57 protein-coding genes and 1 tRNA gene (2 of these 58 running past the window's edge) are annotated in these 57,162 nt (G+C 58.3%); 24 read left to right on the top strand and 34 right to left on the bottom strand.

What is annotated here, in order from left to right:
- Positions 1–1,079, bottom strand: the 5' portion of a protein-coding gene (locus BMY44_RS04830) for an MmgE/PrpD family protein (RefSeq protein ID WP_089990929.1). 172 nt of this gene lie to the left of the window's left edge; 1,079 of the gene's 1,251 nt are visible here — the first part of the coding sequence; the start codon lies at positions 1,077–1,079; its stop codon lies beyond the left edge, outside the window.
- The gene (locus BMY44_RS04825) at positions 1,076–1,519 is read right to left on the bottom strand and encodes a type II toxin-antitoxin system RatA family toxin (protein ID WP_089990927.1); all 444 of its coding nucleotides are present in this window, start codon (positions 1,517–1,519) and stop codon (positions 1,076–1,078) included. Before BMY44_RS04825 ends, BMY44_RS04830 begins: the two co-directional genes overlap by 4 nt.
- Positions 1,520–1,721: 202 nt before the next feature.
- Between BMY44_RS04825 and BMY44_RS04820 the strand changes: the two genes are divergently transcribed.
- From BMY44_RS04820 to BMY44_RS04805, 5 genes are all read left to right on the top strand, one after another.
- Positions 1,722–2,195, top strand: coding sequence for a c-type cytochrome (locus BMY44_RS04820; RefSeq protein ID WP_089990924.1), 474 nt, complete (start codon positions 1,722–1,724; stop codon positions 2,193–2,195).
- Entirely contained in the window at positions 2,162–3,073 is a 912-nt protein-coding gene (locus BMY44_RS04815; RefSeq protein WP_341349644.1) for a cytochrome c, read from the top strand. The genes BMY44_RS04820 and BMY44_RS04815 overlap by 34 nt, the downstream gene beginning before the upstream one ends.
- Positions 3,074–3,128: 55 nt before the next feature.
- The gene (hpt, locus tag BMY44_RS04810; protein WP_089990919.1) at positions 3,129–3,677 is read left to right on the top strand and encodes a hypoxanthine phosphoribosyltransferase; all 549 of its coding nucleotides are present in this window, start codon (positions 3,129–3,131) and stop codon (positions 3,675–3,677) included.
- 92 nt (positions 3,678–3,769) lie between these two features.
- Complete coding sequence (locus BMY44_RS18160; protein ID WP_165611783.1) at positions 3,770–3,910, top strand: hypothetical protein; 141 nt, start codon at positions 3,770–3,772, stop codon at positions 3,908–3,910.
- Positions 3,911–3,937: 27 nt separating this feature from the next.
- Entirely contained in the window at positions 3,938–5,032 is a 1,095-nt protein-coding gene (locus BMY44_RS04805; protein ID WP_089990916.1) for a sensor domain-containing phosphodiesterase, read from the top strand.
- On the opposite strand, the gene lipA is transcribed toward BMY44_RS04805, so the two are convergent.
- Both lipA and BMY44_RS04795 read right to left on the bottom strand, forming a co-directional pair.
- Complete coding sequence (gene lipA / locus BMY44_RS04800; protein ID WP_089990913.1) at positions 5,029–5,982, bottom strand: lipoyl synthase; 954 nt, start codon at positions 5,980–5,982, stop codon at positions 5,029–5,031. The genes BMY44_RS04805 and lipA overlap by 4 nt on opposite strands.
- Positions 5,983–6,121: 139 nt before the next feature.
- The gene (locus BMY44_RS04795; RefSeq protein ID WP_089990910.1) at positions 6,122–7,225 is read right to left on the bottom strand and encodes a DUF6456 domain-containing protein; all 1,104 of its coding nucleotides are present in this window, start codon (positions 7,223–7,225) and stop codon (positions 6,122–6,124) included.
- A gap of 239 nt (positions 7,226–7,464) precedes the next feature.
- On the opposite strand from BMY44_RS04795, the gene BMY44_RS04790 reads away from it, so the two are divergent.
- Complete coding sequence (locus tag BMY44_RS04790) at positions 7,465–7,767, top strand: DUF6477 family protein (RefSeq protein WP_089990907.1); 303 nt, start codon at positions 7,465–7,467, stop codon at positions 7,765–7,767.
- Here the strand turns inward: BMY44_RS04790 and BMY44_RS04785 are convergent.
- Positions 7,760–9,310, bottom strand: a complete 1,551-nt coding sequence (locus tag BMY44_RS04785; protein WP_089990904.1) for a trimethylamine methyltransferase family protein — start codon at positions 9,308–9,310, stop codon at positions 7,760–7,762. The two genes, BMY44_RS04790 and BMY44_RS04785, sit on opposite strands and share 8 nt — an antisense overlap.
- 135 nt (positions 9,311–9,445) lie before the next feature.
- Here BMY44_RS04785 and guaA point away from each other — a divergent pair, with 135 nt between their 5' ends.
- Positions 9,446–11,005: a glutamine-hydrolyzing GMP synthase gene (guaA, locus tag BMY44_RS04780; RefSeq protein WP_089990902.1), complete on the top strand. Its 1,560-nt coding sequence runs from the start codon at positions 9,446–9,448 to the stop codon at positions 11,003–11,005.
- 156 nt (positions 11,006–11,161) lie between these two features.
- Here the strand turns inward: guaA and BMY44_RS04775 are convergent, their stop codons facing one another.
- The gene (locus tag BMY44_RS04775) at positions 11,162–11,779 is read right to left on the bottom strand and encodes a neutral zinc metallopeptidase (protein ID WP_089990899.1); all 618 of its coding nucleotides are present in this window, start codon (positions 11,777–11,779) and stop codon (positions 11,162–11,164) included.
- Positions 11,780–11,835: 56 nt separating this feature from the next.
- Between BMY44_RS04775 and BMY44_RS04770 the strand changes: the two genes are divergently transcribed.
- From BMY44_RS04770 to BMY44_RS04760, 3 genes are all read left to right on the top strand, one after another.
- A complete protein-coding gene (locus tag BMY44_RS04770; protein WP_089990897.1) occupies positions 11,836–12,699 on the top strand; it encodes a DMT family transporter in 864 nt (287 codons plus the stop codon).
- A 134-nt stretch (positions 12,700–12,833) separates the two neighbouring features.
- Entirely contained in the window at positions 12,834–13,946 is a 1,113-nt protein-coding gene (locus BMY44_RS04765) for an OmpP1/FadL family transporter (RefSeq protein ID WP_089990894.1), read from the top strand.
- Positions 13,947–14,045: 99 nt separating this feature from the next.
- Complete coding sequence (locus BMY44_RS04760) at positions 14,046–14,954, top strand: DMT family transporter (RefSeq protein ID WP_089994545.1); 909 nt, start codon at positions 14,046–14,048, stop codon at positions 14,952–14,954.
- On the opposite strand, the gene lpxB is transcribed toward BMY44_RS04760, so the two are convergent.
- The 13 genes from lpxB to pyrH form a co-directional block, all read right to left on the bottom strand.
- The gene (gene lpxB, locus BMY44_RS04755) at positions 14,916–16,061 is read right to left on the bottom strand and encodes a lipid-A-disaccharide synthase (RefSeq protein WP_089994542.1); all 1,146 of its coding nucleotides are present in this window, start codon (positions 16,059–16,061) and stop codon (positions 14,916–14,918) included. The two genes, BMY44_RS04760 and lpxB, sit on opposite strands and share 39 nt — an antisense overlap.
- Positions 16,058–16,960, bottom strand: a complete 903-nt coding sequence (locus BMY44_RS04750) for an LpxI family protein (protein ID WP_089990893.1) — start codon at positions 16,958–16,960, stop codon at positions 16,058–16,060. Before BMY44_RS04750 ends, lpxB begins: the two co-directional genes overlap by 4 nt.
- On the bottom strand, positions 16,960–17,742 hold the full coding sequence (gene lpxA / locus BMY44_RS04745) for an acyl-ACP--UDP-N-acetylglucosamine O-acyltransferase (protein WP_089990890.1): 783 nt from the start codon (positions 17,740–17,742) through the stop codon (positions 16,960–16,962). The genes BMY44_RS04750 and lpxA overlap by 1 nt, the downstream gene beginning before the upstream one ends.
- Entirely contained in the window at positions 17,739–18,200 is a 462-nt protein-coding gene (gene fabZ / locus BMY44_RS04740; protein ID WP_089994538.1) for a 3-hydroxyacyl-ACP dehydratase FabZ, read from the bottom strand. The genes lpxA and fabZ overlap by 4 nt, the downstream gene beginning before the upstream one ends.
- A gap of 71 nt (positions 18,201–18,271) precedes the next feature.
- Positions 18,272–18,832 carry an OmpH/Skp family outer membrane protein gene (locus BMY44_RS04735; RefSeq protein WP_089990888.1) on the bottom strand — a complete coding sequence of 187 codons (561 nt, stop codon included), beginning with the start codon at positions 18,830–18,832 and terminating at the stop codon, positions 18,272–18,274.
- On the bottom strand, positions 18,832–21,153 hold the full coding sequence (gene bamA / locus BMY44_RS04730) for an outer membrane protein assembly factor BamA (protein ID WP_089990886.1): 2,322 nt from the start codon (positions 21,151–21,153) through the stop codon (positions 18,832–18,834). The genes BMY44_RS04735 and bamA overlap by 1 nt, the downstream gene beginning before the upstream one ends.
- A gap of 121 nt (positions 21,154–21,274) precedes the next feature.
- The gene (locus tag BMY44_RS18455) at positions 21,275–21,400 is read right to left on the bottom strand and encodes a hypothetical protein (RefSeq protein WP_278246563.1); all 126 of its coding nucleotides are present in this window, start codon (positions 21,398–21,400) and stop codon (positions 21,275–21,277) included.
- Between the two features lie 77 nt (positions 21,401–21,477).
- On the bottom strand, positions 21,478–22,794 hold the full coding sequence (rseP, locus tag BMY44_RS04725) for an RIP metalloprotease RseP (RefSeq protein ID WP_341349642.1): 1,317 nt from the start codon (positions 22,792–22,794) through the stop codon (positions 21,478–21,480).
- A gap of 5 nt (positions 22,795–22,799) precedes the next feature.
- Positions 22,800–23,969: a 1-deoxy-D-xylulose-5-phosphate reductoisomerase gene (gene dxr, locus BMY44_RS04720; RefSeq protein ID WP_089990879.1), complete on the bottom strand. Its 1,170-nt coding sequence runs from the start codon at positions 23,967–23,969 to the stop codon at positions 22,800–22,802.
- On the bottom strand, positions 23,966–24,772 hold the full coding sequence (locus tag BMY44_RS04715; protein WP_089990876.1) for a phosphatidate cytidylyltransferase: 807 nt from the start codon (positions 24,770–24,772) through the stop codon (positions 23,966–23,968). The genes dxr and BMY44_RS04715 overlap by 4 nt, the downstream gene beginning before the upstream one ends.
- Position 24,773: 1 nt before the next feature.
- The gene (gene uppS, locus BMY44_RS04710; protein WP_089990874.1) at positions 24,774–25,499 is read right to left on the bottom strand and encodes a polyprenyl diphosphate synthase; all 726 of its coding nucleotides are present in this window, start codon (positions 25,497–25,499) and stop codon (positions 24,774–24,776) included.
- A gap of 45 nt (positions 25,500–25,544) precedes the next feature.
- Positions 25,545–26,108: a ribosome recycling factor gene (gene frr, locus BMY44_RS04705; RefSeq protein WP_089990872.1), complete on the bottom strand. Its 564-nt coding sequence runs from the start codon at positions 26,106–26,108 to the stop codon at positions 25,545–25,547.
- Positions 26,109–26,249: 141 nt separating this feature from the next.
- Complete coding sequence (gene pyrH / locus BMY44_RS04700; RefSeq protein ID WP_089990869.1) at positions 26,250–26,975, bottom strand: UMP kinase; 726 nt, start codon at positions 26,973–26,975, stop codon at positions 26,250–26,252.
- Positions 26,976–27,114: 139 nt separating this feature from the next.
- On the opposite strand from pyrH, the gene miaA reads away from it, so the two are divergent.
- The 6 genes from miaA to BMY44_RS04670 all read left to right on the top strand — a co-directional run bounded on the left by miaA (position 27,115) and on the right by BMY44_RS04670 (position 35,741).
- Positions 27,115–28,005 (top strand): tRNA (adenosine(37)-N6)-dimethylallyltransferase MiaA, encoded by an 891-nt coding sequence (gene miaA, locus BMY44_RS04695; protein ID WP_242650543.1) that lies wholly within the window; start codon positions 27,115–27,117, stop codon positions 28,003–28,005.
- Positions 28,006–28,069: 64 nt separating this feature from the next.
- On the top strand, positions 28,070–28,897 hold the full coding sequence (locus tag BMY44_RS04690; RefSeq protein ID WP_089990866.1) for a helix-turn-helix domain-containing protein: 828 nt from the start codon (positions 28,070–28,072) through the stop codon (positions 28,895–28,897).
- A gap of 269 nt (positions 28,898–29,166) precedes the next feature.
- A complete protein-coding gene (locus BMY44_RS04685; protein WP_089990864.1) occupies positions 29,167–30,825 on the top strand; it encodes an ABC transporter substrate-binding protein in 1,659 nt (552 codons plus the stop codon).
- 113 nt (positions 30,826–30,938) lie between these two features.
- Positions 30,939–31,964: an ABC transporter permease gene (locus tag BMY44_RS04680; protein WP_089990861.1), complete on the top strand. Its 1,026-nt coding sequence runs from the start codon at positions 30,939–30,941 to the stop codon at positions 31,962–31,964.
- A gap of 12 nt (positions 31,965–31,976) precedes the next feature.
- Positions 31,977–33,593 (top strand): ABC transporter permease, encoded by a 1,617-nt coding sequence (locus BMY44_RS04675; protein ID WP_242650483.1) that lies wholly within the window; start codon positions 31,977–31,979, stop codon positions 33,591–33,593.
- 78 nt (positions 33,594–33,671) lie between these two features.
- Positions 33,672–35,741, top strand: a complete 2,070-nt coding sequence (locus BMY44_RS04670) for a dipeptide ABC transporter ATP-binding protein (RefSeq protein ID WP_242650482.1) — start codon at positions 33,672–33,674, stop codon at positions 35,739–35,741.
- Positions 35,742–35,775: 34 nt separating this feature from the next.
- Here the strand turns inward: BMY44_RS04670 and BMY44_RS04665 are convergent, their stop codons facing one another.
- The gene (locus BMY44_RS04665) at positions 35,776–36,357 is read right to left on the bottom strand and encodes a lytic transglycosylase domain-containing protein (RefSeq protein WP_089990856.1); all 582 of its coding nucleotides are present in this window, start codon (positions 36,355–36,357) and stop codon (positions 35,776–35,778) included.
- A 127-nt stretch (positions 36,358–36,484) separates the two neighbouring features.
- Between BMY44_RS04665 and BMY44_RS04660 the strand changes: the two genes are divergently transcribed.
- Positions 36,485–37,006, top strand: a complete 522-nt coding sequence (locus tag BMY44_RS04660; protein ID WP_089990853.1) for a single-stranded DNA-binding protein — start codon at positions 36,485–36,487, stop codon at positions 37,004–37,006.
- A 53-nt stretch (positions 37,007–37,059) separates the two neighbouring features.
- Here the strand turns inward: BMY44_RS04660 and aroB are convergent, their stop codons facing one another.
- Together aroB and BMY44_RS04650 are read right to left on the bottom strand one after the other, a co-directional pair.
- Positions 37,060–38,169, bottom strand: a complete 1,110-nt coding sequence (gene aroB, locus BMY44_RS04655) for a 3-dehydroquinate synthase (RefSeq protein WP_089990852.1) — start codon at positions 38,167–38,169, stop codon at positions 37,060–37,062.
- Positions 38,166–38,738: a shikimate kinase gene (locus BMY44_RS04650; protein ID WP_089990849.1), complete on the bottom strand. Its 573-nt coding sequence runs from the start codon at positions 38,736–38,738 to the stop codon at positions 38,166–38,168. Before BMY44_RS04650 ends, aroB begins: the two co-directional genes overlap by 4 nt.
- A gap of 155 nt (positions 38,739–38,893) precedes the next feature.
- Between BMY44_RS04650 and BMY44_RS18155 the strand changes: the two genes are divergently transcribed.
- Genes BMY44_RS18155 through BMY44_RS04630 form a run of 4 tightly spaced genes read left to right on the top strand, consistent with a single transcriptional unit; the run spans position 38,894 to position 42,883 of the window.
- Positions 38,894–39,046 carry a hypothetical protein gene (locus BMY44_RS18155; protein ID WP_089990846.1) on the top strand — a complete coding sequence of 51 codons (153 nt, stop codon included), beginning with the start codon at positions 38,894–38,896 and terminating at the stop codon, positions 39,044–39,046.
- A 1-nt stretch (position 39,047) separates the two neighbouring features.
- A complete protein-coding gene (locus BMY44_RS04640; RefSeq protein WP_089990844.1) occupies positions 39,048–40,586 on the top strand; it encodes a hypothetical protein in 1,539 nt (512 codons plus the stop codon).
- Entirely contained in the window at positions 40,583–41,524 is a 942-nt protein-coding gene (locus BMY44_RS04635; protein WP_089990841.1) for a site-specific tyrosine recombinase XerD, read from the top strand. Before BMY44_RS04640 ends, BMY44_RS04635 begins: the two co-directional genes overlap by 4 nt.
- A gap of 57 nt (positions 41,525–41,581) precedes the next feature.
- On the top strand, positions 41,582–42,883 hold the full coding sequence (locus BMY44_RS04630; protein WP_089990838.1) for an HlyC/CorC family transporter: 1,302 nt from the start codon (positions 41,582–41,584) through the stop codon (positions 42,881–42,883).
- 174 nt (positions 42,884–43,057) lie between these two features.
- On the opposite strand, the gene BMY44_RS04625 is transcribed toward BMY44_RS04630, so the two are convergent.
- Positions 43,058–44,602 (bottom strand): helicase HerA-like domain-containing protein, encoded by a 1,545-nt coding sequence (locus tag BMY44_RS04625; protein ID WP_089990836.1) that lies wholly within the window; start codon positions 44,600–44,602, stop codon positions 43,058–43,060.
- Positions 44,603–44,963: 361 nt separating this feature from the next.
- Between BMY44_RS04625 and BMY44_RS04620 the strand changes: the two genes are divergently transcribed.
- Positions 44,964–45,626: an invasion associated locus B family protein gene (locus tag BMY44_RS04620; protein WP_242650481.1), complete on the top strand. Its 663-nt coding sequence runs from the start codon at positions 44,964–44,966 to the stop codon at positions 45,624–45,626.
- Positions 45,627–45,672: 46 nt separating this feature from the next.
- Here the strand turns inward: BMY44_RS04620 and BMY44_RS04615 are convergent, their stop codons facing one another.
- The 4 genes from BMY44_RS04615 to BMY44_RS04600 all read right to left on the bottom strand — a co-directional run bounded on the left by BMY44_RS04615 (position 45,673) and on the right by BMY44_RS04600 (position 49,847).
- Positions 45,673–46,881 carry a beta-ketoacyl-[acyl-carrier-protein] synthase family protein gene (locus BMY44_RS04615; protein ID WP_089990834.1) on the bottom strand — a complete coding sequence of 403 codons (1,209 nt, stop codon included), beginning with the start codon at positions 46,879–46,881 and terminating at the stop codon, positions 45,673–45,675.
- A gap of 3 nt (positions 46,882–46,884) precedes the next feature.
- Positions 46,885–47,142 carry an acyl carrier protein gene (locus tag BMY44_RS04610; RefSeq protein ID WP_089990832.1) on the bottom strand — a complete coding sequence of 86 codons (258 nt, stop codon included), beginning with the start codon at positions 47,140–47,142 and terminating at the stop codon, positions 46,885–46,887.
- Positions 47,143–47,205: 63 nt separating this feature from the next.
- On the bottom strand, positions 47,206–48,243 hold the full coding sequence (locus BMY44_RS04605) for a UDP-3-O-(3-hydroxymyristoyl)glucosamine N-acyltransferase (RefSeq protein ID WP_089990829.1): 1,038 nt from the start codon (positions 48,241–48,243) through the stop codon (positions 47,206–47,208).
- A gap of 29 nt (positions 48,244–48,272) precedes the next feature.
- A complete protein-coding gene (locus BMY44_RS04600; RefSeq protein WP_242650480.1) occupies positions 48,273–49,847 on the bottom strand; it encodes a L,D-transpeptidase family protein in 1,575 nt (524 codons plus the stop codon).
- Between the two features lie 395 nt (positions 49,848–50,242).
- On the opposite strand from BMY44_RS04600, the gene mepK reads away from it, so the two are divergent.
- Positions 50,243–50,812: a peptidoglycan L,D-endopeptidase MepK gene (gene mepK, locus BMY44_RS04595; protein ID WP_089990824.1), complete on the top strand. Its 570-nt coding sequence runs from the start codon at positions 50,243–50,245 to the stop codon at positions 50,810–50,812.
- A gap of 80 nt (positions 50,813–50,892) precedes the next feature.
- Here the strand turns inward: mepK and BMY44_RS04590 are convergent.
- A tRNA-Arg gene (locus BMY44_RS04590) sits at positions 50,893–50,969 on the bottom strand.
- Positions 50,970–51,164: 195 nt separating this feature from the next.
- On the opposite strand from BMY44_RS04590, the gene BMY44_RS04585 reads away from it, so the two are divergent.
- Entirely contained in the window at positions 51,165–52,634 is a 1,470-nt protein-coding gene (locus tag BMY44_RS04585; RefSeq protein WP_089990822.1) for a peroxidase family protein, read from the top strand.
- Between the two features lie 54 nt (positions 52,635–52,688).
- Here BMY44_RS04585 and BMY44_RS04580 read toward each other — a convergent pair whose 3' ends face one another.
- The 6 genes from BMY44_RS04580 to BMY44_RS04555 form a co-directional block, all read right to left on the bottom strand.
- The gene (locus tag BMY44_RS04580; protein ID WP_089990819.1) at positions 52,689–53,909 is read right to left on the bottom strand and encodes a cysteine desulfurase; all 1,221 of its coding nucleotides are present in this window, start codon (positions 53,907–53,909) and stop codon (positions 52,689–52,691) included.
- A complete protein-coding gene (locus BMY44_RS04575) occupies positions 53,909–54,496 on the bottom strand; it encodes a Yip1 family protein (protein ID WP_089990816.1) in 588 nt (195 codons plus the stop codon). Before BMY44_RS04575 ends, BMY44_RS04580 begins: the two co-directional genes overlap by 1 nt.
- Positions 54,493–54,999, bottom strand: a complete 507-nt coding sequence (locus BMY44_RS04570) for a YIP1 family protein (protein ID WP_089990814.1) — start codon at positions 54,997–54,999, stop codon at positions 54,493–54,495. The genes BMY44_RS04575 and BMY44_RS04570 overlap by 4 nt, the downstream gene beginning before the upstream one ends.
- Before the next feature lie 3 nt (positions 55,000–55,002).
- Entirely contained in the window at positions 55,003–56,283 is a 1,281-nt protein-coding gene (locus tag BMY44_RS04565; RefSeq protein WP_089990811.1) for a SufB/SufD family protein, read from the bottom strand.
- A gap of 1 nt (position 56,284) precedes the next feature.
- The gene (gene sufC, locus BMY44_RS04560; RefSeq protein WP_089990808.1) at positions 56,285–57,040 is read right to left on the bottom strand and encodes a Fe-S cluster assembly ATPase SufC; all 756 of its coding nucleotides are present in this window, start codon (positions 57,038–57,040) and stop codon (positions 56,285–56,287) included.
- Positions 57,041–57,133: 93 nt separating this feature from the next.
- Positions 57,134–57,162, bottom strand: the final stretch of a protein-coding gene (locus BMY44_RS04555; RefSeq protein ID WP_089990806.1) for a hypothetical protein. It continues 526 nt past the right edge of the window; only the last 29 of its 555 coding nucleotides appear in the window; its start codon lies beyond the right edge, outside the window — the gene reads right to left on this strand; its stop codon occupies positions 57,134–57,136.

Here is a 57,162-nt window from a genome sequence, read left to right as displayed (position 1 = left end):
AACGTCAGAACGACCCGCGCCTGCATCTCTGACAGACGATCGTCAGACATCACTTCCACCTTTTCGCGCAGGGCGCGAAGTTCGGGGTCAGACGCAATATCATCGGAAAAGCGCGCGATTGCCGCCGTCGAGATACCGGCAATCGCCATCGCAGCCGTCTGGCGATAAGAAAATTTCGCTTCCAGGCCAGTGGCAGGGTCTGGCTTGTTGCAAACGCTCATCCAACGCGGATGGGTGTAAACACGCACCACTGCAATGGCTTCCGGATCTATCGGTTGCTGCGCCAAAGCCTCCAGCATGGCATGCAATCCGTGGCAACAGGCGTGAAACTTGTGACTAATGCGGGCAATCTTCCAGGGTTCCGCGTCATCCCATGCGGACTCGTGGCCTTGACCGTGATGTGTCGCTGCAAAATTTTCCAACCCTTGCGGATCGCTCGTCAACCCGGCCTTGGCCCATGTCACGGCCTCGACCGCGACGCGCGCCGCAAGACCGGCATTCAGCGGCTTGCCCATCGTCCCGAATTGGCCTTTCAGCCCCGACGCCATTGTGGCGGTCAACCCGATCGCATTGTCAGTCTGTTCGCGATCAAGCCGCAGCAGGCGGGCCAAACCAACCACCGCACCAAATGCACCCGCAGTCGCCGTCTGGTGATAGCCAACCTGATAATGATCGTGCCCCAGCCAAAGCCCGACACGTACGGCTGCCTCAGACCCAACCAGCGCCGCCTCCAAGACGCGGTTCAGATCCATCATCTGATCCTGCGCAACAGCCAGAACGGCAGGCATAACGACAGCGGACGTATGACCGATGTGATCAAAATGGGTGTCGTCGTAGTCCAGCGCATGACCCATCGTGCCATTGATCAAAGCAGCGGTTGCCGGGTCGTATGTAGCGCCGCCAAAGACGCTGCAGGGGCCATGCGACTCGCACGTCGAGATCAGGGTCCGCACCACTGGTTCATCCTGCCCGGCGATGGCACAAACGGCCCAATCAAAAAAGCAAAGTCGCATCAGCTGCGTCGGCCCGCCCCCGACCCCGCCTTGCGACAGGGTGACAAGTCGGGCCGCGACACTCACCGGTAAAGCTCTGCCGCGCGGCGCTCGAAGGCACGCACAACGCGCTGCATGGCTTCGTTAAAAAACATACCCGCAGCGCCTTGAAGCAGGCGATTACGAAATTCGAAATCGACTTCAAAGTCGACTTCACAGCCACCGTCCACGTCGCGGAACTTCCACGTACTTTCAAGGTGATGGAACGGGCCATCCAGATAAGCGGTGTCGATTTTCTTCTCTTGCGGCCAAAGCAGGACGCGGCTGCCGAATTTTTCGCGGAAGACCTTGAACGAGATGACGAGATCAGCCAGCATTTCCTCATGATCCCCGCGATCAGTTACCGAGCGGACCCGCGCTGCCGCTGTCCATGGCAGGAACTTCGGATAATTCCCGACGTCTGCAACAAGATCATACATCTGGTCGGCAGTATAAGGCAAAACCCGGGTTTCGTGATGGGCAGGCATAGGCGTCCTCTACAGCGCGGCTTTGGCCTGATGTCATCATTATGCACCCAAATTCAAGCCCTTCGCGTTGGCGACGCGCTGCGACCCGGGGTCACGCTGTGCGATTGCGCACCAATTCTGTGCGGATTTTCCAACGCGGACCGCATGACAGCGCAGTATTCATTCCCTAGCGTGAAGTTATTGATAGAACAGGAGACTGATCATGAGACGGCTCAAGACTATTGGAATAGCGACTTTGTCAATTTCACTTGCGACAGCTGCATTGGCTGACGGACATGTCACGGAAGATGTGGCAAAAGCAATGAACGCACGCAACGCGCACATGCAACTTTATTCCTTCTACCTTGGACCGCTCAGCGCAATGGTAAAAGAAGAAGCCCCCTATGACGCCTCAGTCGCCGGAGCGGCAGCAAGCAACCTCGCGGCACTGGCTGGCATGGATCAGTACGGATACTGGGTCGAAGGCAGTGATGCCTCAATCGAAGGCAGCCGCGCCAAAGCGGAAATCTGGACGGATGGTGAAGGCTTTGCCGCCAGCCAGATGGCTTTGACAGAAGCAGCGGTTGCCTTGTCATCTGCTGCGGGCACAGACCTTGACGCGCTCAAAGCCGGGTTTGGCAATGTCGGCAAGGCCTGTGGTGCGTGCCACGAAGCCTATCGCGCACCGCGCGAGTAATGTGGCGTCGCCTTGGCACAGGTCTTGGCCTGCTGCTGCTTGTTGGTGCCGGTGTCGGCTTGTGGATCACGCAAGCTGATCCACTCCCCGACGATGCCTTGGCCGGCCTTGAAGGCGATCCCGAAAGCGGCGCGCGTATTTTCGCGGCTGCGGGTTGTGCATCGTGTCACATCGCGGAAGACGGGCCAGCCGATGTGTTGTCGGGCGGCAAACGCTTTGCGACAGACTTCGGCACATTCGTCGCGCCAAACATTTCGTCCGATCCCGTCGCAGGCGTCGGCAGTTGGGATGATATCGCTTTGGCCAATGCGATCCTGCGCGGGGTGTCCCCTGACGGGCAGCAGTATTACCCGGTCTTTCCCTACGGTGCCTACAACAAGATGCGCGATCAGGACGTCATTGATCTAATCAGCTACATGCGCACCCTGCCCGCCTCCGATATCGCCAGCCAGCCGCACGACATAGCCTTCCCCTTTTCGATCCGTCGGCTGAACGGCGGCTGGAAAACCTTCGCAATGGTAGATGATTGGACGCTGCAAGACCCGGCAAGCGACGAGATCGCGCAAGGCCGTTATCTTGTCGAGGCGCTTGGCCACTGCGCCGAATGCCATACGCCCCGCAATGCAATCGGCGGTCTGGATACCGCTGCCTGGATGACCGGCGCACCATTTCCAGCGGGTGAAGGCCGCGTGCCCGGAATCACGCCGTCAAAGCTGGATTGGTCGGTTGCCGACATCGCGGAATACCTGCGCAGCGGCTTCACACCTGATTTCGACAGCGCCGGTGGCGAAATGGCTGCAGTCGTGCGCAACACGGCCAAGCTGACCGACGCTGACCGCCAGGCAATCGCAAGCTATCTAAAGGCCCTGCCAAACTAGGTGACATTCCCGCCCGAATCCGCAAGTTTGGCGCAAGACACCGCAGGGGACCGGCATGGGCGACAAACCGTATTTCATAGACCAGATGATCAGCGCGAAGTCCATCGCCGCCCGGATCGAAGAACTGTCGCAAGAAATCCATGATGAATTTGACGGCACCGACAAGCTTGTCGTCGTTGGTCTGCTGCGCGGCTCCTTCGTTTTCATCGCTGATCTTGTGCGCGAACTCGACCTACCGGTCGAAGTCGATTTTCTTGAGGCATCAAGCTACGGCGACGCGATGGAAAGCAGTCGGGAAGTGCGTATTTTCAAAGACTTACGCGGCGCGATTGAAGGACGCGACGTGCTGGTTGTCGAAGACATCATCGACACAGGTCACACGCTTGCCCACGTAAGCAAATACCTCGAAACGAAAAAACCCGCTCGCATGAAAACCATCGCCCTGCTGGACAAACCAGCCCGGCGCGAGGTGGATTTCAAAGCAGACTGGACAGGTTTTGAAATCCCCGATGAATTCGTCGTGGGCTACGGCATTGATTTTGCACAGCGCAACCGGAATTTACCATTTATTGGCAAAGTCCGGTTTACAGAAGAGCAGGCGTAACTCGTTAACACTTACTTCAAATTCGCACCTTAACATCCTGTTAAGGCGCAGTTTCATAGGGTGCGCAGGCTAAGTATTGTCCAAGGTGTTCTATGTCGAAATTGTCAGCGTTTTCTTCAGCGACAACCATTTCTGACCCCGACATCGTCATCACCGAAGCAATGCAGTCAGTGCGTACGCACCTGGGCATGGATGTCGTGTACATCTCTGAAATCAAGGACGATGCGGTCTAATTCCGGCGCGTCTGCGGGGCCGAAAACATGGCCGGTTTCCTTTATCCCGGTGCAATCCACCCGCTGCGTGAAATGCTCTGCGCACAGTTCATCGGCGGCGATTTGCCCCAACTGGTTCCAGATACAGCCATGTTTCCAGCGCTCGAAAGGGTGCAGTTCTATCGGGATGCTGAAATCGGGGCATTGATCTGCGTGCCAATCCACCACGCGGACGGTCAGCTTTACGGTGTTTTCACCTGCTTCGCGCATCAGGCCATCCCGACATTGAGCGCACGCGATCTTGAAGTGGTGCGCATGTTTGCCGAACTCGCACAGCATGCGATCAACAAAGAACAAAAGGACTATCACAACAAATACACGCTCGAACGGCAAATGAACGGGGTGATCCATCAGGGCGGGTTGAACATCTATCTGCAACCGATCGTGTCGCTCAGTTCTCGCACTGTTCGTGCTGTCGAGGCGCTTAGCCGCTTCAACGCGCCGGGCAATCACAGTGTCGAATGGTGGTTTGCACAGGCGGGACGCGCAAACATGCAGGTCGCGCTTGAAATCGCGGCAATCGAACGCGCGTTGGACATCCTTCCTGAAATTCCGGCACCGATCTACCTTTCGGTCAACGTCTCACCAGCCACCGTCGCGGCACCTGCGTTTCTCATGGCGCTGCGCCATGCACCTGCTGACCGCGTGATCATCGAATTGACGGAACATCAGGAAATCGCGAACACAGCAGAACTGATGCGCACACCCGATGTGTTGCGCAAACGACGGATCAGAATTGCGATTGACGACGTCGGCGCGGGCTATTCCGGTCTGAACACGATCTTGCGGTTAAAACCGAACGTGATGAAGCTCGACAGACGCCTGGTGATGGACATCCACCTCGACACGGCCAAGCAATCACTGGCCAGCGCACTGGTCTACTTCGCCTCGCAGGAAACGGCCTTTCTGATTGCCGAAGGGGTGGAACAGCCGGAAGAACACAAAGCATTGCGAAAGCTGGGGGTCCGCCTGGGGCAAGGGTTCCTTTACGCGCGCCCCGCCCCGGCCGCGGACCAGATCAACAGGATCATGTCGGCAGGCACGCAGAACGTGATCCAGTTTCCAAGCCGGTCGGTGATTTAATTCGCCTTTGCAAGACGGGCCGCACGCAACCGGGCAAAATCATCGCCAGCATGGTATGACGACCGCGTCAAAGGCGTGGCCGACACCATCAGGAACCCTTTGTTAAAGGCGGTCTTTTCGTAGGCTTTGAATTCTTCCGGCGTGACAAAGCGATCGACCTTGTGATGCTTTGGCGTCGGCTGCAGATACTGTCCAATGGTCAGGAAATCGATATCAGCCGCGCGCATGTCTTCCATCACCTGGGTCACGGCCTGCTTGTCTTCTCCCAATCCAACCATGATGCCCGATTTGGTAAACATTGTCGGATCGATTTCTTTCACCCGCTGCAACAAGCGCAGCGAATGGAAATAGCGCGCACCGGGGCGCACTTCGGGGTAAAGGCCGGGAACCGTTTCTAGGTTGTGGTTAAAGACATCCGGTTTGGCCGCGACGACGATCTCCAGCACACTTGGATCGCAGCGGATGAAATCGGGTGTGAGAATTTCGATCGTGGTGCCGGGGCTTTGACGGCGCACCGCACGAATGGTTTGTGCGAAATGCTCCGCGCCACCGTCCTCGACATCATCGCGGTCGACCGACGTGATAACCACGTGCTTCAAGCCAAGCTTCTTGACGGCGTCAGCCACGCGACCTGGTTCAAAGACGTCCAGCGCCTCCGGCGGTTTGCCCGTCGCGATATTGCAGAACGTGCAGGCACGGGTGCAAACCTCGCCCATGATCATCATCGTAGCATGACCCTGCGACCAGCACTCACCGACGTTCGGACAGCCGGCTTCCTCGCATACGGTAACCAGCTTGTTGTCACGCATGATCTTGTGCGTGTCCTTGTAGCCTTGCGAGGTCGGGGCCTTGACCCTGATCCAATCCGGTTTCTTGGGCTGTGGCGCGTCAGGACGCTTCTGCTTTTCAGGATGGCGTTGCGCCGGAATTTTCAGATCACGGGTAGACATCAAAGACTCCGTCTTGGGTGTCTCCTAGCTAACTCTGGGGAAGGCAAAAGTCCAACGGTCAAGGTGCCGCGCATGACAGGAATGCACAAACTGCATGTTTTGCGCCTGCCCCCCGTGGCCAAGCGCAAAACGCGCAGAATTAACCGATCAGCGGCCCGAACGCACCATGCGCGTCCTTGTAGTGGCGGATCAGGCGCGTCAGCGCGATGCGCAGCACGATCTTACCTGACCGCGACGACCAGCCCAAGGACTTCTCGGCCTTCTCCATGCCTTCCAGAAGGCAACAGCATCGCAGAACAACGTCACCAAGCCCGGGGCCAAGATCAGCCAAGGCGGCAATGACGCGCGCCTTTGCGTCTGCCACGCCCTTGGGCGCAGGCGCGATCTTCTCGTGAATATCGGTCTGCCAGTTGTCCGGATCGACAAGGCTGATCTGGGCAAGCTCATAATCCTGACGCAGACGTTCACCAGCGGCGACCTGATCCTTGTTTAGGAAATGTTGACCATCCCTGTCCTTGCGGCGGGCAAGACCGATCAACGGGCTTTCAGTGACAACATAACGGTTTGCACTACCCGCATCGTCACGCAGATCCCAGGCATGGCTGGCATCACGCTTGTCATGCCCGGCCTTGTGGAATCCGTTTGCGCGGTTTTCCTCTTCGGCGGTCAGGCGGCGCAGCTCTGCACGGCCCTGATTTGTGATGAAATACCGCACAACCCGGGCATCGGGGGTGTTGCAAGTGATCCAGGATTTCAAGGCCATGGCCTGCGCGATATCGCGGTCCACGACAGCCGTGCGCAACGAGGCACCGGACGCATCCTCACGCACAATAACGGCGGTATCCATATCACGGGCCACAGCCAGCACGGCCCGTGGTTCGCTCAGACGACGTAGGGCCAGCAATGCCTCGCGATCAATACGTGTTTGATTCAATACTTCCTTCATCGGCATCACATGCGGGATGACATTTGGGGTCGACATAGTGTTTCGTTCCTTTTGGGAGTGTGAAGGACCCAATACAGGGTCCGGGATCAATGCCCTTAATGCGGCATCGACCAGCGGATCGTCCCGACGCGCTTCAGTCCGGCGAACCTGTCGCAAGATTGTCGAGGGGTGGCAGGCTTTCTCGCGCGCGAGCGCCCGAATGGATTGGCCAGCGATCGTGTGCGCCAAATAATGCGTCACACAATCAGGAACCCATGCGGGAAACCCAAAGGTTCTCCGATCACAATCACCCTGCATAGCAATACAGCCCCTCTATCCGTGCGATATCTGTCCCCCAGCGGGACCGAAAAGCACCCACGCAACCTATGCGTGCATTCTTACCGAAGTGTTAACAACGACTTGACCACAAGACCCTGACGGAATTTGGTTAACCATTTTGGGGGGGACCGCGCGGAGGAAAGCGCGATGACGCAACACAACCAAAGGATGTGCCATGTTGCGGCGAACACATCACGAATCGCCACAAAGGAAACGACATGCTCGATATCACTGCCCTGATCGGAAAACTGCAGCGCCCGAAACTGCTCGTGCGGGCCGCCCGCTTCGGTCTGGACGACTACCGCCGTGAACGCGACCTGCCGCGCGCTTTGAAATCAGCCGTCATTCCACGCACGGGCGAAGCATTGCTGCGCCTGTCCGACCTCGAAGCGGAAATGAATGAAAAACGGGAACTGCAAGACGCGGCGTATTCCTATGCCACGCACATTGATCTGCTGATCGCCATCATGGCCGAAGCGCGCCTGTTCGAGGCGACGCACCGGCGCAGGACCATCAGGTAAAGCTATCGGGCATGCTTGCCTTCTTGTCGGCAACATAGGCCCGCAGCCTTGCTTCAATTTCGGGATCAAGCGGCGGTTGCTGATAGGTGTCAAGCATCCGCGCAACGCGGGCCGTGGCTAACATCTGGGTGTCGCGTGCACCCTCTTCGTCCCAGGTCTCGAACGGTTTGTAGTCAAACACGTCAGACCGCCAGAACGCCGATTTGAAGTTCGCCTGCGTATGGGCGCAACCAAGATAGTGCCCACCTGGGCCGACCTCTTCGATGGCGTCCATCGCCTGCCCGTTTTCGGACAGGTCGACGCCCTTGGCAAACTGGTGCAGCGTCCCAAGCTGGTCCGCATCCATCACGAATTTCTCGAAGGATGCGACCAGACCGCCCTCCAGCCAGCCACAGGCGTGAAGCATGAAATTGACACCGGATAACAGGCCCATCTGCAAGCTGTTCGCCGTTTCATAAGCCGCCTGCGCGTCAGGCAGCTTTGATCCACAGAATGATCCCGCGCTGCGATAAGGCACGCCAAGCCGGCGGGCAAGCTGCCCTGCCCCATACGTGATGTGCGATGCCTCGGGCGTTCCGAATGTCGGTGCGCCGGAATTCATGTCGATCGAAGTCACAAACGTTCCAAAGACTACCGGCGCGCCGGGTCTGATGATCTGCGCATATGCGATGCCAGCCAAAACCTCTGCGTAAACCTGCGTCAGCGTGCCGGCAATCGTCACAGGGGCCATCGCGCCGCCGACGATAAACGGGCTGATGATGCTCGCCTGATTGTTTTTCGCAAACACCTCAAGCGCACCCATCATGATGGAATCAAATGTCAGGGGCGAGTTGATGTTGATCAGCGACGTCATCACAGTGTTGTCGCGCACGAAATCCTTGCCGAACAGAATTTCGCACATCTCGATGGAATCCTGCGCGCGGGAAGGTTCGGTAACAGACCCCATGAACGGCTTGTCGCTATAAATCATGTGGGTCAGCAGCATATCCAGATGGCGCTTGTTCACCGCCACGTCCGTCGGCTCGCAGACGGTGCCGCCCGAATGGTGCAGCCACTTTGACATATAGCCCAGCTTCACGAACTTCTCGAAATCCGCCATCGTTGCATAGCGGCGACCACCTTCGGCATCGCGCACAAACGGCGGGCCGTAGACCGGAGCGAGGACGAGGTTCTTGCCACCCACGACAACGCTGCGTTCGGGATTTCGGGCGTGCTGGGTATATGTGGCGGGTGCCGTGCTACACAGCTTGCGGGCCAATCCGCGCGGGATGCGCACGCGCTCGCCATCGATTTCCGCACCGGCGGCTTTCCAGCGTTCAAGCGCTTCGGGGTTATCAACAAAGTTGACCCCGATTTCAGCCAGAATCGTCTCGGCGTTGATTTCAATCAGGTCCAGCGCGGCGTCATCCAGAACCTCGTAGTTTGGGATATTGCGCGAAATATACTTCGCTGTCTCGATGCTGACAGCCGTGCGCTCTGCACGGCGGGCCGCCCCGCCTCCTCCGCGCCCGCGACGACCGGCTTTGACTGCTGCTTCTGACATGGCGACACTCCGCTGAAACCTTTGTGCGTGTGATACGCCTTAGCGAACCCGTCCGGTGCGCAGCAAACGCCCTTTGAGGCGCGAAAGCGACATGAGCCGCCTTGCACCCCCCAATGATCCGCCTTAACTGAGCACATGGATACACACGAACACGAACGCCTGCTGATCATTGATTTCGGCAGCCAGGTCACACAGCTGATTGCCCGCCGCCTGCGCGAACTTTCGGTCTATTGCGAAATCCACCCCTATCAGAATGTGACAGACGCGTTCCTCAAGGAATTCGCCCCCAAGGCCGTGATCTTTTCAGGCGGTCCCGCATCGGTCATCGCACCGGACTCACCGCGCCCACCGATGTCGGTCTTCGATATGGGTGTCCCGATTCTCGGGATCTGCTACGGGCAGCAGGTGATGATGCAATGCCTTGGCGGCAAAGTGGAACGCGGCCATGGCACTGCCGAATTCGGGCGCGCCTATGTGACACCAAAAGACAAGCTGCCATTGCTGGACGGCTGGTTCCTGACAGACAGGGAACAAGTCTGGATGAGCCATGGCGACCATGTCTCTGAAATCGCTCCGGGTTTTGCAGTTTACGGCACCTCGCCAAACGCACCTTTCGCAATTACGGCGGACACGTCCCGCAATTTCTATGCCGTCCAGTTCCACCCCGAAGTGCACCACACACCGAACGGGGCAAAACTCTATGAAAACTTTGTCCGGCTTGCGGGCTTTTCCGGCGACTGGACGATGGGGGCATACCGCGAACAGGCGATTGCGGCGATCCGCGAACAGGTTGGCGACAAGAAAGTCATTTGCGGGCTTTCCGGCGGCGTCGATTCGTCCGTAGCCGCCGTGCTGATCCATGAAGCAATCGGTGACCAGCTGACCTGCGTCTTCGTCGACCACGGCCTGCTGCGACAAGGTGAAGCGGAAGAAGTCGTGACCATGTTCCGCGACAATTACAACATGGCGCTGATCCATGCGGACGAACAGGATCTGTTCTTGGGTGAACTTGACGGCGTAAGTGATCCGGAAACAAAGCGAAAAATCATTGGCCGCCTGTTCATCGACGTCTTCCAGAAATACGCGAACGACATCGAAGGTGCCGAGTTCTTGGCACAGGGAACGCTCTATCCCGACGTGATCGAATCCGTCTCGTTCAGCGGTGGACCATCCGTTACGATCAAAAGCCACCACAATGTCGGCGGTCTGCCCGAAAAGATGGGCCTGAAACTGGTCGAACCGCTGCGTGAACTCTTCAAGGATGAAGTCCGCGCGCTGGGCACCGAACTTGGCCTGCCAAAATCCTTTATCGGACGCCACCCGTTCCCCGGCCCCGGTCTTGCCATCCGTTGTCCCGGCGAAATCACACGCGAGAAACTCGAAATCCTGCGCCGCGCCGACGCAGTCTATATCGACCAGATCCGCAAACACGGGCTCTACGATGACATCTGGCAGGCTTTTGTTGCGATTCTGCCTGTCCGCACTGTCGGCGTGATGGGCGACGGACGGACCTACGATTTCGCCTGCGCATTGCGCGCGGTCACCTCGGTCGACGGCATGACAGCGGATTACTATCCGTTCAGCCATGAATTCCTCGGTGAAACAGCAACCCGCATTATCAACGAAGTGCAGGGAATCAACCGCGTGACCTACGACATCACGTCCAAACCACCCGGCACGATCGAGTGGGAATAACCGGATGGTTCTGGCGGCTCACGCTTCTTTGTGCTGCCCTCTAGCTTGCGACATTGGCCGAAGTCAGCCCATTCACTAAGGCTGGACCAACCCCGACCAACCAAAACGGCTTGACGTGATCGCCGGTCTTGGCGCCGGCATATCGACTGACGCCACCTACCCTTTGAACGCGGCGATCAACAAATCGGCCCCAAAGCGCGGCGTGGCGCAATCCGCAATCTGCCCCCGATAGCCCCGCGCGAACCATTGATTGCGCACGTCGAGCCCGATACTGACCTTTGGACCAATGCTCAGCGGATCGCGGCCCCAATGGGAATCGGTCAGCGGTTCGCGCGAAAACCAGTCTGCCAGGTCGACCAATGGCAGACCGGCACGGCTATAAATGACCCCAGCAATGCATTCGACTTGCCGGGTGACATCGCCACGCAGGGCCTCCTCGTCGGCGCGATTGGCGTTGATGGTGGCCAGTGCGACATCGGCAACGCCGTGATTGACCTGCACCGCATGGCCCAGTGTATGGGCCAAAAGATACGCGGTTTCGGGCCGTGTCGCGGCCGCATCAGACGCAAAAATGGTGTTCTGACTGGTGCAATAGGCAACCGCAGGATTGACCGTCTGATCGGCCCCACACCGCCCGGCAATCATTTCCACACGTTGCAAGACCGGCATCCGGTCGAACGCGCGATTGGCGGACTGCATGATCCGGTCCAGATCATCGGCACTGGCAGCACTTGCAAGCAGGCCGATCAGCACCGCTAATGTCATTGCTTTCATGGTGATTTCCCGTATGGCTTGCGCCACTGAAACACGCCCGGGGCCATCTGACAAACATGCCGGTTGCCGAAACCACACGTGCCGCGATCTGGATGATCGGCGCGATCATCTCTTTCTCGGCCATGACGATTGCCGGACGACAGGTAAGCTTTGCGCTCGATACCTTTGAAATCATGCTGTTTCGCAGCATCACGGGTATCGCTATCGTGCTGGCAATCGGGGCGGCGGCAGGGACGCTAAGCCAGATCAACCGCGTATCCATCGGGCTGCATTTTACCCGCAATCTGACGCATTTCGTCGGCCAGAACCTCTGGTTCTACGCCCTGCCCCTGATCCCGCTGGCGCAATTGTTCGCGCTGGAATTCACATCACCGATCTGGGTCATTCTGCTCTCGCCCCTGATCCTTGGCGAACGGATCACACGGATTGGGGCATTCAGCGCCGCTCTCGGCTTTTGTGGTGTGCTGCTCGTGGCCCAGCCCGGCAGCGGTCCGATCACCCCCGCGCTGCTGTCTGCGGCGGGATGCGCGGTTTTCTTCGCTTTGACGGCGATTTTCACCAGACGGCTGACGCGCAGCGCATCCATCACCTGTATCATGTTCTACCTGACCGTGATGCAAGCCGTCTTCGGATTGATTTGCGCGGGCTATGACGGCGACATCACCTTGCCAAGCGCCACCACAGCCCCGTGGCTTATCGTGATCGGAATCGCTGGGCTTGCGGCGCATTTTTGCCTGACGACGGCCCTGTCACTGGCACCGGCAAGTTTCGTCATGCCGATTGATTTTGTCCGGCTTCCCACGATCGCGCTGATCGGGATGTTCTTTTATAACGAACCGCTCAGCATGCTTGTCGTGCTTGGCGCAGCCGTCATCATTTTCGCCAATTACATCAACATCAGGTATGGCGCGCGCCGTTAGCGCTAAACACACGACGAAATTGCCACATTCTTTTGATCGTTCCGGTTTTTCCGTGACGTCATTAATTGACGGCACGGTCAGCACCTTCTTAACGTGCTCGCGAGGACACAGAAATTCATAACAGGGATGGAGATATGAAAAACGTTCTAACAGTGGGCGCAGCACTGATGCTGACCACAACCAGCGCATACGCACTGGGCTTGGACAGATCTGGCCAGAATATCGGCGTCTTGTTCGAAGACGGCGAATACGCAGAACTCACCTTCGGCAAAGTCACACCAACGCTCGACGGTGCAGACAACATCGCATTCGGCGGCACCGACGTGGGCAACGTCGCGAACGACTACACACAGTTCAGCCTGGCCTACAAAACAGACATCAACGATCAGCTATCATATGCGGTGATCTTCGATCAGCCCTATGGCGCGGACGTCGAATACCCATCGTCTGCAGATGGTGGCGGTCTTGCACTGGCAGGCACATCCGCATCGCTTGAATCCAAAGCGGTCACAGCCCTGCTGCGCTACAAGTTCAACGAAAACGTCAGCGTTCACGCCGGTCTGCGCGCGGAAACGATCTCTGCCGACATCACGCTGGCAGGTCTCGCCTACGGTCCGCTGAACGGCTACAACACCAGCCTCGCCCAGAACACGGCATACGGTTATGCCGTCGGTGCCGCTTACGAGCGTCCCGATATCGCGCTGCGCGTTGCGCTGACATACCATTCCGCCATCGAGCACGAGTTCGACACGACGGAAAACGGTGCACCATCGCTGCCAACGACAGTTGAAACACCGCAAGCCGTCAATCTGGACTTCCAGACCGGTATCGCCGCTGACACGCTGCTCTTCGGTTCGATCCGCTGGGCAGAGTATTCCAACGTCATCGTTTCGCCAGCCGGTTTCGCTGCGGCGACAGGCGGTGGCTCGCTGACGGATATCGACGACGGTGTGGCCTACAACATCGGTGTTGGTCGTCGTTTCACCGATCAGCTGTCGGCTTCGGTCAGCGTCGGCTATGAGGCGGCGAGCGATGACGATCTGGTATCGCCACTCGCACCGTCGAACGGCAATTACTCGATCGCGCTTGGTGCGGAATACAAGGTCACTGACAATATCGCAGTGTCCGGTGGCGTGCGCTACATCAAGGTGGGCGATGCCCAGCCAGCGACAGCAGATACAGCCCGTGCAGAATTCACGGACAACGATGCCATCGGCGTCGGTATCAAGGTCGGCTACACGTTCTAAGCCAGCCTGAAAGACAAATTGCAAAAGCCCCGGTCAAACGCCGGGGCTTTTCGCATTTTTCGGGTTGTTCCGGAAATCGTTCACGGGTCAGGTGCAGGCATGACAACACGTCCCACCCAAATGACCCTTTCATCCCGCGCATGGGCCGAACTCATCCTTCTTTCGGTGATCTGGGGGGCGTCGTTCCTGTCGATCCGGATTGCGCTGGACGAAATCGGACCGCTCACCACCGTGGCGCACAGGGTCGGCTGGGCGATGCTGATCCTCTGGGGCTACGTGCTGATCAAGGGGCTGCCAATTCCGCGCGCGGCGCGGATCTGGGGGGCCTTCCTCGGTATGGGTCTGCTGAACAACGTCATTCCCTTCTCGCTGATGGCATGGGGACAGTTGCATATCGAAACAGGGCTCACCTCGATCCTGAATGCTGCCACTGCAATCTTTGGTGTGATCGCGGCCGCGCTCTTTTTTGCGGACGAACGTCTGACGCCGCGCCGGGCCATCGGTGTCGGGCTTGGGTTCTGCGGTGTTGCGACTGCGGTCGGGCTGAACGCGCTCACGTCGTTTGATATCCGCTCGCTCGGACAACTCGCCGTGATCGGCGGCACGATCAGCTATGCGCTGGCCGGTGTCTGGGCGCGCAAGACGATGAAAGGCCTGCCCCCGCAGGTCGCGGCGGCAGGCATGCTGACAGGCTCAAGCCTTATCATGATTCCCGCAGCCTGGATTGTCGAAGGACCCCTGTCCTTTGCGCTGACGCTGCAAACGTGGTCGGCCATCGGCTATTATGCGGTTGTCGCCACGGCCTTCGCATATCTGCTGTATTACAGGGTGCTTGGCATGGCGGGATCAGGGAACCTGATGCTTTGTACGCTGATGATCGCGCCAGTCGCGATCGTGCTTGGCGCAATCGTCCTGAACGAAGCCCTGCCAATGCGCGCCTACTTCGGCTTTGCCATTCTGGCGACAGGTCTATTGGTCCTGAACAGCGGCCAAAAACGCAAGAACTGAACGGGCAGCGCGCAAACCCGGTGCCGCACCACCGCGCCCCAAGCGGTCCATCGTGGTCTGCATCGCTGCCTTCTGCGACGCTGGATCATCCATCACCGCAAGAACAGCCCCTGCAATGTCATCGGCCACGCAAGCAGCACCAATGAATTCAGGCACGGTGCGGGTTTCGGACACGAGGTTCACCAATGTCACCGTATCCACCAGCAACATCCGCGAAATCAGAACACGCGATACCCACGCCATGTCATAGGCAATGACCATCGGCGTTTCATGCGCCGCCAGTTCCAACGACACCGTGCCGGACGCGGCCAAAGCCACATCCGCCGCCCGAAAGGCCGCCGATTTCATCGGATCACCCGGTGCCAGCAGGATCGGGGTGACGGGCCAGCCCGCTGCAAACGTTTGCACAAGGTCATAAACCGGCGCGGCACAGGGCAGAACGACACGCGCCTCAGGACGCCGTTCCAGAACCTGGCCCAGTGCATCACCAAAGCGGCCCGCAAGGCGAGACACCTCACCGCGGCGCGAACCTGGCAAGGCAAGGATCAAAGGCGCGTCGCCAATGCCATGGACGTCGCGAAATGACTTCGCCGCCGCCAAATCCGCTACAGGTTCCGCAACAACAGGATGCCCGACAAAATCGCAACGCATGCCCGCCGCCTGCATCAAGGGCGGCTCAAAGGGAAAAAGCGCAAGCACATGGTCGATATGCGCCGCCATTTTTGCAGCGCGCCCCGGACGCCACGCCCAAACGGTCGGGGCCACGTAATGCACGGTCGGGATATCACGCACAGCCTTCACCAGCCGTGCAACACGCAAACAAAAATCGGGGCTGTCGATGGTTATCAGAACGTCCGGTTGCGCAGCAATGACAGCCTCTGCCGTCTCTCTGATCCGGCGTTTCAGATGGAAATACTTCGGTAGGATTTCCGCCAGCCCCATGACGCTCAATTCGTCCATCGGAAACTGGCTGACCAACCCCTCGGCCTGCATCAGGGGCCCACCCACGCCAAAGAACTGCACATCGTCCAGCGACGACAAGCCCGCCATCAACGCAGCGCCCAACTTGTCACCGGACACTTCGCCCGCAATCAGGAACACTTTCATCGGCCACCCCGGGGGCGCACCCAAAGAAACATCTTCTGAGCATCAAGGATGCTTTGCACACCGATCAAATCCAACACCATAACGCCACCAGCTTCGATCACGATCCCGGCAAGCCCGGCCTCAGCGGCCTTGATTGCTGTGCCCGGCCCGATCAGCGGCAGGTCGGCACGGCGATCCTGTGCGGGCTTCGGGGCCTTGAACAGGATGCCATCATCAGCCGTCACAGGGTCTTCATCCTGACCTGAAAGCCAATCCGCCGCGTCGCCGATCAGATCACCGACCGTATCAATCACGAAATTGAACGGATCGCTCGCCCCTTCCTCGCGCACAAATGGCGCACAAAAGACATCAAGCATCGCGTCCGTGCCGTCCGGCCCCTCCCGGGCGACGACCTTACCGACGCGGACAATGCAGGCCTGCCCGATATCGGCGGCTCCCATCTCTGCAATGCAGGCTTCGCCAACAGTGGCATCCGCACGATGCCAGTCGGACGGCTTCGCCGGTGTCAGAACACCCATCGGGGGCAAAAGATCCGGTGCCACCTCATGGGCCGCGACAATCACAAAGCCCGCCTCTTCCAATAGCGCTATGATGGCGCGCAAAGCCCCATCATCACCTTGCGCCATGGCAGCCTGCAAACGCGGGACCAAAGGTGCGGTCAGCGGATCAATCGCGGCTGGATCAATGTCAGGGCGGCGCACGGCCCCGGCCATACAGATTTCGGTCACACCACGGGCTTTGAGGGCCTCTAGAAAGCTGCCAAGCTGCTCAAGGCGAAAGGTCACATCAACCGGAACTGACGGTGCAAAGCCATCCAACGCACAGACCAACGGGGGTGTCGGCAACCGCGCGATGATCGCAGCGGGCAAATCGCCGGTCCCTGCGATCAGCGCCAGCATCAGCGCGGCGTCAAAAGACCACGGTCGCTTTCACCAAGGATGAAATCAACCATCTGGCGCACGTAATCGCTGTCAAGTTCGGCCTTCAGCCGCTCAGCACGGTCATGCAACGTACCTTCGCCGTCCTTGATCGCAAGAAAAGCAGCCCGCAGCGCCGTGATATCGGCGCGCGGCACGCCCTTGCGCTTCAGCCCGACAAGGTTCAGACCGTCAAGCTCGCCACGCGGGCCGACGACAAGGCCATGCGGAATGACATCATGGGTGACCATCGACAAGGCACCGATGATCGCCCCCTGCCCGATGCGCACCCACTGATGCACACCGCTCAAACCACCGATAATGACATCATCCTCGATCACGCAATGCCCAGCGACAGCAACAGAATTGACGATGACCACGCGATTGCCGACCTGGGCATCATGTGCAACGTGACAGCCGGCCATCAGCAGATTGTCATCGCCGATACGGGTTTCCGAACCGCCACCCTTGGTGCCCAGATTGATCGTGACATGCTCGCGAATGCGGTTGCGCGCACCGATGCGGACGCGCGACTTTTCACCGCCGAATTTCAGATCCTGTGGAATTTCACCGATAACGGCAAAAGAAAACACCGTGGTGCCGTCGCCAATATGGGTATCGCCATCCACGACGACATGGGATTTCAGGGTGACGCCCTTGCCAAGCACGACATCCGGCCCGACGATGCAAAACGGACCAACGACGCAGTCCTCACCGATCACTGCGGTCTCGGCGATAATTGCGCTGGGGTGAAGCTGGCTCACCCGCGCATATCCATCATGGCCGTGAATTCCGCCTCTGCCGCCATTTCGCCCTCGACCGTTGCGACGCCCTTGAACCGCCAGACCTTCCCGCCCGGTTTCCCGCGGGTTGTGGATACGTTCATTTCCAGAACATCGCCAGGGATCACTTTGCGGCGGAATTTGCAGCCGTCAATGGACATGAAATAGATCAGCAGGTTTCCCTCTGTCAGCCCCATCGTTGTGCCAACCATCACCGCAGCGGTCTGCGCCATGGCTTCGACGATCGTCACGCCGGGCATGATCGGGGTGCCTGGAAAATGGCCCTGAAAATGCGGCTCGTTCATGGTGACATTCTTGATGCCAACTGCAGATGCGGTGCCATCGATACTGTGGACCTTGTCGACCAGCAGGAACGGGTAACGGTGCGGCAGGATCTTCTGGATCAACTGGATATCGGCGGAGGTTACGGCGTCACTCATGTCATGCAGTCTTTCTGTCGTCATTCATGTCGGCTTTGCCTAGCAAGCGAACATCGCGCGGGCAAGCACGGTTAGTCGTCGGCCTCGCTCGGATCGTCTTGTGCTGGGGCCAGCAAGGCCGCATCAATGCGGGAAATTGCCTGATCTGTGATATCGGCAGAGCGCACGGTGACAAACACAGTGCGACTGTCCAGAACAACAGACGCACCGCGTTCAACCATCATCTGCCCGACAATCGGTCGGATTTCCTCTGTGAACCGGACGCGCACGTTCACGCGGGCCTGTTCCAGCTCGATCTCCTTTGCATCACGCGCGTTGCGGATCTCCTGCGCCTTCTCGTCGAATGCTTCTGCTTCGGCACGGAAAGCTTCGGGTGTCATGGTCGGGCGACGTTCGGTCAGGCTCCGTTCTTCTTCGACCAGTTCGGCCACGATCCGCTCGTTTTCGGCGTTCAGATCACGGGCCAAAGTTTCGACTTCCTCGCGCAGCTGCAAGGCATAGGCAGATTCCGCGAACAGACGGCTGGTGTCCAGCACCAGAACCGTCTGGGTGGTCGGTTCCGCCCCGGCGTCCTGCGCGCCCGCCCCGACAGGGGCCAGCGCCAGAAACGCAAGGGCGCAAAGCCAGCGCATCAAAAGCTCGTCGAAATGGTCACATCAAAGGACTTGGGATTATCGAATTCCTGCGCGTCCAGTGCTTCGGTAAAGTTGAAACGCAATGGCCCGATCGGCGTGGTCCAGAAGATCGACAGACCTGCAACCGTGCGCGGTGTAAAATCGTTGTAAAGAATGTCGTCTTCCGACACGCCGCGCAAGTTGCCCACATCCCAGACAGACCCGTAGTCGATGAAAGCACCACCAGTGATGCCGTATTCTTCGGGCAGACCAATCGGGAATTCGGCTTCAAGCCGCGCAACGGCAAACGTATTGCCGCCAAGCGCATCATCGGTATTGGCATCGCGCGGACCTATGCCGCCAGCCTCGAAACCACGCATCGTGCGGCTGCCAAGGAAAAAGCGGTCGGTCACGCGGCTGTCACCCTTACTATAGCTCAGGAAACCACCTTCGATGGTGGCGCGCAACGTGACCTCTTCGTTCCAGACTTTTGTCTCGGCAGCGGCCAGCGCTGTCGTCTTGATGAACTCACTGTCACCGATGCCAAATTCCTGACCAAAGCGCAGCAAGACGCCGGAATTCGGATCAAGACCCGTGCGGCGCGTGTCATAGCTGTAGGTATAGCCGATGGCGTTGGTGGACACTGACCCTTCAGCCGCCTCTGCAATGATGATCGGGCTGGCAGATTCAGCAACATCCGTCAGGTCGGTATAGTCAAAGGCATAAAACACACCCAAACGCCCGTTTTCAGAGACAGGAAAGGTGAAACCCGGGCGGAAACTGAACGTCTCCGTGTCATACAGCGCGTTCTCGTTGTCGGTGGTGCGATACGACAGGTCCAGACCGAAACGCAGGTCGCGGCCAAGGAACTGCGGCTCCGAGAAACTGAACGTAAAGACACGGTTGGTTTCCGCAGTGGAAATCTGGAAATTCAGCGCCTGCCCGCGTCCAAGAAAGTTGGACTGACGAAAGCTGGCCAGCAATCCAATGCCGGTGTCAGAGTTATAGTTGGCACCAAAAGACAACGATCCTGTCGGAGCTTCAACCACGTCCACATCGACAATCACCTGCTCGGGCGAAGACCCTTCACGCGCTTCGACATTGGCATTGGCGAAAAAACCAAGGGCGCGGATACGCTCCGCACTCTCACGGATTTCACGCGGATTGAACGGATCGCCTTCAACCACGCGGAACTGGTTGCGCACAACTCGGTCCAGCGTGGTGTTGTTGCCTTCGATATCAATCCGCTCGACAAAGATGCGCGGGCCACGCACCAGCGCGAATTCAACATCCAGCGTCAGGGAACGGTCGTTGCGCGTGATGCGCGGATCAACCTGCACGAAATTCAGACCCTTGCGGATCGCCAGACGTTCAAGCCGGGCAATATCGTTTTCCAACGACACCGGATTATACGTCGCGCCGGTCCGCGTGCGCAGCGCGGCCGTAAACTCGGCCACATCCGCACCAACAATCTCAGACGAAACCGATACATTGCCAAAGGTGAACTGCTGACCTTCCTGCACATTGAAGGTGATCAGATAAGCATCACGTTCGCGCGTCAGCGCGACATCGACATTCTGGACACGGAAATCGGCATAGCCGCGCGACTGGTAGAAATCGGTCAAAACCTGACGGTCAAAATCAATGCGGTCACGCACGAATGTATCGCGGCCGATGACAGCGCGCAGGATACCAGCCTGCTTTGTCTCAAGAACGCCACGCAAGCGACGCTCGGAATAGCTACGGTTACCAATGAAACTGATGCGTTCAATCTCGGTCACGCCGGCTTCGGTCACTTCAAAAACCAGATCGACACGGTTGTCTGACCGTTCGATGATGCGCGGCGTGATCATCGCGTTGATGCGGCCCTTGTTCAGGTAAACTTCGGTCAGTGCGGCTACATCGGCCTCGGCCTGCGACGGGCTGTATACGCGGCGCGGCTGCGACTGGACGACGGCCAAAAGCTCTGCGTCACGCACCTGGCTGTTGCCTTCGATGCTGATACGGTTGACCGTCGGGAATTCGACAACGCGGATAACAAGGGTGCCGCCCTGCGGCACAACATCGACAGATGAAAACAAACCCGACCCGCGAATATTCTGTGCGGCGGCGTTCAACTCGCCCGCTGTAACGGTCTGACCACGGCTGATTCCCGCAAAAGTCAGGATCGTACCGTCCGCAACACGCTGGTTACCTTCGATCGAAACAGCATTGAAAGTGAAGCTTTGCGCATCAGCACCGGTTGCAGAAAAAGTCGTAACCCCAAGAAACAGAACGACTAAATAACGCGTCGCTGCTGCTGCCCATCGCGCCCGGGCGCGCCCCACCATCTGTTTCATAAAATTGGCCTGTTTTTTATTCGTTACCGCTGTAAACGAAATACCTTCTCTCCTGGCCGTTGTCAAAACGAAGAAAGGCACCCAAGGGTGCCTTTGGAACTACATGTTGTAGATTGATGCGCTACATCAGCGCGATATATGACCCGGCATAAAGCGCGGCAATCAGCGCGCCGGTGTATAGAATACGGTCCCAGTTCAAGTTCATCAGAACCCGAACACCCCTGTATCCTTGTGTCAACGTCTGCATCTCGCAGCTCTCCTTTACCGATTAGGTAAAAGATTAACCGAAAAACACGGCACAAATGTGGCAAAGGTTTGTCGAACCTAAGGACAGAGGATCGTGTCGTTTAGCAACGCAAAGATCATCAAGGTGGCGATCATGCTGATGCCGACGACCATCAGGCCCTGCATCACCTTGTCGTTCGGCTTCCGGCGAAAGACCGCTTCATAGGCGTGGAACACCAGATGCCCGCCATCAAGGATCGGAATCGGCAGCAGGTTCAGCAACCCGACAGCAGCAGACAGAACACCGATGAACAGGATGTAATTGGCCGGCCCCTGCTCGGCCATTGTGCCGCTGGCCTGCGCAATGGCGACAGGTCCACTGATATTGCAGGTTGAAATGGATCCGCTGAAGACATGCCAGAGGCCCGACAGGTTCGTCGTGATGCGCCACCACAGCTCTTGCGTGCCGGATACGATCGCATCCCAAAGGCCGATCGGCTCGCGCGCAGCCTGAAAGAACTCGGTGCCGGAGATGCCGATCAACCAGCGGGTTTCAAACCCGCCTTCTGCCAGCGGCAGGTCCGATCTGCGCGGGGCCAATGAAATATCAATCGTTTCGCCATCACGCCAAACTGTCAGGTCCAACGCATCACCATCCGCCGCGTTCACATAGGTAACGATATCAGCGAATGCCCTGATCTCCTCGCCGTTGATGGCCGTAATGACGTCATCCACCTTCATGCCCGCATCATCAGCGGCAGAGCGCGGATTGACCCCCGCCAGACGCGGCGGCACGGGATAAGGGCCCTGCACGACGATTTCCTCACCATCGCGGACTACCGTATAATCGACACGATCCGTGACAGGCAGTTCGTCGACGCCCGCATCCTCTGCACCAAAGACGATATCGCCGGCGGCGATGATCTGGTCCCCCGGCTGCAGCTCTGACTGGAATTGCGGGGGCAAATTGTACTCGGCCTCGAACACGACCGGATCGGACGGGCGGCCTTGATACATAAGCGTACCGGCGAAAATGGCGATGGCCAGGATGAAATTGAACAGCGGACCGGCAATAATGGTCGCAGCGCGCGCCCACAGCGGGGCACCATGCATCGTGTTGCGGGGATTGACCTCTGGGGCGACCTCTTCGCTGCCATAGCTGGCGGCATTGGCATCACCCAGAAACTTGACGTAGCCGCCAAAGGGCAATGCGGCGACCTGCCATCTGGTACCGCGCTTGTCGACGCGCGAAAACAGCACCTTGCCGAAGCCAATGGAAAACGTCTCTGCATGTATGCCGCACCAACGGCCCACGATGTAATGGCCGTATTCGTGAATCGCGACGATAATCGAGATCACCACGATAAACGCGGCAATGATAAAGGCTGTGTTGCCCAGCATTGCAGTGAAATCCAAGGTGCCTACCCCAATGTTGCGATCAGTTCGCCTGCCCTGATACGGGCAAGCCTGTCGGTATCCAACACGTTATCTAGGCTGATCGTGGCATTTTGCAGCCCGCCTTGTGCTGACATTTTGTTCAGCGTCGCGTCAACCAGCCGCGCCATGTCAAGAAATCCGATCTCTCCGGCGACGAATGCATCAAGTGCGCGTTCTTTTGCTGCATTAAAGGCGGCGCCCGTCAGGCCACCCTCCTCCATGACGTGGCGGGCAATCTCAAGCGCGGGATACCGCGCACTGTCAGCCGCGCGAAAATTGAACTGGCCGATCTTCGCAAGATCAAGACGCTCGACCGGCACATCACCACGTGAAGGCCAGTGCAAGGCGTAACCGATGGCATGGCGCATATCCGGTGGACCGACATGAGCCATGATCCCGCCATCACAAAACCCGACCAAGGCATGGATCAGGCTTTCAGGATGGATGACGGTTTCGATCTGGTCAGGGGTGCAGCCGAAAAACTCTTTGGTTTCAATCAGCTCCATCGCCTTGTTGAACATGGAAGCACTGTCGATGGTGATGCGCTGGCCCATGTCCCAATTGGGATGGCGCGATGCCTCGGCCAACGTCGCGGTCGCCAACTTCTCGATTGGCCAATCGCGGAACGCACCACCGCTTGCCGTGATGATGATCCGCTCGACAGCCGACATGTCTTCACCGACAAGCGCCTGAAACACCGCCGAATGTTCACTATCGACAGGCAGGATTGTGGCGTTGTGCGCGCGGGCTTCGGTCAAAAGGATCGGACCTGCCGTTACCAGCGATTCCTTGTTGGCCAACGCCAGCGTGGCACCGTGGGATAATGCGGCCATGCCGGGCACAAGGCCTGCGGCACCGACAATCGCCGACATGGTCCAGTCGGCCGGACGCAAGGCCGCCTCTTTCACGGCCTCCGCTCCTGCGGCCACGGCAACGCCTGATCCCGACAGCAATGCCGCCAGTTCATCATAGCATTCATCAAAACAGGTAACGGCAAAATCAGCCTTCAGTGCGATAGCGTCCTTGGCCAGTTGCACCACGTTGCGACCACCGGTCAGGGCAACCACATCGTATGCCTGTGGCTGGCGCGCAATCAGATCAAGGGTGCTCTGCCCGATCGATCCCGTTGCACCCAGCACTGTGATCCGCTTCAAAACGCCACTCCGGGCACGTTGAAAACATAAGCGACAAGCAACATGAACAGTGACGCGCCCAACAATGCATCAAACCGGTCAAACAACCCACCGTGACCGGGGATCAGGGTCGAACTGTCCTTGACCTTCATCCGCCGCTTCAAGGCACTTTCGGCGATATCACCCATCTGGCTCGCAAAGGCGAGCACCATGGAAATGAAGATAATCGTCAGCCCGGCGTTGGTGAACAGCGTGAAGATTGCGCCGACAATGCCAGCGGACACCCAACCACCGGCGGTGCCGCTCCAGGTTTTCTTGGGGCTGACCTTAGGCCAGAATTTCGGCCCGCCGACAGTGCGACCAACAAGATAGCCGAAAGTATCCGTTGCCACGACGACCAGCATCAACCAGATGATCCAGGTGAACCCGTAATCCTGACGGAACTGGACCAGCCCCCAACCCGCAATCTGGATCCCAAGGGCAAAGATAAAGAACCAACGTTTCTCGACCTCGACACTATAGGCCCCGATGGCGGGCACGATGAGGAACATCAACAGCCCGATATAGCTTTCATCCAGCAACTGGCCCGACATGACAGACGCCAGCAAAGCAGCCAGCAACATGCCCGCTGTCGGACGGGCGGGCGCAACCATCATCCACAGTTCCCAGACCATGACCGCCGTCACAAAGACGACAAGCATCTGGAACCAGACCCCGCCCAGAACCACACCGATCGCACCGACGACAAACATCGCCACGCCAGACCAAACCCGTACTGATAGATCGTCCCATTTGGGTGGTAGTGGCGGCGGACTTTCAGACATCTTAGGCGACAACAGCTCCAAAGCGTCGTTCGCGCGTGCCGTAGTTGCTCAGGACTTTTGAAAACTCCTGCGCCGTAAAATCAGGCCAAAGGGTCTTTACGAACTCATATTCGGCATAAGCGGACTGCCACAGCAGAAAGTTGGAAATGCGGGCTTCGCCACTGGTGCGGATGACCAGATCAGGGTCGGGCAACACATGGGTGTCAAGAAACTTTGCCAGCGTTTCGGCGTCCACGTCCTTATAGCTCAAACGCCCCTGCTCGACCTCATAGGCCAGTCGCTGCGCGGCACGGGTCACTTCATCGCGACCGCCATAGTTCAGGGCAATCGTCAAATGCACACGGTCGTTGTGGGCGGTCAGCATTTCAAGGTTGTCCATCAGGCTGACCAGTTTCTCGTCCAGCTTGATACGGTCACCGATGAAACGGACACGCACACCCTCGTCATGCAGGTCCTGCGCCTCGCGCTGAATATAGCGGCGGAACAGTCGCATCAGACCTGCAACTTCGGTCTGCGTGCGTTTCCAGTTCTCGGTCGAGAACGCAAAAATCGTCAGGTATTTGACGCCTTCGTCTGGACAGGCGCGCACGATTTCCTTGACGCGCTTGGCACCTGCGTGGTGGCCGAACAGGCGCACCTTGCCGCGCTGCTGCGCCCAACGGCCATTGCCGTCCATGATGATCGCGACGTGGCGCGGTCCGCTGAATACTTCGTTGTCCTTGGGCATGTTGGCCCCTTTATGCTCTGCCTCGGCTATCTGCACCACATGGTGTCAGACCTGCATGATCTCGGCTTGTTTGGTCTCGAGCAACTCATCAACTTGTTTGATGTAAGTATCGGTTAATTCTTGCACAGCCTGTTCCCAGAATTTCTGATCGTCTTCGCTCAAACCGTCGGCTTTTGCTTTCTTGATCTGGTCCATGCCATCACGGCGCAGGTTGCGGATCGACACGCGGGCACCTTCGGCATAGTTGCCCGCCACTTTCGTCAGGTCACGGCGGCGTTCTTCGTTAAGCTCTGGAATTGGCAGCATAATAATGGTGCCATTCAGCTGCGGGTTGATACCAAGACCACTCTCGCGGATGGCCTTTTCGACCTTGCCGACAAGGCCCTTGTCCCAGACGTTGACGGTGACCATGCGCGGTTCGGGCACGTTCACAGTCCCCACCTGGTTGATCGGCGTCATACTGCCATAGGCATCGACCATAATCGGCTCAAGCATGGAACCGGACGCACGCCCCGTGCGCAAGGACGCAAATTCGGTGCGCAGGTTTGCAATTGTGCCGTCCATGCGTCGGCCAAGTTGATCGGTATCAAGTTCAAAATCGTCTGACATGTCTTCTGCTCTGTCTTCCTGGCAGGCCTGCGCCCTTGGTCTGCCGTCTTCTATTGCACTATCAGACAGTTGTATAGGTCAGGAAATCTGGAAGAGTCGTGCAGTTTTTACGCACGTTGCAGAACTGTAGCAGTCCGTGAATTAGTCGCGCACGATCGTATAGGTGCCCTCGCCCGCAAGGATACCGCGAAAGCCACCGGGCTCATCCAGACTGAATACGACAATCGGCAGGTGGTTTTCCCGCGCCAGCGCGATGGCAGAGGCATCCATCACACCCAGATGCTTTTGCAGCACCTCATCATAGCTGATGACGTCATAGCGCTTGGCGTCATCGTGCTTGGCCGGATCCTTATCGTAGACACCATCGACTTTCGTACCCTTGAAAATCGCCTGACAGCTCATTTCGCTGGCGCGCAGGGTCGCGGCGGTATCAGTCGTGAAATACGGGTTGCCAGTACCAGCGGCAAAGATGCACACCCGCTTCTTTTCGAGGTGGCGAACAGCGCGGCGGCGGATGTAGGGTTCTGCGACCTCGTTCATCGTGATCGCTGAAATGACACGGGTATGAATGCCAAGGCTTTCCAGCGAAGACTGCATCGCCAGCGCGTTCATGACAGTCGCCAGCATTCCCATATAATCGGCGGTCGTGCGCTCCATCCCCTGCGCAGACCCCTGAAGACCGCGAAAAATGTTACCGCCACCGATGACCATGCAGATTTCGACACCCATCTCGTGAACGGTCTGGACCTCGCGGGCAATGCGTTCGACAGTCGGCGGATGCAGGCCAAAGCCCTGATCGCCCATCAGCGCCTCACCAGAGATTTTCAGCATGACCCGCTTGTATGTGGTCTTCGGTGTCTCGGTCATGGCGGCCCCCAGCGATGTCTTTGCGTTGCCGCGCAAAATGTCGCAAAAGAAGAACAGGTTCAATGGCTGTTGGCGGCTGATTTGTGACAGATCGCCCAAGTCGCTGAACGCAACTGAAAGAACGCGGCGCAACATACTGATGCAAATCAACATTTTTGCCAACAAACCTGTGCTGATCGCGGGGCCGACAGCCTCGGGAAAATCGGCACTTGCGTTGCAGATCGCAACACAACAGGGCGGCACCATCATCAACGCGGATGCGCTGCAGGTTTTTGACTGCTGGGAAATCCTGTCCGCACGCCCCGGCCGCGATGAACGCGCGCAAGCACCGCACGCGCTTTATGGGCACGTCGGGTATCACGAGGATTATTCGGTCGGACACTGGTTACGGGACGTGACGCCCCTGCTGACAAAAGACCGTCCCATCATCGTCGGCGGCACCGGGCTTTACCTGTCCGCGTTGACCGAAGGGCTTGCCGACATTCCAGCCACGCCACCGGAAATACGCCAGATCGCAGACGGCCTGTCCTTGGATCGGATGATCGCAGCACTGGACGATAACACGAAATCACGCATCGATCTGCTGAACCGCGCAAGGGTGCAGCGCGCATGGGAGGTGCAAGAAGCCACAGGACGGGCCCTTGCGGCTTGGCAGGATGACACGCCGCCGCCGCTTTTGCCACTGTCAGACGTCACAGCAATCGTGCTGGATGCCCCCAAGGACTGGCTGACGCCACGCATCACAAAGCGGTTTGATATGATGCTGGACGCCGGTGCGCTTGACGAAGTGCGCGCGGTACTGCCCGTCTGGGATCCGAAACGACCAGCATCCAAAGCCATCGGGGCACCCGAACTGATCGCCCACCTGCGCAATGAAATGACCCTTGAAGATGCGCGTGACGCAGCTGTTATCAGCACCCGCCAATACGCCAAACGCCAGCGAACATGGTTCGCAAAACGGATGAAAGCGTGGCACCAGCTGCACGTTTCGTCCACAGACTTATCCACAGCATTCACCTTCAACTCCTAGTTTTCTGATTGTTTTCGGTATACTAGAGCTTATTCTTGCACGAATCCTACGTGGAGCGGCTCGCATGACGGACGGCACCGAACATCAAACATCTGGACTTGCGCTCGTCCCTATCGCGCAAAACCCGCAGATGGGACGCTGGCGCACCGAAGCGATGCGCAGCCACGCAACACCCCGCCTGTTGTTCATCGGCAAGGGCCACGGGCGCATCACAGTTGCTGGTCTGACTAGCGGCTATGGTCCCAACAACCTGATCTTCATCCCGGCACACACCATGTACGGTTTTGACGTCGGCCCAACGGTGTTCGGGCAGATGCTGTCGATCCCGGGGGCAATGGCACCCGAATGGCCGGACGAAGCCGTGCATCTGCGCATGCGCGATGTCGGGGCGCAAAAAGAATTCACGATGATCATGGACGGGCTCGAACGGGAACTGAATTCCGAAAAAAGCGCGCATTCGCGGGCCGCACTTTATCATCTTGGGCTGTTGTCGGTGTATTTCGAACGCCAGCTGACCTCACGCCCCGAAGACCGCGCCATTGGGCATTCGGAAACCTCTGCTGCACGGCTGGTGGCGGCCTATACGGATCTGATTGAACGGGACTATCGCAAACAGATGTCGATCGCCGGCTATGCGGACTCGCTTGGTGTCACGCCGACGCATTTGACGCGCTGCTGCAAGCGGACCTGTGGAAAATCGGCGCTCGGATTGCTGGCAGACAGGGTTCACTACGAGGCTTGCGTGCTGCTGCGCGACACCAAACGGCCCGTGCAGGACATCGCCGCCGACCTCGGCTTTACATCGCCTGCGTATTTCAGCCGTGCGTTTCAGGCCCGCGCCGGACGCAGCCCCAGCCTGTTCCGCAAACTCGGGGCGACAATGCGCCGCTAATTGCGCGAACATCACCAGTGTTCAGGCAACAAATCGTGCTTAAAGCGCTTTGAAAAGCAGTTTCCGGAAATCCGAAACGTCGCTTTTGCCACATACGCACGTCGCATTTGTGATCTCTATGGCCGTTAGTTTGCATTGACGCCTCTGGCTATTCATGCGGTAATCCGCGCCAAGGGATGCGGATCATGCTGCTTTGACCACGCGACACACGTGGAATTTTCGGTGCCGACAAACCAGACAAAAGAGAAATGTGTCACAGGGAGAAGACAATGACATCACCAAACAAGCCGGTTCATCCGGTCGCGCTGACGTATCTGAAGGATATGCAGGCGGGCAAACTCAGCCGCCGCGAATTCTTGTCGCGCACAACTGCCCTTGGCGTCACCGCCACGGCCGCTTACGGCATGATGGGACTCGCCGCGCCGGTTCAGGCCGAAGCGCACGCCCAGCAAGGCGGCACACTGCGCATGCAGATGGAAGTGCGCGCGCTGAAAGACCCGCGGGCATTCGACTGGACGCAGATGGCTTTCGTCACTGCCGGCTGGCTTGAATACCTCGTAGAATACAACTCCGACGGTTCGTTCGCACCGATGCTTCTGGAAAGCTGGTCCGTGAATGACGACGCCACCGAATACGTGCTGAACGTGCGTCAGGGCGTAAAATGGAACGACGGTTCCGACTTCACAGCCGAAGACGTGGCACGCAACATCACCGGATGGTGTGACAAGTCCGTGGAAGGCAACTCCATGGCTGGCCGCTTCGCCATTCTGATCGACGCCGACACTGAAAAGGCGATCGACGGCGCAATCGAAGTCGTGGACACACACACCGTCAAGCTGAACCTGCCAGCCTCCGACATCTCGCTGATCGCAGGCATGTCCGACTATCCGGCAGCAATCGTGCCCGCTGGCTTCAGCGCCGATACGATGCTGGACAATCAGATCGGCACAGGCCCGTATCTCAACGAAACACACGAAGTGGGCGTCAAATCCACGCTGGTGCGCAACGAAGGCCATGATTGGTGGGGCTATGCCGCTGGCAAGGGCGCGTATCTGGACCGGATCGAATACGTCGACTACGGCACGGATCCATCCGCATGGATCGCCGCTGCTGCGGCTGACGAAGTGGACATGTTCTATGAAACCGTCGGCGACTTCGTTGATGTTGTCGAAGGGATCGGCTGGGAACGTTCCGAAGTGGCCTCCGGCGCGACGATCGTCATCCGTCCAAACCAGCAGGCCGAAGTCGACGGGATGAAGCCTTACGCGGACAAGCGCGTCCGTCAGGCCATCGCACACGCCGTCAACAACGCGGTGTGTCTCGAACTTGGCTACGCAAACCGCGGCGTCGAAGCACGCAACCAGCACGTCGGGCCGATGCACCCCGCATGGGCAGACGTCCCGGGGCTGGAATACAACCCGGACCGCGCGCTGGAACTGCTGACCGAAGCCGGAATGCAGGACTACGAATTCGAGATCACCTCGATCGACGATGACTGGCGCAAGAACACAACTGACGCGGTTGCCGCCCAGTTGCGTGATGCGGGCTTCAACGTGAAGCGGACAATCATTCCGGGCGCGACCTTCTGGAACGACTGGACACAGTACCCGTTCTCTTCGACGAACTGGAACCACCGTCCGCTGGATACGCAGATCCTCGGCCTGGCCTATCGCTCTGGCGAGGCATGGAACGAATCCGGTTTCGCAAACGCCGAATTCGACACGCTGCTGGCAGAAGCCAACTCGATCGCGGATGCCGATGGTCGCCGCGAAGTCATGGCAAAGCTGCAGGCGATCATGTCCGACGAAGGTGTGACGATCCAGCCGTACTGGCGTTCGCTCTACCGCCACGCCAAGCCGGGCTTTGTGGGCTGGGATATGCACATCGCGTATCTGCCGCATATCTACAAGATCGGGCTTGCAGCCTAATGTGATCAGGGCCGCACCACGCAAGGGTGCGGCCTTTTTTGCTGACGCACCGGCGGTCAACGCCGGGCGTGATCCGGGGGCACGCCCCCCAACACTGACCATCAGGGGCCTTTATGGGACTGTTTATTCTGCGCCGCCTTGGGGTGATGCTGCTCACGGCTTTATGCCTGACATTCATCGTCTTCTGGCTGACGAACCTCTATCCGAACCTTGAAAAGCTGGCGAAAACCGAAGGCAACTTCCGGATGTCAGATGAACAGGTCACCAGCTACCTGACGAACAACGGATATCTTGAACCGCTTCCGATCAAATACGGTCAATGGCTGGGTGTGCTGCCCGGTTACGAAGTCGAAGGTTCGGATGGCGAAGTGCGGCGGCGTTGCGAGGATGGGAAAACGTTCTGCGGCGTGCTGCAAGGGGATTGGGGTTTTTCAACGGTCTTCAAGGACGACGTCAGCACGATCATCAGCACCCGGCTTGGGCTGACGGGCAAACTGATGCTCTGCGTCATGCTCATCATGGTGCCAGGTGCCTTGGTGATCGGGGTTTTAGCCGGGATGCGCGAAGGATCGCGACTTGACCGGTCGCTTTCGACAGTGTCCATCGTCTCGACAGCGACACCTGAATACGTCTCTGGTGTCATCCTGATCGCCGTCTTTGCAACGCCACTCTTCGGAATGCAGTATTTCAAGGGAACGGCGACAGCGGCGATGGATGATGCCAACTTCAACAACTTCTTCCTGCCCGTCATCACGATTGCACTTTACGGGCTTGGGTACATCGCACGGATGACACGGGCCTCCATGACCGAGGTCATGACAGCGCAATACATCCGCACGGCACGGCTCAAAGGGGTCAGCTTTCCGAATATCGTCATGAAACACGCGCTGCGAAACGCGCTGATCGCGCCCTTCACGGTGATCATGCTGCAATTCCCTTGGCTGCTGAACGGCGTGGTGATTGTCGAGACCCTGTTCAACTACAAGGGCTTTGGTTGGACACTGGTGCAGGCCGCTTCCAATAACGACATTGAACTCCTGCTTGCCGTTTCGGTGGTCTCGGTCTTTGTCGTTCTCGTCACGCAGCTGCTTTCGGACGTCGGCTACGTATTCCTCAATCCACGCATTCGCATCGCATAAAGGAGGCCGCTTATGGAACCGCTTAGCTGGACTGGCGCCCTCGGCGCATACCTGAACCTGATCACGACCGTCGTCTTCATCGTGTTCGCGATAGCAATTGTTCTGACTGTTGTGCAGTCCGCACTGCGCGTCGAACAAACCGTGGCGGTCAATGCCGACGGCACGGCTGTTGCCACAGGCGGAACGTCGTTGCCTGCGTTCATTACGGCTGCAATCATGATGACATTTGCGATCTTTCTCGCGAATGCGGCTTTCGGAAACCCGCTCTCAGCCATCGGAGGCAACATCTGGACAACCCTCCTTGCGACCATCGTGATCGGGGTCGGGCTAACGTTTTTCGTGTCATCGGTCTTTCCCGAAGGTGTCGGTGAAAAGCTCTTGCCGTTTGCCGCAATTGCGTTGCTGGCGCTGATCCTGATCTATGTCATCGTGCCCTTCCTGCTGCCCTACGGCAGTGCCGGTATCGTTGGCGAGATGTCCAAGCGCTTCCTGCCGGTCTGGATTGCACTGGCGGTCACCTTCGCGCTGTCGATCAAGTTCAAGCGACGGCTCGGCCTTTATGGCAAACTCTTTGACAGTACGATCGGCATGATCGGCTTTGCGCTTGTCATGTTCTGGGTTTTCACAGCTTTCTTTGTCGGCGTCTTCGACCTGATCGGCACGCATGACGGGCTGTCCCAGGTATCCGGCCTCAAGAACAAAGGACCGGGCGTGCCGGTGCCAGACGATACAGCGGGGGCGATCCCGCATTACCTTCTGGGCGGCGATAACCTCGCGCGCGACATCTTCAGCCGCGTGGTCGAAGGATCGGTCTTCGTTATCCTCATCGCCCCCCTTGCGACGGTTTTCGCCTTCATGGTCGGCATCACACTAGGCCTGCCCGCTGGCTTCTACGGCGGTCGGCTCGACACCGTGCTGTCATTCATCGCGAACCTTGTGCTCGCCTTTCCGGTGATCCTGCTGTTCTACCTTTTGGTGACACCTGAAATCGTGGCGACCGGCATCCCGTCCTATCTGGCCGCCGTGCTATTCGTCTTTCCGGTGGTCTTCTTCTGGGTCCTGCTCAATTCGCGCTATCACACGCAACCGGCAAAGCGACTGCCGGTCATGGCCGTCGTGATCGGCGCGCTGGTCTGGCTGTACCTGTCGATGATCAACCAGAAAGGCACGGTTATCAACTTCCTGCCGGAATGGTTCGACCTCTTCGACCTAGATATTCTCGTGGTGTTCGTGTCGGTCGTCTTCGTGAATTCGCCGACGGTGTTCCGGATCGTGCGCGGCCTCGCGCTTGATCTGCGCACGCGGGATTATGTAGCCGCCGCGCAGACGCGGGGCGAAGGGCCTTGGTATGTCATGCTCTGGGAAATCCTGCCCAACGCGCGCGGCCCGCTGATCGTCGATTTCTGCCTGCGGATCGGCTACACCACGATCCTGCTCGGAACACTCGGCTTCTTCGGTCTTGGCCTGTCATCCGAAAGCCCCGACTGGGGGTCCACGATTAACGAAGGGCGCAAGCTGCTGTTGATCTACGTTCACCCTGCCATTCCACCCGCCATCGCACTTCTGACCCTCGTGCTGGGTCTGAACCTGCTGGCGGACGGGCTGCGTGAAGAAAGCCTAAGGGATTGATGATGTGCATATCCCGGTGCACGCGCAGTGCACGCCCTGTGCACGCAAATCACAGCCCAAATAATGAGAGAAGATAACATGGCCGAACCCATCCTCGAGATCGACAAACTCTCCATCTCTTTCTTTACGCGGCTGCGGGAAATCCCGGCCGTCATGGACTTCTCGGCCAAGATCATGCCCGGCGAAGCGCTTGGTCTGGTTGGTGAATCCGGCTGCGGGAAATCCACCGTCGCACTTGGGGTCATGCAAGACCTTGGCGTGAACGGAAAAATCGTCAACGGCTCGATCATGTACAAGGGCCGCGACCTCTGCACGATGACGTCCGAAGAACTGCGTGACATCCGCGGATCGAAAATTGCGATGATTTATCAAGAGCCTATGGCGTCCTTGAATCCGGCAATGAAGATCGGTCAGCAGCTGGCCGAAGTGCCGATGATCCATGAAGGCATAAGTCAGGGCGCAGCGATGAAACGCGCGTTGGAAGTGGTAACGGACGTGAAACTGCCCGACCCGCAACGGATTCTGGGCAGCTATCCGCACCAGCTTTCCGGCGGGCAGCAGCAGCGCATCGTGATCGCAATGGCGCTCATGTCCAAACCCGATCTACTGATTCTTGACGAACCCACGACCGCGCTTGACGTAACCGTGGAAGCCGCCGTGGTCGAACTGGTCAAGGACCTCGGCAAGAAATACGGCACGTCGATGCTTTTTATCAGTCATAACCTGGGGTTAGTGCTCGAAACCTGTGACCGGATTTGCGTGATGTATTCCGGTGAAGCAGTGGAACGCGGCAGCATCGAAGACGTCTTTGACGAAATGCAGCACCCCTATACGCAAGCCCTTTTCCGGTCGATCCCCCTGCCCGGTGCCGACAAGAACGCACGGCCGCTGATCGCGATTCCCGGGAACTTTCCCCTGCCCCACGAACGCCCGGATGGCTGCAACTTCGGACCGCGCTGCGACTACTTCGAGGCAGGACGTTGCGATCAGGGATTCATCCCGATGGAAACGGTCCATGGAAACGACCGACACCAGACACGCTGCCTGCGACATGAAGAAATTGACTGGAATGCCCCGCTAGAATTGGGCGAGCAAAAGGTCAAAGGCGAGCCCGGACCCGTCGTTCTGAAAATGGACAACCTCAAGAAATACTACGAGGTCGCGGCCAATGCGCTGTTCGGTGGCGGCGACAAGAAGGTGGTCAAGGCCAACGAAACACTCAGCTTTGAAGCGCGCGAGTCCGAAACGCTGGCTATCGTCGGCGAATCCGGTTGCGGAAAATCGACGTTTGCCAAGGTTCTCATGGGGTTGGAAACCGCAACGGACGGGGAAATCCTGCTTGATAACAAGGCCATTGGGAATACGCGCATCGAAGATCGCGACACGAAAACCATCGCCGATATCCAGATGGTCTTCCAGAATCCGTTCGACACGCTGAACCCGTCGATGACGGTCGGACGACAGATCATGCGCGCGCTTGAAATCTTCAAGGTCGGCAAGAACGACAAGGAACGACGCCAGCGCATGTTGGAACTGCTTGATCTGGTGAAACTGCCCCGCGCATTTGCCGACCGGATGCCACGCCAGTTGTCAGGTGGACAGAAACAGCGTGTGGGTATCGCGCGGGCCTTTGCCGGTGATGCGCGGATCGTGGTCGCCGACGAACCGGTCTCAGCACTTGACGTATCGGTACAGGCGGCCGTGACGGACCTGCTGATGGAAATTCAGCGCCAGCACAAGACAACGCTGCTGTTCATCAGCCATGACCTGAGTATCGTCCGCTATCTGTCCGATCGCGTGATGGTCATGTACCTTGGGCACGTGGTCGAATTGGGCAGCACCGATCAGGTCTTTTCGCCGCCCTACCACCCCTACACCGAAGCCCTTTTGTCCGCTGTTCCAATCGCTGACACCAGCGTTCAGAAAAAGCACATCGTGCTAGAGGGCGATATCCCGTCGGCGATGAATCCGCCGCCCGGCTGCCCGTTCCAGACGCGCTGCCGTTGGAAAGACAAGGTTGCGGGTGGACTTTGCGAAAAAGAAGTGCCGCCGGTGCGCCATGTCGCGGACGGCCATCAGATCAAATGCCATCTGAGCGACGCCGAACTCGCGAATATGGAGCCAGTGATCAAGATCGCCGCTGAGTAGGCAGAAATGATCGGGGGTCCGTCAGGACCGCCGATCAGCTACCCCAGATGATCCGAACGTAATTTTGTGTTTCACGGTAAGGCGGCACACCGCCGTGTTGCTGCACCGCTGCCGGGCCCGCGTTATATGCGGCCAGTGCCAGTCGCCAACTGCCGAAGGTATTGTATTGCTCGCGCAGATAGCGCGCACCACCTTCAAGGTTCTGACCGACATCATGTGGATTAACGCCAAGGTATTGCGCTGTTCCGGGCATCAGCTGGGCGAGCCCCAACGCCCCCTTGTGGGAACGTGCGCGGGAATTCCAACCGCTTTCCTGCTGGATCAGACGTAGAAACAAATCCTCTGGCACGCCGTGCTTTGCAGCGGCAGCACGGGCGAGATTCAGGTACGGACCACGATACGATCCGTTGAAGCGCGGCACGGATCCGGCATTTTGCGGCACGACCGCACGTGGTGGCTGCAGACGGATCGAATTGTTGTATTGTTGCGAAGCCCGGTTATCTAGCACGGAAAGTTGGTTTTGGAACAATGCGGTACGCGACCTTGTCGACACTGTATCCGCGATAGCTGTTCCTGCCAGAAGCGATACGGCACATGCCCCAATCAAAACACGCATTACAATCCTCACGTCGACAACTCGGAAGGACCATAAAGCAAAATTCAAAATAGGCGAGTCTTGCGTTTTAAGCCCCCGTTAAGCTTGATAGCTTACGCCAACACGCAGAATCAATCGGGGGATCGGCATGGCCGGATCAGTGAACAAAGTCATTCTCATCGGCAATCTGGGCCGCGACCCGGAAGTGCGCACATTCCAGAATGGCGGAAAGGTCTGCAACCTGCGCATTGCCACATCCGAAAACTGGAAAGACCGCACCACCGGCGAACGCCGCGAGCGCACGGAATGGCACTCTGTCGCGATCTTTTCCGAACCGCTGGCCAAAGTGGCAGAGCAGTATCTGAAAAAGGGTTCGAAGGTCTATATCGAAGGTCAGCTTGAAACCCGCAAATGGCAGGACCAATCCGGTCAGGACCGCTATTCGACCGAAGTCGTCCTGCGCCCCTATAACAGCACGCTGACAATGCTGGATGGTCGCAGCGAAGGCGGCGGTGGTGGCAGCTATGGTGGCGGCGATCAGGGCGGATACGGCGGCGGCGGCGGTTACGACAGCGGCGGCGGCTATGGTGGCGGCAGCGGCGGATCATCGAACCAAGGTGGCGGCGGCGGCAGTGCCCCCAGTGACATGGACGACGAAATCCCGTTCTGATCTACCGAGTTTTGTAATGACACGGGCGCAGCACTGCTGCGCCTGTTTTCTTTTCAGTGCAGCGCGTCTTTCAACACAGTGATGACCGCATCTGACGGGACATCGGACGCGATGAACGCGTCTCCAATCCCGCGGGCAAGGATGAACCGCAGCTTGCCATCGACGACTTTCTTGTCCTGCCCCATCAGGTTCAGAAGCGCTTCGGCACCGGGCATGTCACCGGGAATGTCGCGGATATCGACCTTCATCCCCATGTCGCGCAGATGTGCACGCACACGGCTCGGGTCTTCCTGACTGCACAGCCCCATCCGCGCCGAGAGTTCAAATGCCAGCGCGCAACCGATGGCGACCCCTTCCCCATGGAGCAGCCGGTCCGAATAGCCTGTTGCCGCCTCAAGCGCATGACAGAAGGTATGGCCAAGGTTCAAAAGCGCGCGGTCCCCCTGTTCAGTCTCGTCGCGTTCGACAATATCGGCTTTCATTTCGCACGATCGCGTCACCGCGCGCACCCGTGCATCCATGTCCCCTTTGGCCATTGCCGGTCCGTGCGCTTCGAGCCATTCAAAGAAGGCGGCATCGCCAAGCAGCCCATATTTGACCACCTCGCCATACCCGGCCAGAAAATCCCGACTTTCCAGCGTGGACAGCAATGCTGTATCGGCCAGCACCAGGCTGGGTTGGTGAAACGCCCCAATCAGGTTCTTTCCGCTGGGCGAATTGATTCCCGTTTTTCCGCCGACCGAACTGTCGACCTGCGCCAGAAGCGACGTCGGGATCTGCACAAAGCGCACGCCGCGCCGCAGGATTGCCGCCGCAAAACCGGCAAGGTCCCCAATGACGCCGCCGCCGAATGCGATGACCACGTCGTTGCGTTCAACCTTCTGTGCCAACAACCATTCGACCGACCGTTCCAGCATCGGCCAGCTTTTCGTGCCTTCCCCCGGCGGCAGGATCAGTGCCTCTGACGTGAGGTCTGTTGATTGCAGGCTGTCTTGCAACGTTTGCAAATGCAGCGCGGCGACGTTCTCATCTGTGATGATGGCAATATGCTTGCGCCCACCCATGGCGCGAATCCGCGCTCCGGCGACGCTGATCACATCTGGCCCGATCAGGATGTCGTAGGCACGGCCCGGCAGGTTCACAGGGACAGTCTTGGCACTCATGTCACGTTCTCCGGTAGGTCGCCTGCTGCTTTCAGGACGTCGATCACGGCTTGCGTCGTGGCATCGATGGACGCGCCGGACTGCACTGCGACGCGCAGCTGCGCCAGTTTGTAGATCGGTGTGCGCTGGTGGAAAATTTCGGTCAGCGTCGCCAGCGGATCAGGCGTGCGCAAAAGCGGGCGCGTATCCTTGTGCCGGACCCGTTCCCAAAGCAGCGGCAATGGCGCGTCAAGCCAGACAGCAACGCCTTTGGCGGCAATGCTGTTGCGGTTGCGTTCGGCCAGATAGGCCCCACCGCCGGTCGACAGAATTGCGGGCGGCCCTGACAAAAGCCGTTCAATCACTTCGGCCTCACGCTCGCGAAAGAAATCCTCGCCGTCGCGGGCAAAGATTTCGGCGATGGTGGCTTGCGCGGCCTGTTCGATTTCAGCGTCACTGTCGAGAAACGGCACCTTCAGCCGCGCGGCAAGCGCGCGCCCGATGGCTGTCTTGCCGCATCCCATCATGCCCACAAGCACCACGGTGCGGCGCAATGCGCCTCCTGCCGGTTCCTGTTTCGTGGTCTTCAATGGTTCTCGCCTGATCCGCACATCGGCTAGCCGCCGCTTAGTTTAAATTTCTTCTCTTCAATGGCGTGATATTGCCGAAAAGGCCATATATAAACCAGACATTAAGCGGTGACAGACCGCATCAGGCAGGCAGCAGAAAAGTTGGGGCACTCAAAATGTGGCGTTTGATCAAAGCGGTATTCTTTCTGACGCTATTGGCAGCCGCAAGTCTGATCGCCTATGCTTATGTGGGGCCGATTTTCTTTCCGGCGGACTTTGCCCCGCCAAGCGAGCAGATCAATACGCCGGTGGTATTGGAAACGAATTAGTATGCCTGTCAGGCGCACGGCCATTCTTGTGACACTGCTGGCGGGTACCGCCGCCGCGCAGGATGGTTCCCCCCTGTCTGCAATCGACTGGCTCTCACAAAGCGTGACACCCGCGACTGCGGCCCCGGAAGCGCCGCAAGCCAAACCAATCGACGAACCCGCCGTGACCGACAATGCCGACCCGCCACCTGTCCGCGTCACGCCACTTGATGGTCCCTCACCTGATCCTGTTGGATTGCTTCCCTCGAACGTGACCGGCTTGCCGCGCAGCCTGTGGGCCGGCAGCGACGAAGCGTTGCTGGTGACCCTCGTTCAGGCAGAAGCAATGCCCACCCTGCCCGCGATCAAGGATTTTCTGGTGGTCCTGATGCTAGCAGAGGCCGATCCCCCACTCGCGGCCAGTCCGGACGGCCCGCTGTTTCTGGCCCGTGTCGACAAGCTGCTGGATCAGGGGACCTTGCAAGAAGCCCAGGCGTTGCTGGAGCAGGCAGGTGGCGATACGCCCGACCAATTCCGCCGCCTATTTGATGTCGCGTTGTTGACCGGCACAGAAGACGATGCCTGCACCATCATGGATGAACGGCCTGCCGTCGCCCCCACGTTCCCCGCGCGCATTTTCTGTTTGGCGCGCAGTGGTGACTGGACCCGTGCAGCCCTGACGTTGAACACGCATCGCGTGCTGGGTGATATCACCGAAGAAGAAGAAGCGTTACTGTCCCGCTTTCTTGACCCCGAACTTTACGAGGGAGAAGACAGCCTGCCGGAGCCGAGCCGGATCAGCCCGCTTGTTTTCCGGATGCGCGAGGCGATCGGGGAAGGCTTTCCCACGGATAACCTGCCGCTTGCCTTTGCCCATGCCGACCTGCGCGACACAGCCGGGTTGAAAGCGCAACTGGAAGCGGCGGAGCGGCTTATTCAGGCGGACGCCATCGACCCGAACGTGTTGCAGGAGTTATATACCTCGCGCACGCCTTCTGCCTCTGGTGGCGTCTGGGATCGCGCGTCGTCATTTCAGGCCTTTGACCGTGCGCTTGCTGCAGGTGATGCGACCGCCATATCGCAAACATTGCCCGATGCCTGGACGGCCATGAAAGAAATCAAGAGCGAAGTGGCCTTCGCCCGGCTTTACGCCGCCGAACTGCAAGACCTCGATCTGTCAGGGAATGCCGCAGAGCTTGCAGAGATAATCGGCCTGCTGTCGGATGATTACGAAGCGGTTGCCATGGCTGCGGAAAATATCTCGCCTTTCCTGATCGCACTCGCCAAAGGTGTGCCACAGGAAACCCGCGCGAATACCCCGGACGAACGCGCGGTGCAGGCGGCTTTCAACGGGGCGAACCCGCCGCAGGTTATCGCGGATCTGCTGGATGCGGGCAAACTGGGCGAAGCGCTGTTGCGCACCATTGCCTTGTTCGAAGCGGCCTCTGCCGGTGACACGCAGTCAATGACCGATGCACTGTCTGTGCTACGCCGGGTGGGGCTGGAAGACGTGGCGCGCAAGGCGTCCCTACAATACCTGCTGCTGGAACGTTCGATATGACGGCGGCAAACCAGCCGATGGCCCATTGGGTGCAGGCTTTTCTTGAGGCACAGGCCGCAGAACTGGACGCGGCGACCAATACGCAGTTGGCCTATGCCCGTGATCTGCGGATTTTCAGCGATTGGCTGGCAGACAAGAAGCTGCACTTCGCAAACGCTGCACAGGATGACGTCGAAGGTTTCCTGATTGATTGCGACCGCGAAGGTCTATCCAAGGCCACGCGAGCGCGCCGCTTGTCTGCGATCCGTCAACTGTACCGTTTTGCATTCGAGGAAGGCTGGCGCGCAGACAACCCTGCCATCCAGATCAAAGGTCCGGGCAAATCCAAGGCCCTGCCCAAAACACTTACCGTGGAAGAGGTCGGCAGGCTGCTGACCGCCGCGCGCGATTCCGGAAAGGCGTCGCTGCGCAATACCTGCCTGATGGAACTGCTTTACGCGACAGGTATGCGCGTCACCGAATTGGTGACCCTGCCCGTTTCGGCTGCCCGTGGCGATCCGCGCATGCTGCTCGTGCGCGGCAAAGGCGGTAAAGAGCGGATGGTCCCCCTGTCGCCGCCAGCTCGCGAAGCGATGGCCGATTACCTGATAGAACGCGACACCGCCGAGGATGCCGCCCGCAAGGACGGCCACCCGCCATCAAAGTTCATGTTTCCATCGCGCGGCAAGGACGGCCATCTGACCCGCCACCGTTTTTTCGGACTGATCAAGACACTAGCCGTCAACGCGGGCGTGTCACCCGACAAGGTCACGCCGCACACGCTGCGTCACGCCTTTGCCACGCATCTTCTGGCCGGTGGTGCCGACCTGCGCGCCATCCAGACGATGCTGGGCCATGCCGATGTCGCGACAACCGAAATCTATACACACGTCCTGGACGAACGCCTGACCGAGCTTGTGATGGAACATCACCCGCTTTCCCGCAAGACAGACCCTTGAAGCACACGGGCAGACACCCCATAACCAACAGATTATGTCACCCCCTGAAAGCCACTGATGGATCCCTCTTCTTTTGACGCCGCATTCTGGATGACGGCGGCCGCAATTCTTGTTCTGCTTGTTCTCTCCGGGTTTTTCTCGGGCTCGGAAACGGCACTGACCGCCGCATCGCGCGGCAAACTGCGTGCCAATGCGGACAAGGGCAACAAGGGCGCGCAGACAGCGCTGGAGGTGACCGAGGACAGCGAGCGGCTGATCGGGTCCGTCCTGCTTGGCAACAACGTTGTGAATATCTTGGCGACGTCGCTGGCGACAGCCGTTCTGACAAAGGTTTTCGGCCAGAACGGCGTCGCATTCGCAACGTTGATCATGACGTTGCTGGTCCTCATTTTTGCGGAGGTGCTGCCGAAAACATTCGCCATCACCTATCCGGAAATCGTCGCAGCGCGTGTTGCCCGTCCGATTGCGATTGTCGTGCTGGTCTTTTCACCCATTGTTGCCGCTGTCCGTGTACTTGTGCGCGGCGTGCTGCGTGTGTTCGGTGTCGAAACTGACCCGGACAGCAACATCCTTGCGGTGCGCGAAGAAATAGCCGGTGCCCTGTCCCTTGGCCATTCCGAAGGGATCGTGGAAAAGGAAGACCGCGACCGCATTCTGGGCGCGCTTGATCTGAATGAACGCTATGTCGAAGAGGTCATGCTGCACCGTTCCGGCATCGAGATGATCGACGTGGACCTGCCCCCTGCCGACATCTTGCGTCTTTGCCTGGAAAGCAATCACACCCGCCTGCCCCTGTTCCGCGAAACACAGGAAAACATCGTGGGTGTGTTGCATGCCAAGGATCTGCTGCGCGCAATGCACAAGATGATGAACGACGGTGTGGTCACCGCCAAGGAACTGGATGATTTCAATATCCTGAGCGTGACGATGCAGCCCTATTTTGTCCCCGAAACCACGACGCTGGACGAACAGATGCGCCAGTTCCTGAAGCGCAAAAGCCATTTTGCGCTGGTGGTGGATGAATATGGCACCCTGCAGGGCCTGATCACGCTTGAAGACATTCTGGAAGAAATCGTCGGCGAAATCGCGGATGAGTTCGACGATGACGAAGACGAGCAGATCGAAAAAACCGAGGACGGCGCATATCTGGTCGACGGGTCCATGACGATCCGCGACCTCAATCGTGCGCACGACTGGAACTTGCCTGACGACGAAGCCAACACCGTCGCCGGGCTTGTCATCCACGAGGCGCAGATGATCCCGGTGCAGGGTCAGGTGTTCAGCTTTCACGGCTTCCGTTTCGAGGTGGTCGAGAAGGAAGAGAACCGTCTTGCGTTGCTCAAGATCAGGCGGCTTTGATCCCAGCCCTAGCCCGGTGACACGTTCGACGGCGCTGTTGTGCTTGCGTTCACGATCGCTTCGCTGATGGCAGCGTTGAAGACCGTGAAATCAATCAGCAGAAAACGCCGCGCCAATGGCGGCGAGCGCGAAAATGACGTAGCGCGCGCCAAGATGCAGTGCGTGATCGGCCACCTACCGCCCTTTGAACAGGCCACCTAGCAAGCCGCGCACGATGCGTCTGCCGGTCGTTCCTTTCAGTTCCTTGGCCACAACCGAAGCCAGCGCGATCCCGAATCCTTCGGCGGTCGATGATTTGCTGCGCCGTGAGGTCGAACGCGACACCTGCTTGCCCGAATAGCGGCGGGCTTTCTTGTGTTCGCGCTCTTGTTCGTCCGCGGCTTGTTCTGCCTCTTCGGCCTCTTCCGCAGCTTTGGCTGCCGCTTCGGCGCGTTTTGTCAGCATTTCAAAGGCACTGTCGCGGTCCAGGGTCTTGTCGTATTTGCCCGACATGGGGGATGCATTCATGATCGCCTTGCGTGCGGTTTGCGTGATCGGGCCAAGCTGCGATGATGGCGGACGGATCAGCGTGCGTTCGACGATCGACGGGATGCCTTTGGCATCAAGCAACGACGTCACAGCCTCGCCCGTACCGACCTGTTGAATGGCCTCTGCCGTGTCGAATTTGGGGTTGGGACGATAGGTTTCAGCCGCCTGTTTCAGTGCCTTGTTATCCTTGGCCGTGAATGCACGAAGCGCATGTTGCACGCGGTTGCCCAACTGGCCCAGCACATCCTCTGGCACGTCGGCTGGGTTCTGGGTGATGAAGAACACCCCGACCCCCTTGGAGCGGATCAGCCGCGCAACCTGCTCGACCTTGTCCACCAACGCCTTGGGCGCATCGTCAAACAGCAGGTGAGCTTCGTCAAAGAAGAACACGAGCTTGGGTTTGTCCGGGTTGCCGACCTCTGGCAATTCTTCGAATAGCTCGGACAACAGCCACAGCAGGAACGTCGCATAAAGGCGCGGGCTGCCCATGAGCTGATCGGCAGCAAGGATATTCACGACGCCGCGGCCGTCGGTATCAGTGCGGATGATGTCTGACAAATCCAATGCAGGTTCCCCGAACAACTGCGAGCCGCCCTGATTTTCAAGCACCAGCAACTGGCGCTGGATCGCCCCGACAGACGAGGACGCCACGTTGCCATAGCGCAAGGACAGGTCGTTCGCGTTCTGCCCGACCCACACCAGCAAGGCCTGCAAGTCCTTGAGGTCAAGAAGCGGCAAACCTTCCTCGTCGGCCACGCGGAAGGCGACGTTCAACACGCCTTCCTGCACGTCCGTCAGTTCCATCAAACGCGACAGCAACAATGGCCCCATTTCGGCGACAGTCGCGCGGATCGGATGCCCCTGACGACCGAACAGATCCCAGAATGTCACCGGAAACTGGTCGTAAACCAGATCAAGCCCGATGGTTTCTGCCCGCTTCATGAAAGGTTCATGCAGCTTGAAATCTGCTGTGCCTGACGCGGCCAGACCTGATAGGTCACCTTTGACGTCAGACAGGAACACCGGCACGCCCGCACTTGAAAAACCTTCCGCAAGAATTTGCAATGTTACGGTTTTTCCGGTTCCGGTTGCCCCTGCGACCAGCCCGTGCCGGTTTGATTTATCCAGCAAGAGCGTCTGTGCCAAGCTGTAGCCTTCGCCACCGCCGCCTACGAAAATCCCATCTGTCATTGCGTCTTTCCCTGTATTCGTTCCGGACAAAATACATTCTTAACCAATCTGTGCCAGTCTATTCACATCAAGACCGTATCCTCCCCCACGGTCCTTGATTGACACCTCCCTGTCAGACTGGCCGCGCCGCGTTGGCGCGGCATTTTTTTGCCCGAAATTGCCGGTTGACGGATAGGTTGTCATTGCGTAGCGTGTCGCCAATTAGTCGGCCAAGTCCGACAGGGAGAAACGAAATGGGGTCCGCATGCGGACCCTTTTTCAATTCCGGTGCCAGCTTTCGCCGATCCGCTTATTTTGTGCCTGACACGCCTTTACCCCCATGATAAGCGGAAAAAAACGCAAAGAAATTGTGGAGCGAACGATGTTGAACCCGATGAAACCCGCCTTGCTGGCCTTGATGCTGTCGGCAGGCACGACCACTTTCGCGCAGGAAGCCACGACCGAGACCGAGGCACCCGCGGAAGAGGCACAGACCGACCAAACAGAGGCCGAAGAGGCACCCGCAGCGGACCCCACCGGCGATCTGAGCCTTGGTGAGCCGATCGAAACCGCGCAGGGCGAACCAACAGTCGGCCAGCCTTATATTCTGGATACTTTTGATGCATGGTCATTGCGCTGCCTGAAGGCTGCCGAAGGCCAGGCCGACCCTTGCCAGCTTTACCAACTGCTGCGCGACGAGCAGGACAATGCCGTTGCTGAAATCAGCATGTTCCCGCTGCCCGATGGTGGCCGGGCCGCTGCCGGTGCCACGATCGTCGTGCCGCTTGAAACCCTGCTGACGGAACAGTTGACCATGTCCGTTGATGGCAGTGCTGCACGCCGCTATCCGTTCACATTCTGCAATGCCGCCGGTTGTGTTGCCCGTGTCGGTTTCACGCAGGACGAGGTGAACCAGTTCAAGCGGGGCAATTCCGCGACCCTGCGTCTTGTTCCCGCTGCGGCACCTGATGAAGAGGTTCTGCTGACCGTTTCGCTGTCCGGCTTTACTGCTGCACTGGAAAAAACGCTCGCACCTGCCGAGTAACCATGGATTTCAAGTAAGCCGCCCCATCTAGATGCGGGCGGCTTTTCTATGCCCGCTTCAGCGCAAGCACTGCGTTCAATCCGCCGAACGCAAAGGCGTTTGACAGCGTGACATCGACCTTTGCGTCTCGCGCTTCATTCGGGACGACGTCTAGCGCGCATTCCGGGTCCGGTTCTTCATAACCGATGGTTGGGGCAATGATCCCGTCGCGCAATGCCATAATACATGCGAGCAGTTCGACCGCACCCGTGCCACCAATCAGGTGCCCATGCATTGATTTCGTCGATGAGATCATCAGCTGATCCGCATGAGCGCCAAAGACATCCGCGACGGCGGCGCATTCCGTCTTGTCGTTGGCGGCGGTTCCTGTCCCGTGGGCGTTGATATAGCCCACGCTTTCCTTAGGGAGTTTCGCATCACGGATCGCCCCGGCAATAGCCCGCGCAGCCCCTTGTTTGGACGGCATCACGATGTCGGACGCGTCCGAGGACATGGCGAACCCGGCGACTTCGCAAAGGATGTTGGCACCGCGGGCTTTCGCGTGTTCAAAGTCCTCGAACACGAAAACGCCGGCACCTTCGCCCTGCACCATACCGTTGCGTGTTGCGCTGAACGGACGGCAGGCGTCTTTGGACATCACGCGCAGACCTTCCCACGCCTTGATCCCCCCGAAACACAGCATCGATTCAGAGCCACCCGTGATCATCACATCGGCCATACCGCAACGCACCATGTTGAAGGCCTGACCCATCGCATGATTGGACGACGCACAGGCGGTCGCGACAGTAAATGACGGCCCCCGCAGGTTCCATTCCATCGACACCTGACTGACGGCGGCGTTGTTCATCAGCTTGGGAACGATGAATGGATGCACGCGGTTCTTGCCCTCTTCATAGACGGCACGATAGTTCTCGTCTTGGGTATTCAAACCACCGCCGGACGTGCCAAGCACAACGCCAGAGCGATCAGCGAGCGGGCCGGTAAACGCAAGCCCAGCCTCGGCGATTGCCTCGCGGGCGGCCAGCAAGGTGAATTGTGTAAAGCGGTCATACAACGCAATCTGCTGGCGGTTGAAATGCGCGTACTCATCATAGTCGCGCACTTGGCCACCGATCTGGATCTGCAGCCGGTCAACATCACGGATATCCAACGGGCCGATACCGCAGCGTCCTTCGCGCATGGCCGCAAGTGTCGCTGGCACGTCACTGCCCAGCGGATTGATCGTACCCGCGCCTGTGATGACAACGCGGCGCATGTGCTAGGCCTGTTCTTTGACGAGCGTTTCGACCGCTTTGACGATGGATCCAACGGATGAAATGTCGAATTCACTTTCGCTTGGGTCATTGGCGTTGAAAGGCACGTTGATGTCGAACGCCTCTTCGATGGCGAAAATGCTTTCGACCAGCGCAAGACTGTCGATCCCCAATTCTTCGAGCGTATTGTCCAGCGCGATGTCTTCGGGTGTCAACAACGCCTGTTCCGCGATAATCGCGATGACCTTGTTCTGAATGCTCATGATTTACACTCTTTGCTTGCTGACCGCGATGTAGTCACTTTGGTCCCCGTTTGAAACCGCAAACTAGACGACCAGTTTGCGCAGCGCCTTTTGTGCAGCCCGAAAGGCGGGCATTTCGACAGCGGGATAGCCCATCATGAAACGCCCATCCTGCACGTCGGACAGAACGATCCCGGCACCCCCGACGACGACGTCCATGCCCAGACGGATGTTGTCCTTTACGCCGGACTTACCGCCAAGCACGCAACGATCCCCGATCACCGCAGATCCGGCCACGGCTGTTTGCGCGCACAACACGCATTCTTCGCCGACAATGACATTATGGCCGACCTGCACAAGGTTATCGATCTTGGTGCCGCGACCAACCCGTGTGGGCCGGATCGTGCCCGCATCGACCGTACTGTTCGCGCCGATATCGACATCGTCGCCAATCACCACGCTACCAAGAGAGTGGATCTTATGGCGTGTCGCATCCTGCGGCGGTGCCAGTGGCGTGCGCCCCGCGGTCGCAAAGGCGCGTTCTTCGTTGGACAGGTCAGCCGTGACAAAGGAAAACCCGTCAGCGCCGATCACGACGCCGGGTTGCAAGGCGACGCGGGCCCCGATCTGCACCCCCTGGCCGATCCGCACACCCGCTTCGATCTGGGTCTGCGCGCCGATGTGGCTGTTTGCATCGATGTTCACCTGCGGACCGATCCAGCAGCCCTCATCAATCTGCACGCCCGCCGCGATGATGGTGTAGGGCCCAACATGCACATTCTGGCCAATCGTTGCGGTCGCATGAATGATTGCTGTGGGATGAATACCTTCAAAGTTGACGGAGCGTGTGAATGCCGCCGTCAGCCCTGCCATCGCCAGTCGTGCACGTGGCACGACGATTGCAGCTTCAAGGCCGAGTGATGACCAGTCCGCGTCGGCCCAGACAACGGCGGCCCGCGCCTTGGTCGCAGCCAGCGCGTCGGCGTATTTCGGTGACATCGCAAGGGCAAGATCCCCAGTACCCGCCCCCTGGGGTTCTGCCAGCCGCTCTACCAAAAGATCAACGGCACCAAAGGCTTCTGCCCCCAGTGCCGCAGCAATATCTTTGACTGTCTGTGCCATCCGGCCCCCGGGATTATTCGGGGACAGGTTTAGCCCTGAAGTGCGTTCAGGACCACCCCTTCCCGTGCCAGCGCGTTCCAAATCCGCCCATCACGCCCATAAACGTCGCGACGGAACTGCAGGCTACCGGTCACGTTGGTAAATGCTGTGCGATAGACAAGGTGGACGGGTACGGGCGTGTCCAGATTGACGCGGGCTTCGCGCCCTGTGTTCAGCTGCGCTTGAAAGAACCCGACCGGATCGCTTTCCTGCACCGCAAGCAGCGCGTAAGCGAAATCGAACGGATCGTTCAAACGGATGCACCCGTGGCTATAGGCGCGGACTTCGCGGCTGAACAGGTTCTTGGCCGGCGTGTCGTGCAGATAGATGTTGTACTGGTTCGGGAACATGAACTTGACGAGTCCGAGCGCATTACGCTGGCTTGGCGGCTGGCGCATCGCATAAGGAAAGTTGCGCGCGTTGAAACGGCTGAAATCAACATTGGCGCGGTTCACTGTGCGACCACGGCTGTCGGTGATTTCAAGGTGACGCACGGAATTACGGTTGCGCTGCAACTGCGGCAGATATTCCTTGGTGATGATCGAACGCGGGACGTACCAGCTTGGATTGATCACCATGAATTCCATTTCGTCTGAGAACTCCGGCGACTGGCGATCACGATCACCTGCACCAATCACAGACCGCGTGCTGAAGGTGACGCGCCCATCATCCACGATCGAAGCAGAGAAATCGGCGAGGTTGACCCAGACGTGCCGGTCGCCCAGGGGGCGGTTCAACCAGCGCTCACGCTCCATCGCGACGACGATGGATTGTAGACGCGTGTTGAGCGACGTGTTGATTTCGCGCATCGTGCCGGGACCTGCTTCGCCATCCACAGCCAGCCCGTTGGCCTGCTGGAACTTCTGAACTGCGGCGACGATAGTCGCGTCATAGGTCTGGGTGGCCGTGCGGTCGAGAAAACCCATGGCGATCAGACGATTTCGCAACGCGACGACGGCGGGGCCGGATGATCCGATTTCCAACGCAGACGCTGATACCTGTGGGCCCCATCCGCCTTGTCGCACCAGCGACTCAAGGCGCAGTTTTTCCCGCATCAGGCGCGTGTATTCGGGTGACGATGGCGGCAAGGCACGCAAGTAACCTGCCGGATTGGCGGCAAGGAACCCTTCAAGCGTTTCCAGTCTGGACCGATAGGGCACTTCGCGTTTGATCAGGTTATCCACCTCGCGCGGCACAAGGACGCCCGTCTGCACGTCGCGGGCGTATTGCATGAAAAGCCGGGACAGTTCGACTTCCATCTGTCCCTGTTCGGCGGGCGTTCTGGCTGCGCGCAGCTGCGCCATGACCTGCGCCGGATCATATCGCGCTGTCGGAAGCCCGTGATTGCTCGCATCCGCAAAGGCCGTCAGCAGCGCATTGCGGCGCGCCTGATCTTCGGGTGATTGACCTGACCAGATGCCCTGAAATTCGCGTGCGCGATAAAACGCGGCAAGATCTTCGTCGCGCGCCGCAGCTTCGGCGACGGCCTGACGGAATGCTGTGACCTGCGCGGTGGCAGGTGTGCCTGCAGTGAAAAGAAGAACGAGGCCAGAAACAAAAGCCAAGACAAATGAAAACGATGTCCTTGCGGACAATGGGTACAAAGACGACAAGACGGTCTCCCGATAGGCTTGTTCTTATTGTTAGATGCACGGCAGCGCATACGCGAGTATTGGAAACCATACCAAAGGGCGCGCAAGGCTTTGTCTATTCACAATTTCCGTGATCAGCCAGACTGGCGCGCTTCCAATCTGAACCGTTGGCAAATCTGCCACACCATCGCGCGCGAAATGAAAATGCGCAGGATTTTGCCGATTTCTTGCCCCCAAGGACTTTTTGCCAAAGATGTCTTGGTCTGAAACTGATCATATGCCATAACGCAAATGCATCTGGGGATGAGATAGCAAAGCACGGTGTAAAACTGTGCATCAGATTGAGCGACGGGACAGGCGCTAGGCATATGAAAAAACGCGATTCATCGGGCTTTACCCGGCGTGGACTATTGGGCGCATTCGCCGCCACAGCAGTTACCGCCGCACCAACATTTGCAAATGCAGCAGGCTTCTTGCGCGGCGGTGGCGACATCCGGCGCATCAAGATGTACTCCGGTCGTACCGGGGAACGGCTGGACACGATCTACTGGATCGAAGGCCAGTACATCGGCGAAGCGCTGCGCGAGATCAACATCTTCATGCGCGACTGGCGAAACGGCAAAACAGTCAACATGGATACCCGCAACGTCGACATCATGGCCGCCTCTTTGCGCCTGATGGACACATCCGAACCCTATATGCTTTTGTCCGGCTACCGGTCTCCCGAGACGAACGCGATGCTGCGCAGCCGGTCATCGGGCGTTGCACGCAATTCGCTTCACATGCGCGGTCAGGCCGCTGACCTGCGGTTGTCCAGCCGGTCTGTAACGCAAATGGCGCGTGCCGCCGCATCCTGCGGTGCGGGTGGCGTTGGCCGGTATTCGGGGTCCAACTTTGTGCACATGGATTGCGGTCAGGTCCGCACCTGGGGCCGCTAAGCTTTCCAAAATGACGATGACGTATGATGCGGCGGGGAAACCCGCCGTTTTTTTTGTCTTGATCGGTAGGTGATCTGGAATGGCGGTCCGTAGAGGATTCGAACCTCTGGCCTCTGCCTTCGGAGGGCAGCGCTCTATCCAGCTGAGCTAACGGACCACGCCTTGCCTATACAAGCGTGGCACCTGCCCCGCAATCGAAAATCAGGGTCAGTGCCATTCCGGTGCCGGATGTTTTGCCGCGCGCCGCCCGCGGGTCGGGAAAACCCCACTTGAGGGATTGGTGACCTTTGCGTCAACCTGAGCCCACTTTCAAACGATCATTTTTACAGAATCCATTTTTCGGAGAAGACAGATGACCAAGATGCCCCACGGGATGTCCCGTCTCGACCTGTTTCTTAAAGAGTGCTTGAACCATCATGCGTTGAATGACGACCGGCCGTTGCCGGATACCTTCGGCTATCTTCTGGCCGCAAACCCGGTCACGGGAAACCTAAGCCACGCACATATCGTCAACGCCTTTGACGACCTTGTGGAATCCATGCGCGTGAACAAGGTAAAGCCCGGCACGGCCGACGCCGGAATGACCTTCCTGGGTCAATTCATTGACCATGACATCACACTGGATGCGACAAGTGCGATCGGCACCAAGATTGATCCACGCTCGATCCGCAATATCCGCACGCCCAACCTTGACCTTGATTGCGTCTATGGCGACGGCCCGGAAGCGTCACCCTATCTGTACGGCCAAGGAGATGCGCATGAATTCCTTTTGTTCGGCCGCGAAGACAACCCTTACGACCTAGCTCGCAATTGCAAGGGTCGCGCGCTGATCGGGGATTTTCGCAACGACGAGAATATCCTTGTCAGTCAGGTGCAGGGTGCGTTCGTTGCGCTGCACAACATCCTGATGACGCAGGCCAAGGAAAATGGCGATGCAGGTCATGACATCGCGAATTGTGCCGCGATGGGGATTCGGTCGGACGTCTGGCATGACAGCATCAACCCGGGTCTGCGCACCTTTGAAGAGGTCCGCCGCTTTATCCGACTGCATTACCAGTGGATCGTGCTGAACGAATTCCTGCCGGCCTTTGTTGATCAGCACGATATCGACCATGCGCTGTCCCATGACATCTTCCCGCACGGACCCATGATGCCGGCTGAATTCTCGGTCGCGGCGTATCGCTTTGGGCATGCCACGGTGCAGCACGAATACACGCTGCGCCACGGCGAGGCACCGCTGGATCTATTTGCATTGCGTGGCTTTGGTCCACGTGATCCGGGGGCCACGGTGGAAATGGCGCAATTCTTCGGGCCAAACGCGCAAAAGGCGCTGCCCGTAGGTACGGACATGGCAAACACCCTGTTCGAATTGCCCGATTTCATCGTGGGCAGCGGGCTGACATGGGGCGATCACCAGATTCCTCTTCCCCAGGCCAAAAAGCTCGCGCTGCGCAACATCCTGCGCGACCGCACGGCGATGCAGCTTCCGTCAGGCCAGCAAATGGCCCGCCATCTGGGCATACCGGAACTGACCGCACCCAAGGAACTGCGCGACAAGCACATCACCAAGACGCCGCTGTGGTTCTACTGCCTGCAAGAAGCGCAAGAGAGCGGCAAAGGCAAGCTGACCGGTGTCGGCGGCAAGATTGTTGCCTCTGTCTTTGCGCGTATTCTGAAAGAAGACTACGAAAGCGTCCTCCATGTGCCGGGCTTCACGCCATGGTCGGGATTTGGCGATACCTGTTCGATGGCCAACATCATGGCCTTCGTCGAAAAGCATCGCGACGATGTCAAATATCGCGAAGACCTGTTCTGCGGTTAAGCGTTCAACCTGTTGACAGAATGGCGGGACGGGCTTTGACCTGTCCCGTTGTTTCTAGCTGAAAAGTTCGTGGCAAAGTTCAAGTGCTTCGACCAGAACGTCCACTTCTTCCGTCGTGTTATACATCCCGAATGATGCACGGCATGTCGCCGGAACGCCCATGTGATCCATTAGCGGCATGGCGCAATGGCTGCCCGCCCTGACGGCGACGCCCTTTTTGTCCAGCACCGTGGAAATGTCATGTGCATGTGCGGCCCCTTCGAGCGTGAAGGAAAAGATAGCGCCTTTGCCCGCACTCTGGCCCTGCACCTGAACCCAGTTCAGCCCATCGAATTTGCTTTTCGTATAATCGCGCAATGACGCCTCGTGCGCCGCGATATTGTCGAGCCCGATATCCATCATGTAATCAAGCGCGACGCCCATGCCGATGGTTTGAACGATGCCAGGGGTGCCCGCCTCGAACTTCATTGGCGCGTCGTTATAATCGACACCGTCGCGGCGCACGTCCTTGATCATGTCGCCACCACCAAGGAAGGGGCGCATTTCGGCCATTCGCTCTGGCGAGACGTAAATCGCGCCGGACCCGGAGGGACCATAAAGCTTGTGGCCCGTAATCGCGTAAAAATCACACCCGATGTCACTGATATTCACGGGCATATGCACCGCAGATTGCGAACCATCCACAAGAACGGGAACGCCTTTGGCATGCGCACCTTCGGTGATTGCCTTTACATCGACGACCGTGCCCAGCACGTTCGACATGTGCGTGACGGCGACCAGCTTGGTCTTGGGGCCGATCGCGTCGATCACCTTTTGCGGATCAAGATCGCCATTGGTATCCACATCGACCCATTTGATCACGACGCCCTGCCGTTCGCGCAAGAAATGCCAAGGCACGATATTGGCGTGATGTTCCATGATCGACAGCACGATTTCATCGCCTGCCTCGAACCGGGGCATCGCCCAGCCGTAAGCGACCATGTTGATGCCTTCGGTCGTACCGGAATTAAGGATGATGCTGTCTTCGGAAGGCACGCCAAGGAAACGGGCAACCTTGCCGCGCACAGCCTCGTATTTCTCGGTGGCAAGATTGCTGAGGTAGTGCAGCCCGCGATGCACGTTTGCATATTCTTCGGCATAGCCGCGCGTGACCGCGTCAATCACGACCTGCGGTTTTTGCGCAGACGCACCGTTATCAAGATAGACCAGCGGTTTGCCATTCACTTCACGTGACAGGATCGGGAAATCGGACCGTATGTTCTGGACGTCGTACATCAAATGGCTCCTGACTGGACGGCGGCACCACCGATGACGGCGATGATCATGGCAAACCCGATTGCCACCCCAAGGCCGCTGATGACAACGGTGCCAAAGGCGGCCCAAAGACTATTGTAGCGGTGCAGCACGTCAATGAAGTGCAGTGTGACATAGAACACGATGATGCCACCGGCCAGTACAACGGCGGTATAAAGCCCGGGTGCGGCAATCAGCATCAGCAGCTGTAGCAGTTGCACCGGAATGCCGACGACCTGCAGCCAGATCACGACCAGCAGCGTATCCGAGAATTCCCCTTTGCCACCAAGCATTTGCCCGACAAAGTGCAGGCAGAACACCATCACGATATTCGTCACCGCGACAATCATCGTCGCAAGCATCGGTGTCTGAAGCATCGCGGCCGCAAGCGGGTCTTCCCCGACGAACCCGCCCATCGCGAAATTCAGGATTCCCGAAATGATCGCAACAATCGCAAACGCCGACCACAAGGCGTTGCGACTAAACTGCCATGACGTCAGCGCCTGTGCGATATCACGCGGGTTCGTGAATGACTGAAAAATCAGCTGTATCAGGGCGTTGAGTGTCATACGGGTTCTTTCTCGGCCTCGCGCAGGCAAAGGAACCCGATAACTGCAAAGGCCGCAAGCCAGATTGCACCCACCAGATCGGTCCCCGGACCCGGGCCAAGGAAACCGGCCATCAGCCCATAAAGCAGCAAGGCCGGCGTGGTTGCAAGGAGTGTCCAGAACAACGCCAGTCTGGCGGAGTACCAAGACCCTTTGCCCCCGAACAGCATCGCGATCATGTGGATGAATGCCGCCAAAACATACATGACCAACGGCCAGATCATGATCCACGCCAGAAATTCATAGGCCATCAGCTGCGTCAGCTCTGGCACCTCGACACCTTCCGGTACTTCAAATCCCGCAGCGCGCCGGGACAGGCGTGGCCATTGGGCGACGAAAATGATAAAACAGGCCGCCATCAGATAGGCGATGGCCCGATCCTCGCGCTGGCCCATGGCGAGCAGCTTGCGCATCACGACGCGCGGCTGCCGCCATGTACGGATCATGTCAGTGCTGACGGCCATGCCTTAGCTTCCGTGCCGGGACAACCATCCCTCAAGCCGGTTGCGCAGCTGGTCGGCAAGTTCCTGATCGTCGATCTCTTCCAGTGCCTCGGCAAGGAAGGCGATGGTCAACAGATTGACGGCTTGCTTGTGCGAAATGCCACGAGATTGCAGATAGAACAGCGCGTCTTCGTCAATCGCACCAGAGGTGGACCCGTGCGAACAGGCCACGTCGTCCGCATAGATCTCCAACTCGGGCTTGGCGAGGAAGACGCTGTCTTCATCCAGCAAAAGCGACTGGCTGATCTGATAGCCATCCGTCTTTTGCGCGCCTTCCTTCACAAGGATCTTGCCCTGAAACACACCGGTCGCGCCGTTGCGCAGCACTTTCTTGAACACCTGACGGCTTTCGCAATCGACGGCGTCATGTGTGACAAAGACGGTGTCATCGTGATGAAAATCAGCACCATCACCAAGGCACGCGCCAGCCACATGCGCGACCGCGTTATCACCAACAATATCGATCACCGTTTCGTTGCGCGTCAGTTTGCCGTTTACGGTCAGCGTGAAAGACTTGAACGTGGCTTCATCGGCCACGCGGGCAAAGCAATGTGTGATCGCGCGGCGCTCATGGTCGCGCCCTTGCGCGCGGACATGATGGAACGTGCCACCTTCCGCGATATCGACCTCTAGCGTCTTCGAGAAACGTGCCGCAGCCGGGCCGGTTTCAAGCAACGTGACCGTGGCACCGGCTTCGACTTTGACAAGGTTGTGCAATGCCGCATCCGAAGTGGTCTGCTGATGCAGATAGATCAGGTTGATCGGCTTGGATGCTTGACCGGTCACGCGGATCACGGCCCCGTTTGTGGCAAATGCCGTGTTCAACGCAGCAAGTGAGCGTTCAACCGGGACCTGACCGCGCACTTCGAGCGTACCGTACATGTCTTGCGCCCAGTGAATGTCAGCACTCAGCGCATCGGCCAGAAGACCGATTTCGACACCTTCGGCCGCCAGATCACTTGAAAGGCTCTCATCATAAACGCCGTCGACAAAAACGATCTTTACCCGGTCGATTTCATCGAAAAGTGGGCCTTCGTCGTTGTGAAACAAGGCCGCTTCAGGCGCGTCAGGTTGCACCAATGTCGCGGGATCGGTGTATTTCCAGTATTCGTCGCGTTTGTGCGGCAGGCCCATCGCAGAGACCCGTGCCAAGGCAGCTTGCCGGTTCGCATCACCGCCAGCGGGCAGGTCCATGACGGCCAGCCGCGCTTGGGTGGCGTCCGCTTTCAACTTGGGAAGAGCCATCTCAGGCAACCTCTGCCAGCAATGCGCCGTAGCCGTTGTTCTCAACTTCCAAGGCAAGGTCCGGACCACCGGACTTGATGATCTTGCCGTCGGCCATGATGTGCACGACGTCTGGTTGGATGTGGTCCAAAAGACGCTGGTAGTGCGTGATGACAAGGAATGAACGCCCTTCAGAGCGCAGTGCATTCACACCTTCCGCAACCAGTTTCATCGCATCCACATCAAGACCGGAATCCGTTTCGTCCAGAATGCACATCTTTGGTTCAAGCATCGCCATCTGCAAAATCTCGTTCCGCTTCTTTTCGCCGCCCGAGAAACCAACGTTCACGGGACGCTTGAGCATATCGGCGTCAATCTTGAGCGCCTTGGCCTTTTCGCGAACAACCTTGAGGAATTCACCAGCAGACAGTTCGTCTTCGCCGCGCGCCTTGCGCTGTGCGTTCACGGCTGTGCGCAGGAACGTCATGTTGCCGACACCGGGGATTTCGACAGGGTACTGAAACGCAAGAAACAGACCAGCGGCCGCGCGCTCTTCGGGTTCCATCTCGAGCAGGTCAGCACCTTCAAGAAGTGCCGAACCACCTGTCACCTTGTACCCGTCCTTGCCTGACAGCACGTAGGACAGCGTAGACTTGCCCGACCCGTTCGGACCCATGATCGCATGCACGGTGCCGGGTTCGATTCTCAGGTCAACGCCTTTGAGGATGGATTTCTCTTCTTCCTCAAGATCGACTTTCAAGCCTTTGATCTCTAACATGTATCTGCTCCTCGGGGTATTATGCGGAAATGACGAAAACCCCGCCGCGGCGCAAACCAGGCAGGGCAATGATGCTGTGACGTGTGAAGCTGTTTAAAGCGACGCGAGTTTTGGATTGTCGG

This window comes from Cognatiyoonia koreensis, assembly GCF_900109295.1.
GTDB lineage: Bacteria > Pseudomonadota > Alphaproteobacteria > Rhodobacterales > Rhodobacteraceae > Cognatiyoonia > Cognatiyoonia koreensis.
The sequence above is the reverse complement of the archived record's forward strand: the minus strand, read 5'-3'. Positions and strand labels throughout refer to the sequence as shown.

Coding starts and splice junctions, on each gene's coding strand:
- BMY44_RS04825 (WP_089990927.1), bottom strand. CDS start 1,519: ATGCCTGCCCATCACGAAACCCGGGTTTTGCCTTATACTGCCGACCAG.
- BMY44_RS04820 (WP_089990924.1), top strand. CDS start 1,722: ATGAGACGGCTCAAGACTATTGGAATAGCGACTTTGTCAATTTCACTT.
- hpt (WP_089990919.1), top strand. CDS start 3,129: ATGGGCGACAAACCGTATTTCATAGACCAGATGATCAGCGCGAAGTCC.
- BMY44_RS18160 (WP_165611783.1), top strand. CDS start 3,770: ATGTCGAAATTGTCAGCGTTTTCTTCAGCGACAACCATTTCTGACCCC.
- BMY44_RS04805 (WP_089990916.1), top strand. CDS start 3,938: ATGGCCGGTTTCCTTTATCCCGGTGCAATCCACCCGCTGCGTGAAATG.
- lipA (WP_089990913.1), bottom strand. CDS start 5,982: ATGTCTACCCGTGATCTGAAAATTCCGGCGCAACGCCATCCTGAAAAG.
- BMY44_RS04795 (WP_089990910.1), bottom strand. CDS start 7,225: ATGCAGGGTGATTGTGATCGGAGAACCTTTGGGTTTCCCGCATGGGTT.
- BMY44_RS04790 (WP_089990907.1), top strand. CDS start 7,465: ATGCTCGATATCACTGCCCTGATCGGAAAACTGCAGCGCCCGAAACTG.
- BMY44_RS04785 (WP_089990904.1), bottom strand. CDS start 9,310: ATGTCAGAAGCAGCAGTCAAAGCCGGTCGTCGCGGGCGCGGAGGAGGC.
- guaA (WP_089990902.1), top strand. CDS start 9,446: ATGGATACACACGAACACGAACGCCTGCTGATCATTGATTTCGGCAGC.
- BMY44_RS04775 (WP_089990899.1), bottom strand. CDS start 11,779: ATGAAAGCAATGACATTAGCGGTGCTGATCGGCCTGCTTGCAAGTGCT.
- BMY44_RS04770 (WP_089990897.1), top strand. CDS start 11,836: ATGCCGGTTGCCGAAACCACACGTGCCGCGATCTGGATGATCGGCGCG.
- BMY44_RS04765 (WP_089990894.1), top strand. CDS start 12,834: ATGAAAAACGTTCTAACAGTGGGCGCAGCACTGATGCTGACCACAACC.
- BMY44_RS04760 (WP_089994545.1), top strand. CDS start 14,046: ATGACAACACGTCCCACCCAAATGACCCTTTCATCCCGCGCATGGGCC.
- lpxB (WP_089994542.1), bottom strand. CDS start 16,061: ATGAAAGTGTTCCTGATTGCGGGCGAAGTGTCCGGTGACAAGTTGGGC.
- BMY44_RS04750 (WP_089990893.1), bottom strand. CDS start 16,960: ATGCTGGCGCTGATCGCAGGGACCGGCGATTTGCCCGCTGCGATCATC.
- fabZ (WP_089994538.1), bottom strand. CDS start 18,200: ATGAGTGACGCCGTAACCTCCGCCGATATCCAGTTGATCCAGAAGATC.
- BMY44_RS04735 (WP_089990888.1), bottom strand. CDS start 18,832: ATGCGCTGGCTTTGCGCCCTTGCGTTTCTGGCGCTGGCCCCTGTCGGG.
- bamA (WP_089990886.1), bottom strand. CDS start 21,153: ATGAAACAGATGGTGGGGCGCGCCCGGGCGCGATGGGCAGCAGCAGCG.
- BMY44_RS18455 (WP_278246563.1), bottom strand. CDS start 21,400: ATGCAGACGTTGACACAAGGATACAGGGGTGTTCGGGTTCTGATGAAC.
- BMY44_RS04715 (WP_089990876.1), bottom strand. CDS start 24,772: ATGTCTGAAAGTCCGCCGCCACTACCACCCAAATGGGACGATCTATCA.
- uppS (WP_089990874.1), bottom strand. CDS start 25,499: ATGCCCAAGGACAACGAAGTATTCAGCGGACCGCGCCACGTCGCGATC.
- frr (WP_089990872.1), bottom strand. CDS start 26,108: ATGTCAGACGATTTTGAACTTGATACCGATCAACTTGGCCGACGCATG.
- pyrH (WP_089990869.1), bottom strand. CDS start 26,975: ATGACCGAGACACCGAAGACCACATACAAGCGGGTCATGCTGAAAATC.
- miaA (WP_242650543.1), top strand. CDS start 27,115: ATGCAAATCAACATTTTTGCCAACAAACCTGTGCTGATCGCGGGGCCG.
- BMY44_RS04690 (WP_089990866.1), top strand. CDS start 28,070: ATGACGGACGGCACCGAACATCAAACATCTGGACTTGCGCTCGTCCCT.
- BMY44_RS04685 (WP_089990864.1), top strand. CDS start 29,167: ATGACATCACCAAACAAGCCGGTTCATCCGGTCGCGCTGACGTATCTG.
- BMY44_RS04680 (WP_089990861.1), top strand. CDS start 30,939: ATGGGACTGTTTATTCTGCGCCGCCTTGGGGTGATGCTGCTCACGGCT.
- BMY44_RS04675 (WP_242650483.1), top strand. CDS start 31,977: ATGGAACCGCTTAGCTGGACTGGCGCCCTCGGCGCATACCTGAACCTG.
- BMY44_RS04670 (WP_242650482.1), top strand. CDS start 33,672: ATGGCCGAACCCATCCTCGAGATCGACAAACTCTCCATCTCTTTCTTT.
- BMY44_RS04665 (WP_089990856.1), bottom strand. CDS start 36,357: ATGCGTGTTTTGATTGGGGCATGTGCCGTATCGCTTCTGGCAGGAACA.
- BMY44_RS04660 (WP_089990853.1), top strand. CDS start 36,485: ATGGCCGGATCAGTGAACAAAGTCATTCTCATCGGCAATCTGGGCCGC.
- aroB (WP_089990852.1), bottom strand. CDS start 38,169: ATGAGTGCCAAGACTGTCCCTGTGAACCTGCCGGGCCGTGCCTACGAC.
- BMY44_RS18155 (WP_089990846.1), top strand. CDS start 38,894: ATGTGGCGTTTGATCAAAGCGGTATTCTTTCTGACGCTATTGGCAGCC.
- BMY44_RS04640 (WP_089990844.1), top strand. CDS start 39,048: ATGCCTGTCAGGCGCACGGCCATTCTTGTGACACTGCTGGCGGGTACC.
- BMY44_RS04635 (WP_089990841.1), top strand. CDS start 40,583: ATGACGGCGGCAAACCAGCCGATGGCCCATTGGGTGCAGGCTTTTCTT.
- BMY44_RS04630 (WP_089990838.1), top strand. CDS start 41,582: ATGGATCCCTCTTCTTTTGACGCCGCATTCTGGATGACGGCGGCCGCA.
- BMY44_RS04625 (WP_089990836.1), bottom strand. CDS start 44,602: ATGACAGATGGGATTTTCGTAGGCGGCGGTGGCGAAGGCTACAGCTTG.
- BMY44_RS04620 (WP_242650481.1), top strand. CDS start 44,964: ATGTTGAACCCGATGAAACCCGCCTTGCTGGCCTTGATGCTGTCGGCA.
- BMY44_RS04615 (WP_089990834.1), bottom strand. CDS start 46,881: ATGCGCCGCGTTGTCATCACAGGCGCGGGTACGATCAATCCGCTGGGC.
- BMY44_RS04610 (WP_089990832.1), bottom strand. CDS start 47,142: ATGAGCATTCAGAACAAGGTCATCGCGATTATCGCGGAACAGGCGTTG.
- BMY44_RS04605 (WP_089990829.1), bottom strand. CDS start 48,243: ATGGCACAGACAGTCAAAGATATTGCTGCGGCACTGGGGGCAGAAGCC.
- mepK (WP_089990824.1), top strand. CDS start 50,243: ATGAAAAAACGCGATTCATCGGGCTTTACCCGGCGTGGACTATTGGGC.
- BMY44_RS04585 (WP_089990822.1), top strand. CDS start 51,165: ATGACCAAGATGCCCCACGGGATGTCCCGTCTCGACCTGTTTCTTAAA.
- BMY44_RS04580 (WP_089990819.1), bottom strand. CDS start 53,909: ATGTACGACGTCCAGAACATACGGTCCGATTTCCCGATCCTGTCACGT.
- BMY44_RS04575 (WP_089990816.1), bottom strand. CDS start 54,496: ATGACACTCAACGCCCTGATACAGCTGATTTTTCAGTCATTCACGAAC.
- BMY44_RS04570 (WP_089990814.1), bottom strand. CDS start 54,999: ATGGCCGTCAGCACTGACATGATCCGTACATGGCGGCAGCCGCGCGTC.
- BMY44_RS04565 (WP_089990811.1), bottom strand. CDS start 56,283: ATGGCTCTTCCCAAGTTGAAAGCGGACGCCACCCAAGCGCGGCTGGCC.
- sufC (WP_089990808.1), bottom strand. CDS start 57,040: ATGTTAGAGATCAAAGGCTTGAAAGTCGATCTTGAGGAAGAAGAGAAA.